Annotated in this window: 40 protein-coding genes; 20 read left to right on the forward strand and 20 right to left on the reverse strand. The window is 57.8% G+C overall.

Translation table 11 applies throughout. The features are described 5' to 3' along the window. Window positions 1-148: 148 nt before the first annotated feature. Together VGE80_RS08260 and VGE80_RS08265 are read right to left on the reverse strand one after the other, a co-directional pair. Window positions 149-1,915, reverse strand: a complete 1,767-nt coding sequence (locus VGE80_RS08260) for a sodium/solute symporter (RefSeq protein ID WP_440592316.1) — start codon at window positions 1,913-1,915, stop codon at window positions 149-151. A gap of 88 nt (window positions 1,916-2,003) precedes the next feature. Next, complete coding sequence (locus VGE80_RS08265) at window positions 2,004-2,306, reverse strand: DUF485 domain-containing protein (protein WP_373649572.1); 303 nt, start codon at window positions 2,304-2,306, stop codon at window positions 2,004-2,006. Between the two features lie 209 nt (window positions 2,307-2,515). Here VGE80_RS08265 and VGE80_RS08270 point away from each other — a divergent pair, with 209 nt between their 5' ends. The 9 genes from VGE80_RS08270 (at window position 2,516) to VGE80_RS08310 (ending at window position 17,363) form a co-directional block, all read left to right on the forward strand. After that, window positions 2,516-3,889, forward strand: coding sequence for a DUF1501 domain-containing protein (locus tag VGE80_RS08270; RefSeq protein ID WP_373649573.1), 1,374 nt, complete (start codon window positions 2,516-2,518; stop codon window positions 3,887-3,889). An 85-nt stretch (window positions 3,890-3,974) separates the two neighbouring features. Beyond that, on the forward strand, window positions 3,975-4,358 hold the full coding sequence (locus tag VGE80_RS08275) for an NUDIX domain-containing protein (RefSeq protein ID WP_440592317.1): 384 nt from the start codon (window positions 3,975-3,977) through the stop codon (window positions 4,356-4,358). 163 nt (window positions 4,359-4,521) lie between these two features. Then, the gene (locus VGE80_RS08280) at window positions 4,522-4,968 is read left to right on the forward strand and encodes a hypothetical protein (protein WP_440592318.1); all 447 of its coding nucleotides are present in this window, start codon (window positions 4,522-4,524) and stop codon (window positions 4,966-4,968) included. A gap of 378 nt (window positions 4,969-5,346) precedes the next feature. Further along, window positions 5,347-6,831, forward strand: coding sequence for an efflux RND transporter periplasmic adaptor subunit (locus VGE80_RS08285; protein WP_440592319.1), 1,485 nt, complete (start codon window positions 5,347-5,349; stop codon window positions 6,829-6,831). Window positions 6,832-7,027: 196 nt separating this feature from the next. Beyond that, complete coding sequence (locus VGE80_RS08290) at window positions 7,028-10,192, forward strand: efflux RND transporter permease subunit (protein WP_397568242.1); 3,165 nt, start codon at window positions 7,028-7,030, stop codon at window positions 10,190-10,192. 407 nt (window positions 10,193-10,599) lie between these two features. Next, window positions 10,600-11,733 (forward strand): tetratricopeptide repeat protein, encoded by a 1,134-nt coding sequence (locus tag VGE80_RS08295; RefSeq protein ID WP_373649578.1) that lies wholly within the window; start codon window positions 10,600-10,602, stop codon window positions 11,731-11,733. Between the two features lie 219 nt (window positions 11,734-11,952). After that, the gene (locus VGE80_RS08300) at window positions 11,953-12,708 is read left to right on the forward strand and encodes a class I SAM-dependent methyltransferase (protein ID WP_397568240.1); all 756 of its coding nucleotides are present in this window, start codon (window positions 11,953-11,955) and stop codon (window positions 12,706-12,708) included. A gap of 63 nt (window positions 12,709-12,771) precedes the next feature. Then, the gene (locus tag VGE80_RS08305; protein ID WP_440592320.1) at window positions 12,772-14,058 is read left to right on the forward strand and encodes an ArnT family glycosyltransferase; all 1,287 of its coding nucleotides are present in this window, start codon (window positions 12,772-12,774) and stop codon (window positions 14,056-14,058) included. A gap of 14 nt (window positions 14,059-14,072) precedes the next feature. Next, window positions 14,073-17,363 carry a hypothetical protein gene (locus VGE80_RS08310; RefSeq protein WP_440592321.1) on the forward strand — a complete coding sequence of 1,097 codons (3,291 nt, stop codon included), beginning with the start codon at window positions 14,073-14,075 and terminating at the stop codon, window positions 17,361-17,363. 20 nt (window positions 17,364-17,383) lie between these two features. Here VGE80_RS08310 and VGE80_RS08315 read toward each other — a convergent pair whose 3' ends face one another. After that, the gene (locus VGE80_RS08315) at window positions 17,384-18,166 is read right to left on the reverse strand and encodes a glycosyltransferase family 2 protein (RefSeq protein ID WP_373649582.1); all 783 of its coding nucleotides are present in this window, start codon (window positions 18,164-18,166) and stop codon (window positions 17,384-17,386) included. A gap of 349 nt (window positions 18,167-18,515) precedes the next feature. Further along, complete coding sequence (locus tag VGE80_RS08320; RefSeq protein WP_440592322.1) at window positions 18,516-20,657, reverse strand: BatA domain-containing protein; 2,142 nt, start codon at window positions 20,655-20,657, stop codon at window positions 18,516-18,518. Between the two features lie 392 nt (window positions 20,658-21,049). Between VGE80_RS08320 and VGE80_RS08325 the strand changes: the two genes are divergently transcribed. Further along, window positions 21,050-21,886 (forward strand): sugar phosphate isomerase/epimerase family protein, encoded by an 837-nt coding sequence (locus tag VGE80_RS08325; protein WP_440592323.1) that lies wholly within the window; start codon window positions 21,050-21,052, stop codon window positions 21,884-21,886. A gap of 51 nt (window positions 21,887-21,937) precedes the next feature. Here VGE80_RS08325 and VGE80_RS08330 read toward each other — a convergent pair whose 3' ends face one another. The 7 genes from VGE80_RS08330 to VGE80_RS08360 form a co-directional block, all read right to left on the reverse strand. Continuing rightward, window positions 21,938-24,103 carry a carboxypeptidase regulatory-like domain-containing protein gene (locus VGE80_RS08330; protein WP_440592324.1) on the reverse strand — a complete coding sequence of 722 codons (2,166 nt, stop codon included), beginning with the start codon at window positions 24,101-24,103 and terminating at the stop codon, window positions 21,938-21,940. 309 nt (window positions 24,104-24,412) lie between these two features. Further along, window positions 24,413-24,856, reverse strand: coding sequence for a hypothetical protein (locus tag VGE80_RS08335; protein WP_440592325.1), 444 nt, complete (start codon window positions 24,854-24,856; stop codon window positions 24,413-24,415). Continuing rightward, on the reverse strand, window positions 24,846-25,751 hold the full coding sequence (locus VGE80_RS08340) for a DUF1559 family PulG-like putative transporter (RefSeq protein WP_440592326.1): 906 nt from the start codon (window positions 25,749-25,751) through the stop codon (window positions 24,846-24,848). Before VGE80_RS08340 ends, VGE80_RS08335 begins: the two co-directional genes overlap by 11 nt. Before the next feature lie 443 nt (window positions 25,752-26,194). Continuing rightward, the gene (locus VGE80_RS08345; RefSeq protein WP_440592327.1) at window positions 26,195-27,181 is read right to left on the reverse strand and encodes a DUF1559 domain-containing protein; all 987 of its coding nucleotides are present in this window, start codon (window positions 27,179-27,181) and stop codon (window positions 26,195-26,197) included. Window positions 27,182-27,353: 172 nt separating this feature from the next. Beyond that, complete coding sequence (locus tag VGE80_RS08350) at window positions 27,354-27,749, reverse strand: hypothetical protein (RefSeq protein WP_440592328.1); 396 nt, start codon at window positions 27,747-27,749, stop codon at window positions 27,354-27,356. A 296-nt stretch (window positions 27,750-28,045) separates the two neighbouring features. After that, a complete protein-coding gene (gene queA, locus VGE80_RS08355; RefSeq protein WP_440592329.1) occupies window positions 28,046-29,113 on the reverse strand; it encodes a tRNA preQ1(34) S-adenosylmethionine ribosyltransferase-isomerase QueA in 1,068 nt (355 codons plus the stop codon). Window positions 29,114-29,436: 323 nt separating this feature from the next. Beyond that, on the reverse strand, window positions 29,437-31,029 hold the full coding sequence (locus VGE80_RS08360) for a sensor histidine kinase (protein WP_440592330.1): 1,593 nt from the start codon (window positions 31,027-31,029) through the stop codon (window positions 29,437-29,439). 224 nt (window positions 31,030-31,253) lie between these two features. Between VGE80_RS08360 and VGE80_RS08365 the strand changes: the two genes are divergently transcribed. After that, the gene (locus VGE80_RS08365; protein ID WP_440592331.1) at window positions 31,254-33,992 is read left to right on the forward strand and encodes a M16 family metallopeptidase; all 2,739 of its coding nucleotides are present in this window, start codon (window positions 31,254-31,256) and stop codon (window positions 33,990-33,992) included. A 191-nt stretch (window positions 33,993-34,183) separates the two neighbouring features. On the opposite strand, the gene eboE is transcribed toward VGE80_RS08365, so the two are convergent. The 4 genes from eboE to VGE80_RS08385 form a co-directional block, all read right to left on the reverse strand. Then, entirely contained in the window at window positions 34,184-35,347 is a 1,164-nt protein-coding gene (gene eboE, locus VGE80_RS08370) for a metabolite traffic protein EboE (protein WP_373649598.1), read from the reverse strand. Between the two features lie 110 nt (window positions 35,348-35,457). Further along, complete coding sequence (locus tag VGE80_RS08375) at window positions 35,458-37,305, reverse strand: cytochrome b N-terminal domain-containing protein (protein ID WP_373649599.1); 1,848 nt, start codon at window positions 37,303-37,305, stop codon at window positions 35,458-35,460. Window positions 37,306-37,307: 2 nt separating this feature from the next. Then, entirely contained in the window at window positions 37,308-37,874 is a 567-nt protein-coding gene (locus VGE80_RS08380) for a ubiquinol-cytochrome c reductase iron-sulfur subunit (protein ID WP_373649600.1), read from the reverse strand. Between the two features lie 700 nt (window positions 37,875-38,574). Further along, the gene (locus VGE80_RS08385; RefSeq protein ID WP_373649601.1) at window positions 38,575-39,858 is read right to left on the reverse strand and encodes an MFS transporter; all 1,284 of its coding nucleotides are present in this window, start codon (window positions 39,856-39,858) and stop codon (window positions 38,575-38,577) included. A 663-nt stretch (window positions 39,859-40,521) separates the two neighbouring features. Between VGE80_RS08385 and rpsT the strand changes: the two genes are divergently transcribed. Then, window positions 40,522-40,815: a 30S ribosomal protein S20 gene (gene rpsT, locus VGE80_RS08390; protein ID WP_375314943.1), complete on the forward strand. Its 294-nt coding sequence runs from the start codon at window positions 40,522-40,524 to the stop codon at window positions 40,813-40,815. Window positions 40,816-41,229: 414 nt separating this feature from the next. Here the strand turns inward: rpsT and VGE80_RS08395 are convergent, their stop codons facing one another. From VGE80_RS08395 to VGE80_RS08405, 3 genes are all read right to left on the reverse strand, one after another. Then, on the reverse strand, window positions 41,230-41,439 hold the full coding sequence (locus VGE80_RS08395; protein ID WP_373649603.1) for a hypothetical protein: 210 nt from the start codon (window positions 41,437-41,439) through the stop codon (window positions 41,230-41,232). 12 nt (window positions 41,440-41,451) lie between these two features. Beyond that, complete coding sequence (locus VGE80_RS08400; protein WP_440592332.1) at window positions 41,452-42,342, reverse strand: DUF6677 family protein; 891 nt, start codon at window positions 42,340-42,342, stop codon at window positions 41,452-41,454. A 335-nt stretch (window positions 42,343-42,677) separates the two neighbouring features. Then, on the reverse strand, window positions 42,678-43,727 hold the full coding sequence (locus VGE80_RS08405) for a DUF6655 family protein (RefSeq protein ID WP_375314944.1): 1,050 nt from the start codon (window positions 43,725-43,727) through the stop codon (window positions 42,678-42,680). 291 nt (window positions 43,728-44,018) lie between these two features. On the opposite strand from VGE80_RS08405, the gene VGE80_RS08410 reads away from it, so the two are divergent. Further along, entirely contained in the window at window positions 44,019-44,258 is a 240-nt protein-coding gene (locus VGE80_RS08410; RefSeq protein WP_373649606.1) for a GlsB/YeaQ/YmgE family stress response membrane protein, read from the forward strand. 173 nt (window positions 44,259-44,431) lie between these two features. On the opposite strand, the gene VGE80_RS08415 is transcribed toward VGE80_RS08410, so the two are convergent. Next, the gene (locus VGE80_RS08415; RefSeq protein WP_440592333.1) at window positions 44,432-46,861 is read right to left on the reverse strand and encodes a helicase HerA domain-containing protein; all 2,430 of its coding nucleotides are present in this window, start codon (window positions 46,859-46,861) and stop codon (window positions 44,432-44,434) included. 505 nt (window positions 46,862-47,366) lie between these two features. Between VGE80_RS08415 and VGE80_RS08420 the strand changes: the two genes are divergently transcribed. Beyond that, window positions 47,367-50,624: a DEAD/DEAH box helicase gene (locus VGE80_RS08420; protein WP_440592334.1), complete on the forward strand. Its 3,258-nt coding sequence runs from the start codon at window positions 47,367-47,369 to the stop codon at window positions 50,622-50,624. Between the two features lie 30 nt (window positions 50,625-50,654). On the opposite strand, the gene VGE80_RS08425 is transcribed toward VGE80_RS08420, so the two are convergent. Next, window positions 50,655-51,509, reverse strand: coding sequence for a CPBP family intramembrane glutamic endopeptidase (locus VGE80_RS08425; RefSeq protein WP_440592335.1), 855 nt, complete (start codon window positions 51,507-51,509; stop codon window positions 50,655-50,657). Window positions 51,510-52,196: 687 nt separating this feature from the next. Between VGE80_RS08425 and VGE80_RS08430 the strand changes: the two genes are divergently transcribed. The 6 genes from VGE80_RS08430 to VGE80_RS08455 form a co-directional block, all read left to right on the forward strand. Then, the gene (locus tag VGE80_RS08430) at window positions 52,197-53,129 is read left to right on the forward strand and encodes a serine acetyltransferase (protein WP_373649610.1); all 933 of its coding nucleotides are present in this window, start codon (window positions 52,197-52,199) and stop codon (window positions 53,127-53,129) included. Window positions 53,130-53,525: 396 nt separating this feature from the next. Continuing rightward, window positions 53,526-55,037 (forward strand): DUF1501 domain-containing protein, encoded by a 1,512-nt coding sequence (locus tag VGE80_RS08435; protein ID WP_440592336.1) that lies wholly within the window; start codon window positions 53,526-53,528, stop codon window positions 55,035-55,037. Continuing rightward, entirely contained in the window at window positions 54,980-55,243 is a 264-nt protein-coding gene (locus tag VGE80_RS08440) for a hypothetical protein (protein WP_373649612.1), read from the forward strand. The genes VGE80_RS08435 and VGE80_RS08440 overlap by 58 nt, the downstream gene beginning before the upstream one ends. Window positions 55,244-55,498: 255 nt before the next feature. Beyond that, window positions 55,499-56,443 (forward strand): protein-signal peptide and transmembrane prediction, encoded by a 945-nt coding sequence (locus tag VGE80_RS08445; protein ID WP_440592337.1) that lies wholly within the window; start codon window positions 55,499-55,501, stop codon window positions 56,441-56,443. 142 nt (window positions 56,444-56,585) lie between these two features. After that, window positions 56,586-57,176 (forward strand): DJ-1/PfpI family protein, encoded by a 591-nt coding sequence (locus VGE80_RS08450; protein WP_440592338.1) that lies wholly within the window; start codon window positions 56,586-56,588, stop codon window positions 57,174-57,176. Beyond that, window positions 57,173-57,527, forward strand: a 355-nt coding sequence (locus VGE80_RS08455) for a hypothetical protein (RefSeq protein ID WP_440592339.1), incomplete at its 3' end; no start/stop codon positions are given. The genes VGE80_RS08450 and VGE80_RS08455, both read left to right, overlap by 4 nt.

The raw sequence follows: 57,527 nt of genomic DNA on the forward strand, positions 1-57,527 counted from the left end.
GGATTGCCACCCGTTGATTCCGGCATTACACGCCACTGCTTCGGAGTCCCCGGAGTCGCTGTCTCTTCTTGTTTCTGATGCGGGACATGGCACTGCATGACCGGGGACGTTCCTACTGTGACGGCGAATTCTCATTCTTAACGAAGTCCTACGCGGCGTCCGCCTGATTGTTCCGCTTTCCACTCGTTATCAGCGACACGACAATCAGTGTCAGGAAGCCAAGAGGAATGGTGACGATACCTGGCTGACTGAACGGGACGCGGGCCAGGGCGGCGGACTGTTCGGCCGTGTATCCATAGACCTTCTGGAAGGTATCGGCACTCAGAAGAATCCATCCCAGGGAGCTCAATAGCCCGACAAAGATCGCTGCGGTAATCCCCTGCTTGGTGGTGCGGGACCAGAACAGCAACATCACCAGCGAAGGGAGATTCGCGGACGCGGCCACACTGAACGCCCATCCGACCAGGAAGCCCGCGTTCATATCCTTGAACAGGATCCCGAGGACGATCGCGATGATTCCCACGATGACCGCAGCCAGTTTTCCGATTCGAACTTTGTCATGATCGCGCATGTCCCATTGCAGGACACTCGACAACAGATCATGAACAACTGCCCCGCTCGCGGCGACGATCAGGCCGCTGACCGTTCCCAGCACGGTCGTAAAGGCAATGGCCGAGATGACGGCGAAGAGAGTTTCTCCAAAGCTCTTGGCCAGCAAAGGGGCTGCCATGTTGGAATCCGTCAGGTCGAGTGTCCCGCTGGTCATGGCTCCCAGACCCAGGAACAAGGTCAGGACATAAAAGATGCCGATGGTGCCGATCCCGACCACGGTGCTCAGTCTTGCGGCTGCCTGATTCTTGACGGTGTAGTAGCGAATCAGAATATGCGGCAGCGAAGCGGTGCCGCAGAAGAGGGCCAGCATCAGCGAGATAAAGTCGAGTCGGGCGAACAGTTCGTCTTTCTGCAGACCTTTGAACAACGGGCTGTTCCCCGGTCGCAACACTTTGGCACCGGGTGTCGGCTGGGGCGACCAAGTGATCGTCTTGTCACCGTTTTCCGATGTGGATTCTTTCTTTGGCCAGAGCACCACTTCGCTGTGCTGAAGCGTGGCAAGGTATGAGATGGGATTCAGCGGGCCGGTTTCCATTTTCCCGTCGGGAAGCTTGCTGATGTGCCCGACCGGTCGCAGGTCCGCCTGACCTTCTTTCACTCCATGAGGAAGTCCGTTCACCCGCTTTGTGCCATCCGCCTGAATGACCATGGTCTGTGGCGAGTTCGCGGCCTCGCTGTTGTCGACTTTCAAGCCGCGGTTCAGAATCATGACGGTCAGGATGCCACTGAACAGAACCAGCAGCGAACCCTTGATGAACTGCACGTAGGTCGTGCTGACCATACCGGCCGTAGCGACGATCAGTACCACGACGATCCCGACCATGACGACGCCCACTTCGTGCGGGAATCCCAGCAGCGGCTTGATCAGTGAGCCCGCCCCGACCATCTGGGGAATCAGATAGAAGATGCTGACAACGAGCGTACTGATGCCTGCCGCCAGAGTGATTCCACGGGACTGATACTGACTGTTCAGTGCGTCGGCGAAAGTATATTTCCCCAGCCGCTTCAGGGGTTCGGCGACGACAAAGAGCGCCACGGCCCATCCAGCCAGAAAGCCAATCGAGTAGAGAAACCCGTCGTACCCGAAGAAGGCGATTGTCCCGCAAATCCCCAGAAAAGACGCCGCCGACAGGTAGTCACCGGCAAACGCGATCCCGTTCACGAACCAGTGAATCTGGCCTCCTGCGGCGAAGTAACCCGCGGCCGATTTCGTCTTTGCAGCGAAGTAAAAGCTTAATCCCAACGTGACGGCGACAAAGATCCCGAAGACGACGACCGACAGGAAGGACGGATTGTGAATCATGAACGGGCTTTCGCAGAGGAACGACGCTCGTCAGCGCGGGTGTTAAAGCAGAACAGAAGCAGCAACGGAGAAGGTCGAGCAGACCGTTTCAGCCGTTGGTGGGCCTGGCGCGACAGAGCCAGCAGTAGGCGAGAGCCAGGATCATCGCGATCACAATCAGAGCCAGACCATACAGGATGGCCAGATTGAGTCCCCATGCAGGGGTCCAGTCCATCAGGTCGGGGCGGAACGCGTTGAGTCCGACAAATCCTCCATAGATGGCCAGATAAAGCAGGAACAACACCATTCCATAACGCGCGTTCCGCGCGGCAATGGCCGGATCTTCGACTTCTTTCGGGTGCATCGAGCCATGATCGAGACCTGCCATAAACGCAACCCTGTCATAGAGCACAGACCATCCTGTTCAGATGGCCGGTAGGATTTGTGGGGGGATATATGAAGCAGCAGAAATATCACGCGGCTCAAGACGCCGCAACCATCTGTACTGTCTGAACGGAATTCGGCCAGCTCCCGCGAAACGTCATCCGCTTTGGTGATTCGGGTCGATATTTTGTAGCATGCAGCGATCTCATGTTTCTGGGCCGCCAGAGGAACTACCGCGTGCAAAACCACCAACATCGTGCCGGTGTGACACGACGAGAGCTGATTCAGGCTGGTTATTCGGGCTTGCTGGGAGTCGGTTTGACGTCCGTTCTGGGACGTCGAGCTCAGGCGGCTCCCGCTTCGCAGACCGAGGCTGGTCGATCACCCAAGTCCATCATCATCGTGTTTCTCACCGGGGCATGCAGTCATCACGATACGTTCGACATGAAGCCGGACGCCCCAGCCGAGATCCGGGGTGAATTCCGGCCGATTGCCACAACGGTCCCCGGTTATTCCATCTGCGAACACCTGCCGTTACTGGCCGCCCGTGCCGGGAAGTATGCCGTCATCCGGACATTATCACATGAAGACAACAATCATCTGATGTCCACGCATCACGTGCTGACCGGCCAGAAGCAGCCGGGCGGATTCTTCGACAAAGTGGCGTCACGCGATGACTGGCCCTGCTATTCGTCCGCGCTTTCCTTTCTGCGTCGTCGTGATGACGGTCTTCCTTCGGGCGTGAACCTGCCGACATTTCTGCGGGAAGGCCCCTTAACCTGGCCCGGTCAGCATGCCGGCTTTCTCGGTCAAAGCTATGATCCGTGGCAGATCACCGGGGATCCGAACAAACCCGATTTCCGGGTCGATGCGCTCACGCTCGTTCAGGGAATGGACGTGAATCATCTGGGCCAGCGCAAACTCCTGCTGGAAGAACTGAACCGCAAGCAGGAACAGTTTGCAGAGGTCGCTCAGTCGCTGCGGCTGCAGAAGGACCAGCAACTGGCGCTGAACCTGCTGACCTCCAGCCGGCTCGGTCAGGCGTTTGAACTCCACCGCGAAAGCGACGGGGTTCGTGATGCTTATGGCCGGACGACACAGGGGCAGTCGCTGCTGGCCGCACGACGACTTGTCGAGGCCGGTGTCCCGATCGTGCAGGTCAATATGGGCCGTGTTCAGAACTGGGACCATCACGGGGGGATCTTCCCGACTCTGAAACAGCGAATGCTGCCGGCGCTCGATCAATGTGTCTCGGCACTGCTGGACGACCTCGAGTCGCGAGGCATGTTGCAGGAGACGCTGGTGATGATGCTGGGGGAATTCGGTCGGACCCCCAAGATCAACAAAGACGCGGGGCGAGATCATTGGGGCCCCTGCTTTTTTGGTCTGTTTGCCGGCGCCGGTGTTCAAGGGGGACAGGTCATTGGCCGATCGGACGTGACGGGTTCTTATCCGGCAACACGCGGATTTTCTCCAGACGATGTCGGTGCTACGGTGTATCATTTACTGGGGCTGCCCGCAGAGGTCGAAGTGGAAGATCGTCTGGGCCGGCGTGTCTTGCTCAATCGGGGGGACGTTATCGAGTCCCTGTTCAACGGCACTTCCGTCTAGTCCAGTGTCTGGCCCGGCGAGGCCCGCCTGCAGCCCCGACCGCTCCTACCGTGAATCCGTTCTCCTCCGTTGAAATTCCCGTCCGATGACTACTGATAAACGAATCGGGATTGCCGTCGTCGAACATCATTCCCGGTACCTGGTGGGGATCCGGGGACCCGGATCCGTGCTGGAAGGCTACGCGGAGTTCCCGGGCGGCAAGTGTGAGGAGGATGAGTCTCCCATTGAATGTGCAGTGCGCGAATGTTTTGAAGAGAGCGGTCTTGTCGTAATCCCCGAACGACTGCTCCAGCGACGCCAGTTCGAGTACCCCCATGGACGCGTCGAGCTCTACTTCGTGCTGTGCCATCCTGTGGGTCTGGTCGATGCACGGGCCCAGCACCAGGGTTTTCGGTGGGAAACACTCGATGACCTTCGGCTACTCAATTTCCCGGAAGGCAATTCCGAGGTGCTCAACCTGTTAAGCTGAGGCTGCAGTCGCGAATCCTCGTCCAAACTTAGGAGGATGCCTGCGAAATCAGGACTCGGTGGAATTGTCGCACCCGAAGCGGGATCGTCGACGCTGAAACGATCGCTGTTGACAGTGATCGGGCCTGTCGTGCACACTTGCAGAGGTTATTAAAGGAAAGATTGTGGATCGCTTTGTTGCTGCCTTTTTCGTCCTCAGCTTCCTCTCGCAGCAGTTCGCCTGTTGCGGAGTGGGGATCTGTGCGACGGTATGTGGCAGCGAAACTCAGGCGAGCCAGCAGGCAAAACCTGCGGGACAAGTGGCAAAGAAGACTGCCTGTCCCTGCCCCCACCACGGGAATACCTCCCGCGAGAAATCGGGTTCACCAGCCCCGCAGCCAGTCCCCCATCAGCACCACGTCTGTGTCGGAACACATCTTTTTTACGTCACAGCCGATCGCTTCGATCTGGCGGAACTCGCCAGTCAGACTGTCCTGCTGAGTGGACCTCTTTGTAGCAGCCTGAACTTTTTGACATCTCACTGCATGCTGGCCGTAACGGCTCTGACACAGGGGGATTCTCCCCAGGCGTTGGGCCCAGAGCGGTCTGTGCTGTGCATTTATCGCATCTAACAGGCCAAGTGTCCTCTGAATCCGTGTCCCGAATCGACAGTGTGACTCAGCAGGAACATCGCCCCGGCACGATCAAGCTCGCTGGTGATTTGCTCGGCCTTCCTTCCGCGATCGTGTCACGAACCGTGTCGCAATGAGAAGGGAATTCCGCTAGGGGGCGATCAGCTTGCGGCACATGCCGATTTTCGATGCCAATTTCAGACAGTTGTGAAAGGACACAGTCGCCCGGTTCTCCAGGCGGCGTGACCAGGGATGAGTCCCCTGCCCCGCGTGAGAGGCAGGTCAAACGCACCATGAAACGAGACGCGCAGCAGCATGAGTTCCTCAGGATCCCGACTTGCTGCGCTGATCGAGTTGTCTATGAGAGGTCTCTATCAAATGATGAAACGACATGGACGAAGTCTGTCCTGGCTGATTGGGTTGGTCCTGCTGGCAGGTCTGGGAGGGATGGCGCTTCTCAACAGGGATGTGCAGGAATGGATCCGCGTTCGGCTGCTGCAGGCGTCGAAGGGTTCTTCCGGGGAAGACGCGAATCACGAATCAGACGCGCATCAGCACGCGGCCGCGAAAGGCTTAATGCTGAGTGATCGTGCCCGACAGAACCTGGGGCTGAAGCTGGGTAAGGTCGAAATGACGGACTGGTGGCGGTCGGTCAACGTTCCCGCTGAAGTGATCGAAGAGCCGGGACACAGCAAGTACGCGGTCCCATCTACGATCCAGGGAGTTGTTCTCAAGATTCATGCGTTCCCCGGTCAAACTGTCCGGGCAGGAGATCCCCTCGTCGATATTCAGCCGACAGGCGATCTGCTCGCAACGGCGGAATCGACGCTGCTACGGACCATCCAGGAAATTGCACTCGTCAAACTGCAGCTCGAACGGCTGATTCCCACGGTCGATTCGGGTGCCACCCCGATCATGCGCCGCCTGGAAAAAGAGTACGAACTGACCCGACTCGAATCGCAACGGCTGGTCCAGACCCAGGAGCTGTTGGTGAGGGGACTGACTTCCTCGCAGATCGACGAGATCATCTCGACCAAAACCCTGATTCGCAGCGTCACCATCAGGGCACCTGCCGGCGACCTGCCGGGTGACGATGTTGAACCCGCCGATGCAGCAGAGGAAGGGATAGAGGGGAAAGAGGGAAGCAGCAGCGACAATGACAAGGGGGTGCCGCATGCGAAACACGAACATGGATCGGTTTACACGGTTGAATCGCTGAATACCTACCTCGGTCAGCTTGTGCAGCAGGGGGGCGAGGTCTGCCTGCTGTCGCGTCATTCCCATCTCTTGCTGGCAGGACGGGCCTTCGAGCGGGAAGCTCACCTGATCGCGCGCGCCATCGAGCAGGGCTGGCCCGTCAAAGCGACCTTCGAAACGTCGAGCGATGAACCCCTCATCCGGGACAATCTCTCGATTCTGTACGCGGACAGCGTGATCAATCCCGACACGAATACCATCCGATTTTATCTCCCGCTGGATAATGAGATCCTGCGGGATAGCACAGGAGCGAATGGATTGGCCTATCGCTCATGGCGTTTCCGGCCGGGTCAGAAAGCCCAGCTTTTCGTTCCGGTACAGCAACTGAGTCGACGGATCGTGCTCCCTGCGGATGCCGTCGTGCGCGAAGGGGCCGAAGCTTACGTGTTCCGGGCGAATGGCAGCCTGCTGGAACGCGTTGCCGTTCATGTGGAATCTCTCGACTCACGCGACGCAGTCCTGGCGAACGATCGAGCTCTGTTTCCCGGTGATGTGGTCGCGTTGAATCAGGCCTACCAACTGGATCTGGCATTCAAAAAGTCACAGCAAGGTTCCAGCCAGGGACACGGGCACGAAGGCCATAGTCACGAAGGTCACAGTCACTGACACGACCTGTGAACGAGGCTTGTCAGATGTCAGTCGGGGAGGCTGCGCGCTCTGGCTGATCATTGAGGCAGCGACACGAGGTCTCACGCACGACTTCTGACCCATCAGTCCGGGACGCGGACGATCGCACAAAAATCCTACTCACTCACTCGCTGCCGCCCCCGTGCTCGCACGTGTGAATCGGAGAAGACTTGTTATGAACGCACTGATTCGATTTGCCCTTCACAATCGCCTGCTGATCATCTGCCTTTCGCTGGTCACGCTGGTGCTGGGGGCACTGACGATGGCCAATCTTCCGATCGATATTTTTCCGAGTTTGACCAGACCGAGAGTGGTCGTCATGACCGAGTGTCCCGGACTGGCTCCCGAAGAAGTTGAGACACTGGTCACACTGCCGCTGGAGACCGCGTTGAACGGCTCTACGGGAGTTCAGACCGTCCGGAGCTCGTCCGGGATCGGGTTGTCGGTGATCTATGTCGAGTTCGGCTGGAACTCCGATGTCTATCTGGCGCGGCAGATCGTCAACGAACGCATCGCGACCGTACTGAATCGCATGCCCGCCGGTGTGAAACCGGAACTGGCCCCGATCAGTTCGATCATGGGTCAGATCGTGATGGTGGGACTGTACAGCCGGGATGGCACAACACCACCCATGCAGATCCGCACGTTCGCCGAGTGGGTGGTTCGGCCACGGTTACTGACCATTCCCGGAGTCTCGCAAGTCATTCCGATGGGGGGTGGGCGCAAGCAGTTTCAGGTGCTGGTCGATCCGGTTCGACTGGCGGCGAGGAACGTCACGCTGACAGAAGTCGAGCTGGCTCTGGGCGAGTCGAATCAGAATGCAACCGGGGGTTACCTGGAACGGGGTTCAATGGAGTACCTGGTACGGGGACTGGGCCGGGTCAAAACAAAAGACGATCTGGAACTGTCGGTGATTCGAAGTTCCAGCGAGCGACCGATTTTGTTGCGGGATGTGGCCGATGTCGAAGAGCGGCCTCAACTGAAACGAGGCGATGCGTCGGTGAATGGACACCCTGCTGTGGTGCTCACGATTGGCAAACAGCCCACGGCAGATACGCGACAACTGACGGAAGAAATCACAAAAACCTTTGAGAGCCTGCGCGGATCGCTGCCCAAAGACGTGGAACTGGTCACCGAGCTCTATCAGCAGCGTGAGTTCATCGATCGGGGCATTCACAACGTGCTGGAAGCCCTGCGTGACGGTGCCATCCTGGTCCTGATCATTCTGTTTCTGTTCCTGATGAACTTTCGTACCACCTTTATCACCCTGACCGCGATTCCACTTTCGATTGTGATTACGGGACTTGTCTTCTACTGGTTTGGCGTCTCGATCAACGTGATGACGCTCGGGGGACTCGCCGTCGCAATGGGCGAACTGGTCGACGATGCGATCGTGGATATCGAGAATGTCTTTCGCCGGCTGAACGAGAACGCACGGCTTTCTCAGCCCAAGCCTGTGCTGGAGGTGGTGTATCACGCGAGTCTCGAGATCCGCAGTTCGATCGTTTTCGGCACGATGCTGGTGATCCTGGTCTTCATCCCGCTGTTTGCACTGTCAGGGATCGAAGGCCGGCTCTTCACGCCACTGGGTCTTGCTTACATTGTTTCCATTCTGGCGTCGCTGCTGGTGTCTCTGACGGTCACGCCCGTGCTGGGAAGTTTGCTGCTGGCGCCAAAGGCCAACGGGCACTCAGATCATGAGGTCGACAGCCCGCTGTTACGATTCCTGAAACGGATGGTCACACCCGTTATCAAGACAAGTCTGTCACGTTCCGGCTTGACGACGATTCTCGCCGTCGTAACCACCGCCATCGCGGCAAGTATCGTGCTGGTCTTCCGCCTTGGAACCGATTTTCTTCCCGCGTTTGATGAGGGGGCCGCCCAGATCAACTTCGTATTGCCACCTGGTTCATCGCTCGAAGCATCCAACCGGGCCAGCACGATGGTGGATGCGGCCCTGGCCCAGCATCTGCGATCGGAAGAGAAGAATCCGCGTGGCTTGGTAACGGGTTTCGTCCGTCGCAGCGGCCGTGCGGAAATGGATGAACATGCTGAAGGAGTGAACGTGACCGAGTACATCGTCTCGATGAATCCGGACAGTGGTCTCTCCCGTGCCCAGGCTCTCGACACGCTCCGCAAGGAACTCGACGAGATCCCCGGGATCGAGTACGAAGTCGAACAACCTCTGGCACACATGATCAGTCACATGCTGTCCGGGGTGACCGCACAGATCGCCATCAAGATCTTCGGCGACGATCTGGATGTGCTCAGGCAGAAGGCAGAACAGATTAAGGTGGCACTCGCCGATGTCCCGGGACTGTTGCCCCCTGTGGTGGAAGCGCAGCAGTTGATTCCTCAACTGCGGATTGAACTGAAGCGGGAGCAACTGGCGCTTTACGGTCTTTCCGTCGGACAGGTGAATGAGTTCATCGAAACGGCGATGAACGGCCGAGTGGTCTCGTCCATCCTGGATGGTCAGCGCACCTTCGATCTGCTCGTCCGGCTGAATGATGTTTCCCGAACGGACCTGGACGCGATTGAACGACTGACTCTGGTCCTGCCGACCGGCGGACGGATTCCTCTCTCGGCGGTGGCCAAAATCTACGAGGCAGGTGGTCCCAACACGATCAATCATGAACGGACGCGGCGTCGAATCGCCATTCGCGCGAACGCTGCGGGTCGAGATCTTGGCAGCGTGGTGGCCGACATTCGTCGAGTCATTTCCGGGATCGACATGCCGGAAGGTTATTTCGTCGAATACGGCGGCCAGTTCGAAGCGCAACAGGAAGCCACACAGCAGATCGCCATCATGAGTATCGTGTCGCTGGTGGGGGTGTTCCTTGTCCTCTACACCTTGTTCCCTTCGACCAAGATCGTCCTGCAGATCATGTTTGCGCTGCCCATCGCGTTTGTGGGGGGAGCATGGGGGTTGTGGATGACCGGTCAGACGTTGACGGTGGCGAGTCTGGTCGGCTTCATCTCGCTGGGGGGGATCGCGGCGCGTAACGGCATTCTGCTCGTTTCTCACTATGTGCATCTCATGCGGGAAGAAGGAGAAGGATTTACCGAAGCGATGATTGTGCGAGGAAGCCTCGAACGGCTGGCGCCGGTGCTGATGACGGCGCTCACGGCGGGGATCGGGCTGGTTCCGCTGGTCCTGGGTGGTCAGCAACCGGGCAAGGAAATTCTCTATCCGGTCGCCACCGTTATTCTCGGCGGGCTGATTACCTCCACCATCTGTGAATATGTTGTGCATCCCGGTCTATTCTGGCGGTTGAGCGGTTCGTCAGCGGAAAAGCTGGCTCATCGCCAGCCCTCAATTCGATCGGAAGAGCAATGACAACCTGAATTGGCAGGGACGGTTCGACGTACGAGACCGTCCCTGCCCGTGGTTTCCTGATCCATCTCAGGGTGTCAGCCCCGCATTCCTGCTCGTCCTGACTTGCCACGTCGCAACGGACGTCTTGCGTTCACCAGGCTCTTCATCCATCTCAAGTTATCACCGGACGAGTGGCCCACCGGCAGATTTGACCGCACATCAAACGCGCAGCCTGCAATTCGCGAGATAATCACCGGGAAACGGGAGTTCGGCAAAAGTTATCTTGTCGCACTTGAACATCTGAACTATGTTGCCCCCCTCCATTCCCCCTATTCAAATCTCGACGACAACGTCACTCCACTCCCTGAATAAACCTTCAGTGGGAGCCTGTGACGATTAATCTCCCGAATATCAGGAGCTGCGGAATCATGTCTAAGGACGGCTTTTTTTCGCCGACCGGCTTGTCTCGCTCTATCTTGCTCGGCCTGATTCTGGCTACGGCAGGTTGCCATGCCACTAGCGGTTACACCCAGAACCGTTCGGGGATGAAGCACTACAACCGTGGGAATTATGCCGAGGCACGGCAGCGATTCGCACGAGCCGTCGCCGATGATCCCTACAATCCTGACTACAGATACAACCTTGCCATGGCGCTGCAGAAGCAGGGAGACATTGGCGGGGCTGAAAAGATCATGCGTCATAACCTGACAATTGATGCGATGCACCAGCCCACCTATCACTCGCTGGCTCAAGTCCTGAACAATCAGGGACGGGTTGACGAAGCTCAGGATCTGGTCGCCGGGTGGGCTGAAACCCAGCCGTATGTCGCTGAATCCAATCTTGAACTGGCCTTTCTGCAGCGGGAATCGGGTAACGTCACCGGTGCGGAACAGTCACTCCGCAACGCTTTGCGTGCTCAGCCAACCCACCCCACGGCATTGGCCCATCTGGGACAGATTTACCAGGAATCCGGCCGACCGGACCTGGCTGCGGCTTACTATCAACGTTCTCTCGCTGCGAAGTGGGACCAGCCAGAAGTGAAGTCCCGTCTGGCGACCCTGACCGGATCGACGCCCTCGCAGCGCAGCGCTCGCCGATCAGCCATGATGCAGAATTCACTGGATTCCACCATGATGGCGGGTGGTCCTGTCATGACGTCGTCACCGTCGATGGTGGCCAACGATCCGTTCACCGGCGATGTCCAGGCCCTCACCTATGAAGATGGCGATCAATCTCAACGGTCTCGATCGCGACGCCGTGGTCGGGGTCAGCAGGATGGTCAGGTCATCGCCGCTTATCCGCTTCCCAACTTTGATTCCCCCGGATTTCCGGGTGTCCCTGCGACGACCGTTGTCTCGGGCCAGTCGAATGAGGTCTTCCTGCCCCCGGTTGTCACAAGCGATCCGAACGCGATGCCTCAGATGCCGGTCCCCGACATGTCGACGACGCAGCTTCCGCTGCCAGGAAACGCTCCGCCGTTGATCCCGCAGGCCGATCCCGCGCACGCCATGGAACCAGTTCCAGAGATGACGGCTGCCATCCCGGTGGTGGATCCTCACTAAGGGGGATTGCTGGAGTCCTGCTTGCGTAGAGGTCATTCCGAACCGCGCGGCCGCTTTCTCCCGTCGGTGTGATGCGAGTACGACGTGACACGTTGCAGTCCGGATTGACGCTCCCAAGCTTGTGGTGGTGCGTCTCGCGCAACTAAGTTGAAGGGCCAGCCACAGCGCGCAAGGCCGTTGACGTGGCTGGTTCCTACTTCCTTGAGCTGTTTGGATCCAATGCCCGAATCTGTACCGTCCACTGCGGACATGCGTGAAATTCGCGAACTGCCTCCGGCGATCGTCAATCAACCCGAAGAGTTACCCCGCATTCCCGGAGGCTGGACAGAACGGGAATGGACCATCGAAGGTCAAGTCTTCCGACTGACCCAGCCCGCCGCCCCGGACCTCTTTCTCGAAGATCCCGATGTTCATGCGGCGTTTGATCGGGATGAGTACATGCCGTACTGGGCCTACCTGTGGCCTTCGGCATTGAAGATGGTCGCCACGATCCTGAAGTCGGACTGGCCAGAGAATGCCGAAGTCCTGGAGATCGGGGCCGGAATCGGCATCGTGGGTCTGGCGGGACTGGCTCGTGGCTTGCGCGTGACGATCAGCGACTATGAGCCCAAAGCGGTCGAACTGGCGATGTACAATGCTCGCAAAAGCGGCTACACGAAAGCGAGTGGTCTGGTACTGGATTGGAGAACGCCTCCCGCACGACAGTTCCCCATCCTTTGGGGCTGCGAACTGCTTTACGAGGACCGCCATCACGAACCGCTCCTCGAACTGACGCGCCGCATGCTGACGCAGGATGGTGTCGCCTGGTTCGTCGATGGAGGTCGGATGCGGGCCGAACGCTTCTGCAAAATGATTCCGGAGTACGGGCTAACCGGTCAGCTCTTCGATGAGAATCTGCAACGACTTTCCTCCCCCCGGGTCGGACAGTATCAGTTGATCGAGGTGCGGCACCAGAGTGTCCGGAATCCATCTTGACCCATTTTGCCAGTTCGCCCTACCATCCGCCCCCTAATCAGGTTTCCGGGGGGATTGACCGTCATGGCATGGGCGGCAGGGTGGCATCGCTGGTTGTTCTTGACGCTATTCGTGGCTTTCGGATTGCGTCTTGGATTGGCATTGGCCGTTCAATACGAAGTCTCAAAAACACCGGGACGATTGTGCCTGATCTCCGGGGATGCAGAAGGCTATTGGGAGCTTGCGGGTAAGGTGGCTGCGGGCGAAGCTTATTCCATCTACGACCCGCCACGACGCCTGCTTCGCATGCCCGGCTTCCCTGCGCTTCTGGCCCTTCCTCGTCTCGTGTTTGGAGACAATCCGTTCGCTGCACGACTGCTGCTCGTGGTGGTGGGAACTCTTGCTTGCGGTTTGACCTATTGGCTCGGTTATGAACTGTCTGGCCATGCCGTGGGGTTGCTGGCAGCAATCTACACAGCGGTCTCCCCCACCATGGCGCTGTTCAGTGTCCTGTTCCTGAGTGAAACGGCGTTCGCGGCCACCATGCTGGCCAGCCTGATCGCCGCGGCCAGGTTCTTGCGAAAGTACGAGCAGGCGGCTCCTTCTGATCCGCCGACTGTGGGACATGCCGTGGCTGTCGGGGGGCTCGCGGGACTGGCGACCTACATGAGGCCGACCTGGCTTCTGGTGGGACCGGGACTGGCGATGCTGACATTGATGACCGGCCGAAGTCCCCTCGGGCAACGGGCAATCCTTGCAGGAATCATCTGCCTGTCACTCGCAGTAGTACTGTTTCCGTGGACAGTTCGGAATGCCGCCCTGACGGGGCACTGGATTCCGACGACGCTTTGGGTCGGCCCCAGTCTGTATGACGGACTGAATCCCACCGCCACGGGGGACAGCGATATGGAGTTCTTCGAACAGGACCGGCTGCTTCAGTCGATGAGCGAATACGAGATGGATCGAGAATACCGGCGCCGAGCCTGGAAGTTCGCTGCCGAGAATCCCGCGCGCGTCATCTCACTGGCCCTGGTCAAGCAGAGTCGTTACTGGAGCCCCGCACCGAATACGCCTCAATTCCGTCATCCATTAATCCACCTGGTGGCGTGGCTGTCGTTCGCCCCGCTCATGATCTTCGCCTTGATCGGTGTCTGGCAGGCGCGGAATGATCCTTACCTGATCACTCTGACGGCGGGACCCGTGCTTTACTTTGCTGCTTTGCATTTGTTGTTTGTCGGCTCGCTCCGGTACCGGCTCCCCGCAGAGTTCCCGTTGTCCGTCCTTGCGGCGGTGGGAATGGTACGGCTTTTCGCGGGAAGTCGTGCAGCCCAGCATGCTTCGAGTCCTTCAAGTCAGGTCCTGCTTAACTAACGAGTTCCGCTGTCGTGTTTGCAATCCTCAGATGGATGTTCGTCCTGGTGCTGCTGATCGCAGTTGTGGGGGGCGGTGCGGCCTATTGCCTGTACATGCAGAGCGACGAAGGCTTGCGGCAGATGTCGTTGGCACAGCTCCAGTCTGTTTTTCCCAACGCGAAGCTGGATATCGCGAAGGCCCAGTGGGACCTGATCGGCCGGGTCCATATGCATGGAGTGACGATTCAGCTGCCGGAAGATGATGAAGAACGACCGAGTATCGAAATTCCCGAAGTCATCGCGACACTGGAATCCACCGCCCTCACGGATCTCAAGGATGTCGTGGTACAGAGTCTGCGAGTGATCAATCCCAAGGTGCGGGTCATCCGGCTACCAGCGGGTGAGTGGAATCTTCAGCAACTGAAGTATCAATCGACACCGGGAACCCCACTTCCCGATGTTGAGGTTGTCCACGGCACGATTCATGTCGAAATTCAGCTCACTGACCGACATCCACGGCGTCTGAAGCTGCAGAATTTTAACGTCACCGCGACTCCCCGGGATGCCCGTCGACTTTCCGTTCAGGTTGCGACGCTGCTTGAACCATCCGGCCCGCTGGCACTGGATGTGGAAGTCGATCTTGATGGGCCGAAATGGGAATGTGTCACGCGTGAAGCCTGGCAGGTCCCCGTCGACTCCGCGTTGCTGCACTTACTGAGCGACATCTCGCCGGCGCTGGAAGGTCAGCTCGACAAGGCCAGCGACTGGATCGCGGGCGTGAAGGCAAAGCAGAAGACGGGGCAGCGAGCCGTTCCACCCGACGACGATCCTGAAGCGAACGATCCGGACTCGGATGACCGTCCGACTCCTCCCGAGTTCGGAGTGAACTTTGATTGTGATCTGACCTTCCGCATCGCGCAGGAAAGGCCCGGTGAAACACCTGTGTTCCGGGTCCTCGCGGCAATTCAGAACGGGCAGATCGAAAATGAACTGCTGCCTGTTCCGGTGCAGGATCTGCGTGGGAAAATTCTGGTCGATAACCGGCAGATTATTGTGAGTGACTTTCAGGGATCCAACGGCGGCATGCAGGTGTCGTTCGACGGCGACATCATTCCCAGCAAGCCGACACAGGGATGTATCAAGCTGCGGGGGGTCGAACTGACCGAGACGATTAAGCAGCGCCTTCCCGAGAATTTGCGTGAGATTATCCACAAGCTGGGGGTCACCGGGTTTTGCGATATTGATGCGAATCTGTCATTTGAACGTGGTGTGTGGAAACACGATCTCGATCTACGGCTGTTCCGAGGCACCATCACGGACAAACGGTTTCCCGTGACTGTTCGCAATGTCGAAGGAGAGCTCCATTGCCAGAATCATCTGGTGACGTTCAACGGGATGGGGAAATACGCCGGTCAACCAGTCGTTGTAACCGGAACGATCAAAAACCCGGGGCCGGAACATCAGGCCGAGATTATTCTGAAGAGCAAGAATCTGCCCCTCGATGATGAATCGATTGCCGCCTGTCCCCCGGACGTCAAGCGGACGATTGAGGCCCTTAAACTCACCGGGCGTCACGACGTTTCGTTGAAGCTGACGAAAGCAGCCGGGGTCGGGCAGAAATACAAACCGGAACTGATCGACCGGATTTACAACGGTAGTTTGAACTTTCGCGGATTCCCCGTCCTGGTGACACAGTTACAGGGAAATCTCAAATGGAATGGCGACGAAGTTGTCTTCACCCAGGTCACAGGTATGCACGAAGGTGCCTCCCTGGCCGCCGAAGGAACTTTCAACTGCCGGCCCGGGGCACGCAAGCTGGATCTGAGGATCGACGCGAAAGACGCCACCTTTTATCGATCTCTGAAGGCGGCCCTTCCCGCGCAGCTTCGCAAGGTTTGGGATGACTTCCAGCCGCAGGGCTATTTCGACGCGACCACCAAAGTTTCGTGGGTACCAGGCGGTCAGTGCGTCGTCATCCTTCCGACAGTGAAAGTCCGCAATGGCGAAGTCAACATCGCCAGTTTTCCGTGGGCCCTCAAGAATCTGAACGGTGAGTTCTCGTTCAACACCGAGCCCGGGAAGCTGGAGATCAAGAACTTCCAGACCGAACATGATGAAACCCGAATCGCGGGTCAGGGAATGGGCTGGTTCGCGAATCAGAAACCGTGGCAGCTCAAGTTCAATAATCTGACTGTAGATCATCTGATTCCCAACGCAACGTTCCGGAATGCGTTACCGGCAGGCGTTAAAAAGGTCTACGATGTCCTGCGTCCGACGGGTGATTTTTCGTTCTCCGGGCCGGTCGAGTTCTTCTCGCCCCCTCGTGGCGGGGAGGGAATTGGTGCCACGTGGGATCTGACGACGGAACTTTCGAGTTGTGCCATCAATACGGGAACGCGCGTCGATGACATTAGCGGGATCGTTTATCTGAAAGGTCGTTGGGACGGCGTTCAGGCCGATCTGGACGGCGAGCTGGATCTGAATTCGGTGTCGGTCTTTCGCCAGGATGCCCGTCGGGCGTACAAAGTCCTGGACGTTCGCGGCCCCTTCGCCTACCACGGTAAAGAGTTCGTGGCAGGCTCAAAACTTGCGCTGCCGCGAGGCAAAATTCCTCCGGCACCTCAGGACCGCATCCGTGGAAAAGCGATCGGCGGAACCATCTTCGTCGACGCGGCAGTCGATCTCGAAGAGGACGAGCCGGGATACAAGGTCTACATCGAACTCGACAAAGGTTTGCTCGAGCAGTACGCGAAGCAATACCTTACGGGGAATGCCAGCCTGGCCGGGATGATGAATGGCTGGATCTTCCTGTACGGCCGCGGCACTGATCCGCAGGAAACGATGAAAGGGGAAGGAAAGCTGCGAATCGCCCCGGCGGCTCTTTACGAACTGCCCCTGTTCGTGCAGATGTTCCAGATGCCTCAACTACGGGTCCCGGACAGAACGGCATTTGCGCAGGCTGACCTGCGATACACCGTCAGTAACGGTCGTTTCGACTTTCAGTCGATCGATCTACTGGGGGATGCGATGAGCCTGCGAGGGCGAGGCTATGTTCGGTTTGATGGCGGACTGGCCCTCGACTTTGGATCTTTGCCGGGGCGTGGTCCGCGCAGGATGCTGCAGAGTCTGTTCATGGGAGGAGACTGGGTTGCCATTCGCGTTTCAGGCAACGTCAGCAACCCCACCGTCAAATATGTGCCGTTCCCCGAAGTGGATGAGGCCTGGAGACAGTTTCTCGGCTCGTTCAATCCGCTCCAGGCGACGGGAGGGGGATCGCAACCGATTCCTCGAACGGGTAACAATCCGGGTGAGCCCGCTCGATAAGGACATTTGAGTCAGACGTATCAGCCGCCGCAGCAGGCCAGTGGTCGATGCCCCGAGGCGGGAGTCGATTCGCAATTGGGCGTCTTGGCCAGCTGTAGTGAGTCCATTTCCCGGTCGAGGACTTCCTGGTAGTAGGCCAGTCGCTTCGCAGCGATGTCCAGAGAACCACCGAAGGATCGTTCTTCTTCCAGATAGACCAGCGGAACGGCGAATTCCACAATCTTCATCTTCTGTGCGGCTGCCTGCACCCACAGTTGCAGCGGCATCGCATAGCCCAGTTCTGTGATCCGGAATCGGGCCAGGCAATCGACTCGATACGCCTTGAACCCGCAGAAGGCGTCCGTCAGATTCAGGCCGAACTGATGATTCAGCCATTCCGTAATCTGAATGTTGATACGTCGGCGTTCAATCGGCGGCTGGCTGGCGCCATCAAAAACCTTGAGGTATCGACTGCCGGAAACAATGTCTGCGGGGCAGTCCTGCTGATTAAATAACGCCGCCGCGAGTTCAGGAATCAGCACCGGTTGATGCTGGCCATCGCAATCGATCGTGACCAGCGCGTCATATTGACCGGCAAGGGCATAGGTGAATGCGGTTCGAAGTGCGGCGCCGTAGCCCTGATTCTGCTGATGCCGAATGACGTGCACGCCTTCGATCGTTTTCAGCAATTCAGGGGTGTTGTCAGAAGAACCGTCGTCGACGACCAGGATGTCATTGGAGTACTTTCGTACCTCAGCAAGGACTTCCACGACGTGGCGTTCTTCATTGAAAACAGGCAACGCCGTCAAAACACGCAGGGACATATGCGACTCCTCGACAGAACAATTGAGCCTCGGTCAGCTTCCCTGCGCCGGTTGCTGATTCTAGATCGCAGCAACCAAGAGTCAAACCGGAGATCGTCGCCAAACGCTGTCGCACCCCCCTGAGACGTGAGATCGGGCGGTTCAATGCTTGCAATTCTCAGGCCCATCTGAATCGGAAAACTCGGCCCAATTCCCTTTCCTGCGGACGAAGTCTCGGATGTGAACGATTCTGAGCTTTGCCGTAATCCGCAGTCGGACAATGAGTTCGGGTAACCGTAAGCGGGATTCGATCGAATGGGTTCCCCGGCGAAATCGAAATTTCCTGAAAAGTGGGCGATTATTGACGTCGTTATGTCGTCGGTGACGGATGGACCCCCGCCTGAACTGCTCGACTGCGGGACCAACCACTGGCGAGCGTTTCGATCAGCAGCAGGACGATCACGGCCAGCAGCACCCGTTGCCAGAGTTTCTGCGAGTTCTCGAGCTCGACCAGTTGCAATTGCTGCTCGCGCTGTCGTCTCGCTGCGGGATCTTCGGAAGGTGAACGGCCGCTGAGTGCCAGTCCGAACCCTTCCAGTTGTTCCACATTCAGGGGGGACGTACGGCTTTCCTCGGGTGCAAGATTCACGGCGACCTGTTCGGCCCGGCCTGGAACGATGAGTGTGTACAGGCCCGGCGTGGGTGCCTGAGAGAATGGTTCTTCCATCGGCAGCGAGTCGATTTCGGTTCCGTCCGGAAGCTGGACACGCCCACCCGTGGCCGACTCCGCACGTGATGTGCTGGGCCAAGCCAGCGCACTGCCCACAATTTGATTTCCAGACCGCGCAGTGATTCCGCTCGAATGCTCGAGTAATCGAAACATGAGCATCGGAAATTTTGACGAACGAGCGAACTGGCTGTCGGCAGGCTGCCATCCCGCAGCAAACACAATCACTTTCCCCTGCTGGGCCGGGAACTCGACGATCGCCGGATCTCCATCATCAAAACGGGCGAGGACCCGGTCACGGTTCGCGGTATCCCTCGGACGGTCGTCGCCCGACTTCGGTGCCGCTTCCTTCAATCCTCTCAGTTGGCGATGCTTCCAGAAGCGAATCCCGGTGAAGTCACTGAACTGTGCTTCGGCGAACGGGGCGAAGAGCGGGTTCTCGAAATCAATCTCACCCAGCATGGCATACTTGGAAACGTTCGCTTCAGACACGAGTAGATCGTCTCGGCCGCACAGCGCCAGACACCCCAGCATTCCCTCGGGCGTCGGTGAAACGATCAGTACAGTCCCACCCTGGCTGAGATGCCGGTTGATCAATCCCTTCGTCTGGGGATCAGGGTCGGTCAAAACGACGAGTGCCGGTTGCGAATCAGCCGAGGCCAGATTGGCAGAGTCGGGCTCCCGCAGCTCAATCTGAATTTGTTTCGATGCGGAAAACAGGCGATCGAGGTAGAAGCGGGCTCCCGTGGTGTCGTCCGGCTTTTCCGAGCCGCAGTACAGGACGAGCCGGGTTTCGGGTGTCCGGTTTGCAAAGACAACCCGATTGTCGAAGTCGTCATCGTCACCCGACAGCACGACCGAAGTGGCGGCGATGCCGGCGGGAAGTTTGGGTGGGACGATGATACGACTCTGGCCGGGGGGGACGTAGACCGGAAGTTCGGGGGATTGGGGCGTGTCCCACCTGATCACAAACTGCTCTTTCTGTGAGTCGTTGGCGTTCGTGACCCGGACCCGCAGGACGTCGTCAGCCCCTTCTTGATTCGGTTCCACCACTTGCAAACCGGCATTCGAGGGGGATGTCGGGCGGGCAATGATCAGTTCTAACGAGAGATCGTCGGGCCACTCATAACCCTGCAGCGATACCGTCTCGGCACCACTTTGCAGGTCGCTTGCGAGACAGATTTTCTGAGTGATGGGCCGGGAGAATTCGGTCTGCACTTCCTGCAAACGGCTGGCGACTTCGACAAGGGCTTCACCGAGGCGGGTGGCTTCCCACGTGGGTCTCAGTTCCCTGAGTCGTGACAGGATCATCTCTCGGGCGGCAGCAGGTTCCAGCGACTTGAGTTCTGCGAAATCGGCGACGGGTACCATGTTCCGGTCGAATCGGTACAGTGCCACGCGCGTCTGCGGCGGAACCGTGTTCAGTCGCTCTTCGATCTGCCGGATCAGGTCATTCCAGACCCCTTCCCTGCGCATACTGGCACTGGTGTCGACGAGAATCGCGAGTTGCTGCTCCTGACTCCCCTGCTCTGGCTCGCTGATCGGGACTCGCCACAGCGGTCGAGTGAACGCGAATGCCAGCAGCGCCAGCGCGGCCACACGCAGCAGCATCAGTAACCAGTTCTCGATCCGGCTGCGGCTGGTGATGCGGGGGGGTGAGGGCGAGAGAAACATCAACGTGGAAAAAGGACGCTCACCCCGTGGCATGCGCCGCCACATATGAAAGATCACCGGACCAGCGGCTGCCAGTGCACCCAGCCAATACAACGAATAAAGCCACGTCATGAAAGAACCACCGTCTCAATCCCGTGTTCGTACAGGTCCCGAAATCATCCACCGTCATCATAGCTGGGCGACACGACTCGCCCCAGTCGATGGCCCAACTTTACGCAAGGAAGGGACGCTAAGTCGCCAGTGGCGGGTTGTTCGAATCGGCGGGACGAAGTGAGCACGCCACAGGTTGGAAAGACCTGCGACGTCGACAGGCCTCACTCCAAAGTCGCGTCCACACGCAGCACACGCAGCCCGATTGACGTGGCGGCCATCATTCCGATTGAGGAGCGTCTTTTCCGTGGACTCGCGAGCCACTATTCTGGGCTCGCGAACCTGCCGGGGCGGCTCTCTGTTCCGCCGCACGCTGTCGCTTTCCCAGCCTTCTCATCATGAAATCCTGCACCATGCGTCTTGGATATAACACGAACGGCACGACCGGACATCGCTGGGACCAGGCCATCGAACTAATGGCCGAAATGGGTTACCGGTCCGTCGCTCTGACGGTTGACCATTACTGTCTCAATCCGTTCTCACCGGATCTTGCCGGGGAAATCTCACGGATGCGCACGGTCCTGGACCGATTCGAGATGGCGTCTGTCATCGAAACAGGAGCGCGGTTCCTGCTGGATCCCCGCCAGAAACATGAACCGACACTGGTGTCGGCGGCCCCCGAGGGACGCGCCGTTCGTGTCAACTTTCTCAAGCGGTGTGTCGAGATTGCCAAAGAACTGAATTCCGAAGCAGTCTCGTTCTGGGGTGGTGTTGTGCGCGATGCTGCGGCGCCGGAAGAGACGATGCAGCGGCTGGCGGCGGGATGCCGTCAGGTGCTGGACTTCGCGGAACCGCTTGGGGTGAAGCTGGCGTTTGAACCCGAACCCGGAATGCGAATCCAGACGTTTGATGACTACCGCGAGCTACTGACGCTTGTCGATGGACCGGGATTCGGCTTAACGGTCGATATTGGTCACGTGCACTGTCTGGAACCTTTGCCGATCTCGAGTTATCTCACAGCCTGGCGAGACCGCATCTATACGATTCACATCGAGGACATGTGCCGGGGAGTGCACGATCACCTTCGCTTTGGCGAAGGGACCATCGACTTCGTTCCCGTGATAGAGACACTGAAGGAGATCGAGTACTCCGGCAGTGTGAACGTCGAACTGAGTCGTCACAGTCACATGGCCCCCGAGGTGATGCGGGAATCGTACGAATTTTTGCGGGACTTTTTCGAGGTCCGCTGAACTGTGTCATAAACTTGAAATGCGGCCTAGTTTCCAAGGACGACGGGACTGTTACTCAGGTGACTGTCTGAAGAGGAGTTTCCGAAGAATCTCCAGTTTGTATCCGCGAAGACTTGGATGGGGGATGGTGCGGTCATCCAGCAAAACATTTCCTTCGGGATCAATCAAAACATAACTGGGGAAACCTTCCACGAGTCGATGTGATTGAAACGCCCGGACCGTTCTCCCATCGGGATGATCAACGGCAATCGGATACGGCAGCCCGATCTTCTGGACATGTTGCCGAACTTTTTCTGGTGGATCATTGTTATTGTGGACACCAATGACGATCAGTCCTCTGTCGTGGTAGAGCTCATGCAGCATCTTCACCACAGGAAATTCGGCATGGCACGGGCCGCAGCCGATAAACCAAAAATCAAGCAGAACGTAGTGGCCTCGAAATTTTGCCCGATCGAGTGGTTCGCTATTAATCCATTCGACAAAGTCGAGTTCAGGAATCGGTTGACCGCGGAGTGAGTGGGCGTCGTTTTCGGCGGCTTTTTCTACAGTAATGTTCCCTCGTTCCCATTCGGAAAGCTCGCCCTCAAACTCTGTCAGCGGCCAATCAAAGTCATGAGGCTCAAGCGACAGCTCGATGGGTTTCGACTCATCCAGCTTCACATCGACTCGTCCCGAAAACGGGCGGAATGGGTCAAAGGCCACGACCGAATAATCGAGCTGACGCTGGTTGGTCTGATCATTCCTCAGGACGTACGTGGGCTGAATCTCGAATCGGCCCTGGTCATCCGTAAGAACCGGATCTGCGATGTTTTTGCTGCCGGGAATCTGACCCCGGATACGGACAACGACCCGCGCAGCAGGCATGCCATCCTGGTCACGGACGACCCCCTGCAGTTTCGGTAGCGAACGAACTTTGATATCGGGAATGACCGTGGAGCCATCGGCAGCAACGTCGAAGTCAATAAACTCCGTATCCGACAGATAGTTGGTTCCATTGAACTCAACTCGCATTCGTCCTGCCGCGACGGGGACAGTAAATTCTCCTTGAGCGTTCGTGTCTCCCCAGCCGGTGAAATTGAACTCGGTTTGATCTTGTTCGTCCGAGGAAACGCCTGTCAGAATTTTGCCGATTAGCGATTGCTCAGCAACGGGTTCGCCCGATTCAGCGTCGATCACACGACCTTTTGCGACAAGGCGACGGTGAACTTCAAAACGCAGTTCGACATTCTTGCCTGCTTCGAAGTGGAGCGGGTGGTTTGGATTCAGCTTGCCGTGTCGCGCGTGCAACGTCGGTGTCAGATAAAAATCATCGTGCTGCAACCGAAGAAACTCGTAGTCACCCGGTTCGATCGTCACGGAGCCCTTCCCCGATGAATCGAAATCAACTTCATACTGCAGCATCGTCGAGGGCGATTCAAAGTTTGAGTGTCGGAGGTCAAGCACGGCGTTCTCGATCCGTTCCTCCAGTTCGTCCGCTTTGCGCTGGAACGTCAATACCACTCCGGGCCTCAAGACGGCGCTGGCCACAACTCCGTTCGTGATTTTCAGTTCTTCGATCACGATGGGGGCAAAGGTGGGATGCGCAATTGTGATTCGCAGGGTTTCGTTCAGGGGAAAGTCGGCCAGCACAATCCTGCCCGCCTGATCACTGACCGGGAACGTGTCGTTCAAATCGCGCAAGAGCATTTGAGTTGCACGAATCGACCCATTCATCCCGCTGATGTTGAACGAGCGAATCCGGGCTCCTTGAATTGGTTGGCCAGCTTCGTCTTTCAGATCAATGGCAACCTTGACAGGGAACTGCATTCGGATGTCAGCCGTCGAATGAGTGGGCCCGTCATTGATCGTTCGCGTGGAATGCGAACGGGCATATCCCTTCGCTTGAACAACGATGAGGTAGTAACCATCCGCCAGAGTTTCAAATTGAAAGAATCCAGAGATATCGGTCGTTGCGGGGCTTGCCACAGGGACGAAGTGGCCGAATCGCTGACTGGGAGAATGGAAACGATACAAGGCGACGACCGCCTCATTCACAGGTTTGTTCTCGTGATTGAGCACATGACCTGCGATCGTACTCGCCGAATTTTGAGCCTGGGGCTGATCTTCTGACGCATTCAAGTCGCAACTCACCACGGTAGGCGATACCGACTCGATCAACGTCGGCACCAGGAAAACAAGTGCTGCCCAGCATAGTACCGACGCGTTTGAGCACTTCATGAATCGGTCCTTGGTACGCACGGTCAGGTTGTGCTGTGATGAGTGGTCGACCTGCGAGAGCAGACCATTCCCGCGCCGAGCTTAGCCAACGCGCCGAACTCCAGCAAGAGACAAAACGTCTTTGAAGGGCGGAGACACTGGAGAATGTCGTGTCGCCGGGAGTTTGAATCCAGGAGCGACCTTGCGGACCTGCGGCACGTCACTGACGCGACCGAAAATGGAATTGGGGCACCTCCGCTTTCGCGGGATGCCCCAATTCCTAAAAAGTCTCTGTCAGACTCTCGGTGGCGTAGGTCGTCGTCGGTCCCGTCACCGGCTGGTCAGATCAATCTTGATCTGATTCGAGTCGTCATCGGAGAGTGACACGCGAATCGTTCCTTTCCTTGCCACGGCCGCCAGAAACTGATCCCGTTGGACGAGCGCGTTCCTTTTCTGCTCTCGGATTCGGAGGAACAATTCCTCAGAATCTTCTTCGACGGGCTTAAGGATTACTTCATACTCTCCTGGGGGTGGTCCTTGATCTCTGGGAAACTCAAATTCTCCGCCGATCACCTCGGCAATGAAGGTTCCCCCCGTCTGGGAGTCGGACGCTTTGCAAGAGAGATAGACTATCGCTTCGTCGACCGGCTTACCGTCCAGCGAAACCTCTCCGAACAACTCGGTATGTGAGGAGGACGACGTTCCGCACCCGATCGCAAGCAGAGTCGCGAATCCGTAGCAGTAAAAGTGGTTCACCAAGAGTTTAGAATTCACCGATGATCTCCCCGCCTGCTTTCGTGGCCAGAGCAGTATAGGTACTAAAATCGATATTCTGATTAATGAAACGAACTGTGCCGTCCATCAGCAACGCTTGAATTCCCCCCACGTGCTGGCTCGAGTAACCCGTTGGCGATGCGGTGAAGTTGTTCATTTTGGACGTGGTATTTCCCACACCGATATTCGGGTATCCTACTCCCCATCTCGCTGTTCCCCAGCGGTTTGCTCCCGCGGACGCGGCACAGGTTGATGCCGTATAGAAGTAGTTCTTGAAGTTGTAGGTCGTTTCAGCTGCAGCTAATGTGTTTGATGTGCCATCAGTGATGTCACTAAATCTGGAACACTTGTTGGGATAGCCATATGATGGCAGCACAAGTCCAAAAACACCCTGCGCGGGAAACTGATAGGAAGCAGTCCCTTCTGACAGCAGATAGCTGGTGGGACCGCCGATCTCGTTACAGGGAGTGTTGGGAACCGCTCGATTAATGACCATCGAGGGGCATAAGAAGGCGGGAATTTTTTGGCTCAGGACGGTCTTGTTATGCGTTGATCCGTAGTGTTCGTTGAAGTTGTAGGTATTGTACAGGTTTGCTTGTTCGATATACGGTAGAATCAACGCGAATCCGCTGGCACCCACTCCGGATGTGCCTGCGTTTGTATCCTCGATTCCCCCAGCCGGAAAAACCGAAAAGGTGCTTTCGTAGTTATGCAGGGCGAGGCCTAGCTGCTTCAGATTATTCTTGCACTGAGTTCTGCGAGCCGCCTCGCGCGCTTGCTGGACGGCCGGCAGCAGGAGAGCAATCAAAACGGCAATGATCGAGATGACAACCAGCAGCTCGATTAAGGTAAATCCGCGAACGGGTCGACGCGCTTTCTCAGAACGTCTCAGCATGACGATACTCCAGCGAAACCATGGAAGCTGAACCACCACTCGACAGTCGAGTGTTAGTACAAGGCACAGTGCTCGCTGGCTGGAAAGCTGGCTGGCATGCAGCAGAAGCGACTCCAGTCCGCGTCAGTGGCGGAGGGAGGGCAACTCGATTGAGACGATCAGTCCCTTTGAAACACATCCGGTCAGAGCAGCTGCGCGGAGGCTGTCTCGGTGTTGAGACTGAGTCTCAGTGTCATAAGGATACCAGCCACCCGAATGGATGCACGCGAATTTCATTATTTCTTCCGGATTGGGGAGACGCTTTGTCGCCTGCGAGAGCACTTTGGTTGTCCGCGAGGAACGGGCCGCCGGTAGACTGCTGGCTGGGTCAGGCGGTGGTTCCGAGTTGACTCTGCAAGAGTGAAATCGTGACCCGTAGATCAGTCACCTTTGTGCTGACATTGCTAAAACTCTCCGACGATTTCGCCGCCCGCGCGAGTGGAAAGATGTTTCAGCACTTCCATGTCGATATTCTCGCTCAGGAAGCGGACGCTGCCGTCGACGAGGGCCACATGAGCTCCCCCCGTATGCTGACTGCCGAACGCGTTGAGTCGCTGAATGGACTCCAGCGATGCATCGAATGTGGCAGCACTGCTGATGCTGCCGGGGCGGTTCGTGAAGTCGAACGGGATGCGGTAGTTGACCGGCGCAAAACTGCTGAGTGTGACGTCTGTCAAACCGAGTTGCCCGCCTGAGGGTGCCCAGAATCCCCAGCCGTTCATGGGGTTCGTCGCGAAGCCATTGGCGAAGAACGAGTCGTAGTTTCGATCCGCATGACTCCGTTCCCCCAGCAGCAGGGTGCTCGACGTGCCATCGGTCGCATCCCGGATCCGCACCACTTCGTGCTGGACAGTCATCGGCGTGGTAATCAATGGGCCGCATCCCGCGAACATGCCGTCTCCCCGAGTTGCGGCCGGGGGATGTGACTGAGTTCCCCCGTTTCCACCGTAACTCGTCAGGGCATAGCGCGAACCACTTGGCTTGGTGTACGGGTTCTGGCTGATGGTGGCGGAAGGACACACAAGTACGGGAAGGACAACCGCCGTGTTTTCCTCGGCCTCGTTTTCAAGAGGATTCGCAAAGTTCCAGTCGTTATAGAGCGGTGCCTGATCAAAGTAGGGAAGAAGCTGGACGAACATCGACCAGCCTCGCACGCGAGGTTGCGATGAGAACGGGATTCGGATCTGGCCCGGCGGAAAGCAGAGGTGGGAACTTTCATAGTTGTGGATGGCCAGCCCGATCTGCTTCAACTGATTCTTGCATTGAGCCCGCCGCGCTGCTTCTCGCGCCTGCTGGACTGCAGGGAGTAACAGGGCAATCAGGATCGCGATAATAGCGATCACGACCAGCAGCTCGATCAATGTGAAGGCACGACGGGGGGACGAGTTCACCTGGTTTCCTTGATTGTGGCGACCTGAATTGCGTGCAGAAGCTGCGTTCGTGTTCGCGACGGTTGTCTGTGAGCTCTCTGGGTCGAATCTTGAGGTGATTCGCCGGTTCCCTTGAAACAAGGGGAGATGAGTGACTCGTTCGAGTGCAGGCCAGCGAGATTGCGTCCGGGCATCACTTGGCAAGATCGAGCTGATCGGCGTCGTCGACCTTGATGTAGACGCGGTCTTCTTCGATGACCACCTCGCCCTGGACGCGAATGGACTTGCCACGGTAGTACTCTGCCGGCAAATCGACCTGACGCTTTTGCTTCAGGTCGTTGATACCACGCTCCGAGATGGCGATCCCCAGGTTGGCCTCGTCACGGAAATTGTCGGTGGAGTCGAGGTAGGCTGTCTTCCGTTTCTCGGAGTGCTTCGCCCCCTTGACTTCAAACACGACGGCTACCCTCTTCCCCACATGCTGCCGTGCCACTTCCGGCTTAATCAGCGGCAAGGCCTCCTCGGCACCCTCAGTCCATGTTCCCAGAACCAATAAAGACAGCAAAAGGACACCTGCCCGAGCTCGCATGGCGATTCTCCCAAAAGGCACGATCATGACGTTGAAAGGCAGTATCATGCCATAATGGTTTTGACGCAATGGAATCGTCCGAGGCCGCTTCGATGAGGGCTTGGTATGGTCGTGACATGACGGGCGGGCTCTTCCCCGTGACCACTGTTCGCCCGCATCGGACTCGAAGCGACGATTCACACGCCGCGTGACAACGTGAGCGAGTCAGCGGACGCACCGCACGGGAACGTCGGGGCGCAGGGGAGGAGCGGCGGGGTTCGGTCAATCCGTACCGCATCGGGACGGAGAAGAGAAACTCAGAGGATCAACATCGCGTCGCCATAACTGAAGAAGCGGTATCTCTCCGCAATCGCGACCCGGTAAGCTTCCATGACGAAATCGAACCCGCCGAAGGCGGCGATCAGCATCAGCAGGGTCGATTTGGGTAAGTGGAAGTTCGTCAGCAGCACGTCGGTCGAGAAGAACGTGTAGGGAGGGCGAATAAACAGATTCGTTTCTCCTCGCCATTCGTGAAACGCGGGAGGATGCTCTGGTCCTCGCGCATGGCAGGCCGATTCGAGTGTCCGCAGGCTGGTCGTCCCCACAGCCACGATGCGACCCCCTTCGGCCCGGACGCTGGTGAGTCGCTCTGCCGTACTTGCAGGGAGTTCGCACCATTCCGAGTGCATCCGATGTTCTGCCAGGTTTTCGACCGAGACCGGACGGAATGTTCCGATACCGACGTGCAGTGTGACTTCTGCACGGCGAATCCCCTTTTGCTGACAGCGATCCAGGAGTTCCGGGGTGAAGTGAAGTCCGGCCGTGGGTGCGGCGACAGAACCGGGATGCTGAGCAAACGTCGTCTGGTAGCGTTCCCAGTCTGCCTCGGTGGCGACCTTGCGATCCATATAGGGGGGGAGTGGAACAGTGCCGAAACGTGGCAGCGATTCGATGGCACAGCCTGTTGACGCTTCGAACTGGCAGACGCCGTCCGCTTCTTTCTCGATCAGCTTCAGCAGCAGCTTTTCGCCCACGGGATTGGTGATCGTGACTGTTTCACCCGTTCTCAGGTAGCCGCGTGTCTGACCAATCAGTCGCCACAGCCCGTTGGCCGTTGAGCCCAGATAGAGGCCTTCCCACTTTCCCCCTGTCGCCGTCCGCAGGCCGAACAGTCGGGCCGGAAGGACGCGGGTATTGTTCAGTACCAGAGCATCGCCTGTCTTCAGCAGTTCGGGCAGGTCCCGGATCGTTCGATGATCAATCGAACCTTGACGACGGTCAAGCACCATCAAGCGAGATGCATCGCGCGATTCCAGCGGGACTTTCGCGATCAATTCCTCGGGCAAAGGATAGTCGTATGAGGAAAGTTGATCTTCGCGAGACATCAGACTGTTTTCTTCGGGAACGAGGAGAAGTCGATCAGGGGACGGCATCTCAGTGTTGTCTGTGCCACCCGGCGTGCCACAGACGAGTTTCTCTCTTCGAGAGGCACTCATCGTGATGCAGGCCTTCGCACCAAGATTAGGTGCTTTGGTCGGAAGAAGCCAGACGGCTGGAGATTGATTGCAGGAGGGTTCTGACCAGATTGAGCCGCGATCGACGAGGCGGTTCATCGGCACAGACAATCGGACAGGCCAGTTCCGGCGTTTCGATTTCGCTGAGCTTCAGTCCGACTGCCGGGTCAGCAGCTTGTTGCACACAGCAGAGATCACGCCGCAGAGATCTGGGCCCCCTTGGCACAGCGGGGCAGATGGACACGGAACGTGCTTCCCAGCCCTCGTCCTTCGCTGGTGGCTTCGATGCGTCCCCCATGGTCCCTGACGATGCGATGCGTGATCGAAAGGCCCAGACCGGTCCCTTTTCCATTCGACTTTTCGGTGAAGAAGGGTTCGTAAAGGTTCGCGATCATCTCGGCGGTCATTCCGCATCCCTGATCGGCGATGGACAGTACTACCTCATCGACCAGTTCGACAATTTCAATTGTCATCGTTCCCGAACCTTCCATGGCTTCGAGGCCGTTGGCAATCAGGTTCAGTACGACCTGTTTCATTTCGGCGGGATTGATATCCAGCAGGTGCGACTTGCCGCGATCGAAGTTGATGACGTAGTTGTCGAACTTGCTCATGTGCGACACCATGTCCAGAACTTCATTGACGATTTTGGTCAGGTCCTGCCGTGATTTCGGTCCATTGGTGCCGCGGGCGAAATCGAGGACGCGTGACGTGATCTGCTGACAGCGCGTCGATTCCCGTTCGATCATCCCGAGATAGGTCGAGAGTAATTCACGATCCTCGGGGGGCATCTGGCCTCCCAGGGAGCCATCCCGGATGCGATCCGTCAACGATTCTGCCGCCGCTCCGATCGCCTGTAGCGGGTTGTTAATTTCGTGCGAGATTCCCGAGGCGAAGAAGCCGATCCCGGCCAGACGCTCGTTCCGCAGGATCTGGCGACTGCGCTGTTCCACTTCCAGAGCCAGTTTGTCCTTATCCGTTTGGAAGCGATCCGTCATCTTGTTAAACATTTCGGCCAGTTCGACCATTTCGTCCTTGCCGCGCAGCTTCAGGCGATAGGAATAATCGCCATTGGCAACGCGGGAAGCGGCCTCGTGCAGTTTCCGGATCGGAATCAGAATCCAGCGATAGCAGAAGTAGATCAGGCTGAAGAACAACGCGACGACGATCGCCGTCGGGCAGCCGATCAGCCAGAAACGCCAGGTAAGCTCATTTTGAGAGGCTTGAATGGTTTTTTCGATGCCGCTTTCCAGGTCGGGGATCTGGAGTGCCAGTGACTGAAGATCCATCACCGTCAACAGCAGTTGCTGGTGGAGACGCGAATCCGGGTTGTCCACGGACTGGCTGTTCTTTTCGAGGGAGATCAACTTGTCATTAATCTGGTACAGCGTGGGCTGAGTGAAAAAATTCCGGATGCGGGCATCCGACTTGGAAAGATCCGAACAGCGTCGATAGAACTCTTTGTATTCCTCACGAGCCTTATGCCGTCGTTCCTCCCACAGGGGGCCGTTGAACGTTTCGACAACGGTATAGACTCCAGGCCGCATCGGGATCTGAAGCGGATTGACTCGCTCGGGCAGGCGAATGATCAGGGGTTCGGCGAGGCCTTGCAGTGCGGCCGCCAGAGCCGTCTGTTGAGGTTCTTTTTCGCGGGAAAACTGCAAATCGTCAACGAGACTCCAGTAAGCATACAGTGCCGACAGACCTGCCACGGACAGGAAGAGTAGCATGGCGAATACGAGCGACAGCACGATCACCAGTTTGCGTCGAATAGAGCGCGTCAGAAACACTCGACTTCCTTGTCAGCAACCCAACAGCTCAAGACCGGCTATAGGCGGTGCGGAACCCCTCCTCTCAAGCGATCAGTGAAGTTAGCTTGATTCGGTGAATGTCTCAATATCGGACATACAGTATTCCCCCTGATTCTCTGGAGGAATCCCGTTCTGGCGGGTAGCCTGTGTCGGTCCCTCTTTTTCAACGGATGTAGATTTGCTGCAAAGCAGGAGTGCAGGTAATGCTAATTCGACGGATCGTGGCTGGTCTGGCCCTCTGCTGTCTGGGGATGAATCTGGTCGCGGCTGCGGAGCCTCGCAAGATCGGCTCGGTCGAAGGGTTGACAGAATATCAGCTCGACAACGGCCTGCGAGTGGTCATCTTTCCCGAGCCGTCCAATGACAAGATCACCGTCAACATGACGGTCCTTGTCGGTTCACGGCACGAAGGATACGGCGAAGCGGGGATGGCTCACCTGCTGGAGCACATGCTGTTCAAGCCGACCAGCAAGCACCCGCGACCGGATCAGGATCTGCAGTCGCGCGGCGCCGACTACAATGGAACGACGTGGTTCGATCGGACGAACTACTACGAGACACTTCCTGCGGGTGACGACAATCTCGAATGGGCGATCGAATATGAAGCCGATCGACTGATCAATTGCCCGATCAACGCGGCGGATCTGACCAGCGAAATGACCGTCGTGCGGAATGAGTTCGAGATGGGGGAAAATAGCCCCAAGTCGATTCTCGAACAACGCGTATTCGCGTCTGCCTTTGAGTGGCACAACTACGGTAAATCGACGATCGGTAATCGGGCAGATATCGAGCGGGTTCCCGTCGATAATCTCCGAGCCTTCTATAAGAAATACTATCGCCCGGATAACGTCATCCTGTTTATCGGTGGTCGCCTGGACGAAGCCAAAACGCTGGAACTCGTGCAGAAGCACTTCGGTCCGATCGAGCGTCCTGCGGAACCGATTCGTGCCACCTATACTGAAGAACCGGCTCAGGATGGAGAACGCCTCGTCACGCTGCGGCGTGTGGGAAATGTTGCTGTCGTGGGGGTCGCCTATCACATTCCTGCTGCCGCCGATGCCGAGTTCCCCGCAGTCGCACTGCTGGAGGCGATCCTTACCGCTGATAAAACAGGTCGTCTCTACAAGGCCCTTGTCGAACGTCGCCGTGCGGCCAAGGTTCAGGGGATGGCCTATGCTCTGCACGATCCCGGTGCGATCTTCATTTCGGCCGAAGTGGCTCAGGGGAACGAACCTGACAGCGTCGCCGAAGACATGCTCGAGGCGATCAATGAAGTCGTGAAAGATGGAATCACGGAAGTCGAACTGGTACGGGCGAAACGGCAGTTCCGCAAGTATCTCGACCAGCTCGCCGCAGAGACACCGAAATTGCTCATCGAACTGGCCGAGTCGGCTGCCGCCGGTGACTGGCGACTGTTCTTCCTTAACCGGGATCGGCTTGAGGATGTCACCGTCGACGATGTGAATCGAGTCGCGCGGAAGTACCTGGTGCCGAACAACCGGACGGTAGGGATGTATATCCCCAGCCAGCAGCCACAGCGGACTCCGATTGCCGCTGTGCCCGACGTCAGGAAACTGGTCGAAAACTACAAGGGCCGATCCGATTTCTCGACCGGCGAGGCTTTTGATCCTTCTCCCGCCGCGATCGAAGCCCGCGTGAAGCGGTCGCAGATCGAAGGGGTGAAAGTGGCCCTGCTGTCTAAAAAGAATCGCGGGGGAACCGTCTCGCTGCAGTTACGACTTCGATACGGTTCGGCAAAGTCGTTGTTCGGGAAAGCCCCCGTCTGCGACGTTCTGCCGAGTCTGATGGCCCGGGCGACACGCCACCTGAACAGTGAGCAACTGGCTGACAAGCTGGACGAATTGCAGAGTACGCTGCATGCGTCCGGTGGACCCGGCGAGGCGGCCTTCGTCATTCAGTCGAAACGCGAACACCTGAGCGAAGTGATTGATGTCTTGCGACAGATTCTGCGCGAGCCCGCTTTTCCCCAGGATGAACTGGACATTCTGAAGCAGCGCCGTGCTGCCGAACTGGAAGAACAAATGACGCAGCCGCAGGCGCTGGCCCCCCGGGCGGTCTCGCAGAAGCTGAATTCCTATCCGGTCGGTGACGTGCGGTATCAACCCAATCTGTCAGACGAACTGAAACAGATTCAGGGATTGGAACTGGCCAGCCTGAAGAAACTTTACGAAGACTTTCTGTCGGCCCAGGCGGGTGAACTGGCGATCGTCGGTGACTTTGACGAGGCTGAGACAGTTGCCGCCCTGCAGAACGCTTTGAAAGACTGGAAGTCGAAGAGCCCCTACGAGCGAATCAGCCGGTCTGCCGAGAATCCCCCCAAGCCAGAAACGATTCGCATTGAAACCCCGGACAAGGCCAATGCGATGTACTTCGCAGGCCTGCTGCTGGCACTGCGGGACGATCATCCCGACTATCCTGCTCTGGTGGTCGGCAACGAGATCCTCGGTGGCAGCGGCTTCGCATCACGTCTGATGGGCCGCATCCGTGAGAAGGAAGGACTCTCGTACGGCGTGGGTTCGTCATTCCGCTCGCACTCGCTCGACCCCCGTTCGACATTCTCGATCTACGCAATCTGCAATCCGGAGAATGTCGAGAAGGTGGTGGCACTCGCCAAAGAAGAGATTGAAATTCTGCTGAAAGAGGGGCTCAAAGAAGAAGAGCTCGCGGAATCGCAGCAGGGCTGGATCAAGGGTCAGGAAGCCGACCGGGGTGAAGACGGCAAACTAGCGTCGATCCTGGCCAATGCGCTGTTCGTCGGAAGAACTTTGGAGTACCAGGCCAAGTTGGAATCCCGCGTCAGCCAACTCACCGCCGATGCGGTCGTCGCAGCACTCCGTCGGCATGTGAATCCCGAACAGCTCGTCAACGCCATCGCTGGCGACTTCCCCGAGAAGCCCGCTCAAGAGAGCAAACAGAAGTAGTCCGGGACCAGCCCGGGACAGAACTTCGATCGACAGAGAAGTTTCCTCGCCCCTGCTTTCCTCGACCGCGAGTTGGTGGAGGCAGGGGTGATCGCTTTAATTCGGTCGCCGCACGAGCTATTCGACGCTCGTTCGCAGTGCCTGATGGTTGACGTGGATGCTCTGGCTCAACCGAACTCTGTCGCAACGGGTCAGGACTCAAGTAACGCCTTCGTGGCGAGCAGTTCTCGAGAGAATCCTTCGATCAGATTCGGCTTGCCCCCGTCCGGCAGAACTTCCCAGGTGTAGGTTTCCACCTCGAGGTGCGGGGCGTAGTCGAGTTCCGGGATGATCGACAGGGCCGTCTTCAGTTCATTACGGGTCGTTCCCAGCGGACCGAGTTGTTCCGCGTCGACGGGGACGTGAAAGTGGACTCGCCACATCTCCGCGTCTCGAAATTCCGGACTTGGCTGCTGCGTCATCTGCTCATCCAGATCGACGTACCTGGCGATCGATCCGCTGGACGTCCGGGCGAAGGTCTGATGGAGATAACGGGGCTCGACATACCGCGAAAGGGCGACGAGCGCCTCGGGGTTGCTCGCCGGGTTAAGCACTTCGACAGCACACGTGATGTGCAGTTTATTGATGCGGATCCCCGCAGCGGTCAGCGCGCGGATCGACGCGGCGATGTCTTCAAATTCGACGGCCTGATGGCAGACGTCGTAGCAGACACCCAGATGTTTTTCGACGACTTCGAGTGCTCCAGAGTCCGCCGCACGGCTGCGGAGCCGGTCAAAAAACTCAATCGTCTCGCTGGTCGTTTCGAGGACGCAGAATGGTTCTGGTTCGATGGCCAGACGAATCATGCCTCCGGTTTCGCTCCAGACCCGGTTCAGACTGTGTGCGAGTTCGATGAGCTGGTCGGCACAACGGTCTGCGAAGTCTGCCGGGTGCTCGAACGGTTTGAATCCAAGCGGAACGGTCGAGATGCTCCCCTCGACCCCCCGGGGCAGCAGTGCGGCCAGCAGTCGGGCACAACCAACCGTGTACTCCAGTCGATCTGGTTGCGTCCAGTCGGGCAGGTAGACGTTTTCCTTGACTCGGGCAGAGTGAAAATCGCCATACGGAAAGGCATTGAGCGTGTAGCAACTGAGGCCCCGCAGATGCAGCCGTTCGGCGAACTTCTTCGCTTCGTCCGGCGATGCATTCAGTTCGCGGATGACGCTCGCGGCCAGCCAGAGACCTGCCGCGAGGTCCGAGCCATAGTTCTCCCGGATGGGCAGAGTGAACTGGTCGAGTCCATCTTCGACTTCCGCAACGGTCCGACCGGGATGGACGTTGGTGCAATAGCTCAGCGGCAGCGTACTGATTGTCATCGTAGTGAGATCAGGGGAAGTGCCAGCCGGCCCGTCCCTGCTTCCTCAGGAGTACGATTCAACAGCGTGGCGGGCGATGACCCGCCACGTGGTGTTGAATTCAAGGGGCTTTACTTCTTACGAAAGTAATCTCCCACCATCCAGTCAACAAGCAACTTCAGTTCCTTGTCGCTGATCTTCCCTTCAAAGCCGGGCATCAGGTTTCGCTCGGAACCGTAGAACCCGTCATGGGCAGGGTTCTTGATGAACTCGGTGAGCCAGACCTTGCCGGCGTAGCCTGTCAGAGTCGGATATCCGGGACCGGCCCCTTCACCGACGGAGGCGAGCGTGTGACAGTCCGCACAGTTCGAGGTGAACGAACCGTTCGCGAGTTGACCCGACTTGAAGATTGCCTTTCCGGCTTCGACCAGCGCGGGGTCGAATGGCTGCAGTTCTTCCCGGCCCCCTTCCGCAACCAGAAATTCGACCAGACTCTTCAGGGAGTCGGCGTTCTCGGGTTTCTTCAGTGTCTCGGCATTATCCTTGACCCATTCGGCCATTTCGCCCTGGAGGAATCGTTCGCCCCGTTCACCCGAGTTCTTCAAGGGGGCAAATGTGGTGTGGTAGTCGGTGAGGACCTTCGTGATCCAGTTGCGTGAACCGAACTCACCCAGGTCTGCCGCGGTGGCCAGTTCCTCGACCTGCTTCTTTTCACCGTTCTCTTCGACTTCGCGCATCGGAACCTGATCGAGCCCATTGTGTCCGTTGTAGCGATGGCAACTGGCACAGTGGCGAGCGAACAGCTTCGGTCCCTGGATCAGGGCATCTTCCTTCAGGAGACTCAGGGCTCCCGTCGAAGGAATCCCGAATTCCCGGGCCAGCTCGACCGCGCGATGGCCCTCGAATTCGGCCATATGGACGGCTGCCTGATAGTTCTTGTCAGCGCTGTCTTCCTTCAGTGCGATGGCGGTCAGGAACGCCGCTCCGGCAAGAAGTGCGAAGGTAAAGGCGATGTTGAACCGGTGGCCCAGTTTCCATTTACCGATGAAGGGCATCAAAGCGATGACGCCCATGATCGCTCCGGGGACGTAGAGCGCTCCGAAGACCAGCCCGAGTTTGTCGACTTCTTCAAACTTCAGGAACCGGAACAGGAACAGGAAGTACCATTCGGGACGGGCTGCCGAATAGGCTTCGGAAGCGTCCGCAGGCCCCGTCAATTCTGCACCCTTCCAGACGGTGAAGAAGAGGATCGTCGCCAGCACTCCCAGACAGGCCACGGCGTCCATCAGAACCTGATCAGGCCAGAACTTGCCAATCGGCTTTTTCTGATCGGCTTCGGAAACCGTGATGCCATGTCGGCGGAAAACGTAGATGTGCAGAGCAAGGAATCCGACCAGCAATGCGGGCAGGACCCCTGCGTGCAGAGCGAAGAAGCGGGTCAGTGTGTGATGGCCGTACGTCGTTCCCCCCTGAGCGATCTGCTGCAGTTGAGGGCCGATGACGGGGGTTACGCCGACGATGTTGGTGGCGACCTTCGTGGCGTAATAGCCCTTCTGGTCCCATGGCAGCAGGTATCCGGTCAGCGAAAGACCCAGCACAATCTGCAGCAGGACCAGTCCCAGCCAGAAGTTAACTTCCCGCGGAGCCCGGTAGGCCCCTGCAATGACGACCTGCATAAAGTGCAGACCGAGCAGCACCATCATGGCCTGTGCAGCGAAGTGGTGGATGCCGCGGACCAGCCAGCCAAAGCTCATGACATGCTGAATGTAGTAAACACTTTCCCAGGCGGTCAGGGTGCTGGGGCTGTAAGCGCTCCACAGGAAGAAGCCGGTGATTACCTGGACCGCGAAGACGAAGGTCAGGGTGCTGCCCCAGACGTACTTCCATTTCGCTCCGCCCGGAATCGGTTCGTTCAACGCTTCGTGAACAAGAGCTTTGTAACCCGTGCGAACGTCCAGCCAGTCGAGTAGAGAATTCATAATTAGACGGCCCCCTTCTTCTCAACACCGCACTGAAAGTCCTGGTACTTGACCCAGACTTTTCCGTTCGAATCCGTTTTGACTTCCAGGGTGTCCAGATTTCGAGGAGGAATATGGTTCATCCGCTCGCCATCGAGTTTGAAGGCGCTGGCGTGACAAGGACACAGAAACGTCTGGCTCGCTTCCTGGTAATCCACCTTACATCCCAGGTGCGGACAGGTGTCGTTAAAAGCAATGACCTGATTGCCTTCGAACTTCCGCAGGTAGACCGTGCCGATCGATTGATTCTTGAACTGATTCCAGGCATCGACTTTATCTGCCAGCAGAGCGAACCGCAGCGGAGTTCCGTCGTCAGGAAGTTCGCTCAGAGTGGTGACCGGCAGGAAGCCGTCCGCGTCTCCCCCTTTGAACGTCTCTTTCTTGCGGAGAACCGGGTCGAGGAAGAAGGCCAGCCCCGCCATGAGCGGTGTCAGACTGACAATGGCCCCCGCGACGAGCGAGCCGGCGACTGCCAGAAAGTTTCTTCGAGCTGTGGGCTGATCGGGCGGCAAAGACGAAGAAGGTTCCACAAGCGGGTTCTCCGGGTAGGAAGTCGTATGAGGATGGTTCGCAAGCGAGGCGAAATCTGGGCAGGTTGGTCGATGCGGTATTCCAGGCGGGATAGTCATGGCGATCGAGTCAAACACGCTTCAGCACCACCCGGTGGGTGGAAAACGCAGGATTAAACACGACCTCGATCGCTTTCTTAGCATAATAACCGGCAGCATTTAGGCAAACCAACCAATCTCGTGTAAATCTGTACTTTCCGAAGCAGAGAGGGGGCCACCCCGGGGGCTCCCACACACAAACGCTGCTGAATACGTCACTCACTCGTATCGATCGATGTTGAATTGTGCTCGTGTGGTGTCGTCCTGTCATTTTGCGAGCAATGGCAGGGCAATGATCACGGCGTCGTCACATAATTGACTCGATTTATGTGTTGCCGAGGGGACGCGGCCCGCAAATGGGCGCTGTTCCGTTGTCCCCGTCGGTCCCGGCACTGCGGCAGGTTGCAGCGTCTGATCAGAAATCGAATCTGAACATGCGAATAGTGCTTGTCCCGGAAACGGAATTGCCGGGTATTCGTTCGCTCGAGCGGATTTTTGGGGAAGACCGGGAGAAGAAAACGTCCCGGGAAAGGTGAATCTCTTCTCCAGACCCGCCGTCGCGAAGCTCCGTCTTTGCACTCGTGACGGAACCTGGCGCGTGTTGGCCCCGGTACCTCGCCGATCAACTTTCGATGGGGGTGATGGCAGAGACGGGTTTCGGCAGGATTCCTGCCGCTTCGTAAATAGGGCGAACCAGCTTTCTCATGCGAGGAATCTGCAGTCCGAAGGCGATGCCGGCCGCAATACAGCATGTTCCGCACAGCCGGACCGTGGCGGGGGCACCGATTTGAGCGGCCATGGCTCCTCCGAACAGGCTTCCCAGCGGAGCGACACCGGTGAAGGCCATCGCGTACAGGCTCATCACCCGGCCTCGCTTGTCTTCTTCCGTGATGGTCTGAATCAGCGTGTTCGTCGAGGCCATCTGCAGCATCATGCAAAAGCCAGAGAGCGCCATGATGGGAAGCGACAGTGGCAGCCGATCCGAAAACGAGAATGCGATCTGGCTGACACCGTAACAGACCGTGGCCAGCAGGATGGCACGCCCCAGTCCGAGCACCGACTTTCGTGACGCCAGGTAAAGCGCGGCTGCCAAGGCACCAATCCCGTTGGCGCCCATGAGAAATCCTTGCGTTCGTGCTCCCCCCTGCAGGATATCTCGGGCGAAAACCGGAATCAGCACGCTGGTCGACATGGCCATGAAACTGACGACCGCCAGCAGCATCAGCAGCACGCGCAACGGGGCAAACCGGAAGGCATAGGACATGCCGGCGTGCAGCCTCTCCAGAGCCGAACCATGATGAATGTGCTGGCGTATCGGCAAGTCGCGCATTGCCAGCAGCGCCCCCAGGACCGCGACGTAGCTGACGGCATTCAGCAGAAAGCAGACAGATTCTCCCCAGGCGGCGATGATCAGTCCGGCCAGCGACGGCCCGACCAGGCGCGCCCCGTTGACGATTGACGAATTCAAGGCGATCGCGTTGGAGAGATGCTGTCGGTCAGGGACCATTTCGACCAGAAACGATTGCCGCAACGGCATATCAAAGGCATTGATCACGCCCAGCAGGAAGCCCAGGCCGACCAGTTTCCAGACGAGATCTCCCCCGGAATAAACCACGATGACGACCAGCGTCGCCTGAATCATGGCCAGCACCTGTGTCACGAGCAAAGCGCGATGACGATTCCAGCGATCGGCCGCGACACCGGCGAGCGGCGACAGAATGAGGCTGGGAATCTGGGTGGTAAAGCTGATCATCCCCAGGAGCGCGGGCGAATCCGTAAGTCGATACAGCATCCACGACAACGCCACCTGCTGCATCCATGTCCCGATCAGCGAGATTCCCTGACCGAGCAGGAAGAGGCGGTAATTGCGGTGGACCAACGCTCGACCGAGCGACTCAGCAGCCATCTGACGAAATTCCCTCTGAAGTCCGCGAACGTTCTGGAATGGAGTCGCTCGAACAGTAGCAGATCCCCCTCAGACCCCCAGTGGGAAACGTGACGGAGGCAGGAACGAAGCTGCGAGTCGCATTCGCGACAAACCGTGTGCCGCGGAATTGTATCACGTTGATTCCTGCAAAAAATTCAGCCGGACTCAGGTCGGCACGTCTCCGAGGAACGGACGGCCATCGTCCGCGCGTGCCGAAGCGACGAGTGTATCATGCCTGGACGAGAGGAGTTGCAACGCAACCTGGCATCCCGGTGACGAGGGACGGGGAGCCTGTGCCGCCATCGTGAGACTTCCGAATTGTCTCGTGAGCAAGTTGTGACGACGGTCGACCCTTCGACAACCGGCGTCGATTTCGTGTGGCAATCGCGAAAGAGTTGGCCGATAAAATGACGATGGTGATCGTTGAACGAGTAAAGGGTCGAACACGCCAGAAACCGGGCATTGCAGAGAAACTGAAAAGCAATGGTCGGACTTTGCGGATTCCGTAGAAAATTACGCCGCAAAACAGACTGGAAACTTCCTCGTGCTTCGTTTATGCTCTCTCTCCCTTCGCGGGTCGTGGCGCGCGGAAGGGGTTTCTGGTGAACGCTACAGTCAGTCCAACCTTGTGGTTACGATTCAATGCCGAATACAGACAGTGCCAGACGCGCTCTTCGAAAAATGCAAACCCGTCGGTTGAAAAACCGAAATGACCGTTCCGCTCTGCGAACGTCGGTCAAGAAGGTTCGCACCGCCGCTGCTGCGGTCACAACCGGCGCTGTCAAAGTCGAAGACGCACAGGCTGTGCTGAAGCTCGCGATCAAGAAGCTGGATCAATCGGCTGCGAAGCACCTGATCCATCCAAACAAGGCCTCACGCGATAAGTCACGTCTGACCCGCTTGATCAACAAGTTGTCTGCTCCTGCATCCAACTAGTTTTGATCCCGGCAGCCTCTCAATGGCGGCCTGTGGTGTCAGTGACTGAAAATACCGAAACCAGCCTCATTCGTGAGAGCTGGTTTTTGGCTTTTGATGTCACCCGACTTGATGGTCGCTGTCGCTCAGCAACAAATCGAGCCCGGCTCCTGCGTCCGAGTCGCGCCGGCATCCCGGACACGTCCCGGGAAATCCCCTGCATGACAGTCTTACGCCGGGGTTTCCCATCCGCTCGAGCGAAGGGTGAATTGAACCCGACGTCGGTTCTTGCACTCGCCTGCGGTGCTTGAGAATGGAGTTGATGGTATGCCCGCACTTGAGGAATACCTCTTGCGGCGGCTTGCAGCCGGTCCTTCGAGGACGCGTCCTCCGGGGCTTTCCTGGCGCTGAACCGAGCGGTTCGTGCGAGGTGATTCAGAGCTTGTAGGAGAGGATCCAGAGCAGGACAAAGACCGCTCCCATGAACCCCAGGATCTGCAGGAAGAGCCACGTTGCACGGCGCAGGATGCGGTCCGGCAACTCGAACCGGCTCGTGCTGTAGACCAGGCTGATCACCATCGCCAGCGGAACCAGGTACCAGGTCACGTTGGTCGATTGAGCCAAAAGTAGTGTGGTCAGTGTCATTGAACAGTTTACTCAAGCGGTGGGCGTGGGATTGGTGGCGGGAACAGGAGCTGGTGCACTGGTGGGGTCCTTTTCCGGTTCGTTCTTCGTCCAGGTTTCGTCACCAAAGCCATAAGCGGGTCCCTGAACGCAATCCCAGATGGCCAGTATGTTCAACAGACCTGCAATCCAGGTGAAGACCAGAGCCAGTTCGTGCTGCTTGCCCAGCCGTCCCGTCACTTCCTGTAACTGGTCCGGGTCGGGAGGGACGCCGTAGGAGTTCACGAGCGAGCGTGGAATAAAACCGGTGATCATCGTACCGGGACTCGATCCGTCTTCTGTCGCGGCAGCGACGTTGCATTTCAGCGTTCTGCGAAAACCAGCCGCAATCGGGGGATCCAGGTAGAAGCTCCCTTCGAGCGGAAGTTCAATCGGTTTACCCTCCAGGGTTCCGGTGAAGACGCCCGCCGTTTCCGCCCCATACTCCCCTTTGGTCGGTTCCAGCTTCACGGTGCCGATCAGATGACCTTCCACTTTTTCGCTGGTCATGTTGATCAGGTGACCCGAGAATTTCGCGGAGAGGGGGCGTTCCAGCTGGCGGACCGCATGGTTGTCCTTGGCCATTCGTCTTGTCTGCCACAAAGCCGGATACGAGACGGCCCCTGCTCCCAACTGAGCAGCATAGTGCAGCGTGATCTGACGTGTGGCACCCCGTTCCGGAAGGTTGTAGACGACGATTCCCTCGCCCAGCACAACGCCCCACAGGAACAGGCCCAGGATTCCGAAGAGATAAATCAGACCCTTGATCGTCCGACCCTGGTAGAGATGTCCCAATCCCGGGATCAGAACCGCCAGAACGAGCGACGCGAAGACATTATGTTCTTCCCAGGGTTTGCGACGTTCGTCTTGAGATACAGTCGACATGCGGTGACTTTCGAGGCGAATCAGTGGATACACCGCACGACACGGCACAAGAAGGAATCTCGAGGAGGGCCAGGAGGGAAATCCTGATCCTCTGCGGCCCCGCAAAGGGAGTACGATTGTAGCACAGCACTGACTTCACAGACTAGAGAAGTCTAACAGACCGCCCAGCGCAAATCTTCCCGGTCTCAGGGGAGGGTCCCTGCCCCGCTGCGACATTGGCCCGTCAGCGCAAATTACCTCTTCGGCTCCTCTTCCCCATCGCACTCAGCAAGTCAGGACACGTTCGTTGTTTCACGCGTGGAAGGGGTACGTCCCGGGCCGCTTCGCCGCTGAGCCTACTCGACCGGCTTTGTTGAGTTCTTGAAGATCAGCAGCCCTGCACTGGCGGCCGCAGCATTGCCACCTGAGGATCCATTCGAGGGCTGTCCTCCCGTGATGTTGAACATGCTGGAGGCGCTGAATCCGGTCGCGGCCGCAGGAGCCGTGGAGGGGGATGGAATGGGTGAAGGGGCTCGTCCTGGCTGAGGCTGGCTTGGTGGGACCGCCGGAGTGAAAAGCGCTGGTGTCGCTTTGTTCTCGGCTTTCTTTTCTGCCAGCAACTTCGGCGACGGTGGAACGACATCCGGATCTTCGTCAAACGTCTGAGCCACGTTGACGGGGATCCCCTTGGCAGGTGGACGGGAGGCGATCGCCTTGTCGGTATTCCACCCGGGGACACGCTGACCGGCAAAACTGGCACCGGCGTAGATGGAACCCCGCTGGAACGGGCCTGTACCAAAAATCCAGGTGTCGCGGGCGTCGGCCGTGATGGGCGTGGCGCCAGACTGCCACAGGGCCTGACCGGTCGTCTGGTTGTAAGCAAACACGGCGATCTTTGCGACACCCTTCTGATGAGTCTTCTTTGCAAAGGGAATTTCAGGAATTACCGAAGGAATCCCCGCCGTCAAGGCCCCTGTGGGAAGGCTGGTCTGGGGGATACCGATCAGGACATCCTGGCGGTTCGTTCCTACCGCCCCCGCTCGTGCTTCAACGACGTAAGTCGCTTCGTCCCTCACCGATTTCAGGAACACACCCTCGGCGAGCAGTCGTTGTCGGATGGTACTGACGATGTAGCCCTCATCCGAAACGCCTCTCAGGTACTGCGGGTCGAAGTAAACGTCTTTTCCGCTGAGCTCTGAAAAATCCATCTCGCTGATACAGCGGTCGATCGCGGCCGAGAGCAGAATTTGCTCTGTCCCCGTTCGCAGGGTGTCAGACATTCGCGTCGTGCCACAACCCGTTAACTGAGTCAGGACAAGGAAAAGAAAGAATGTCGCACTGACGCATCGAATCGATGCGCGGGTGCGGAGGGCCCAAACGCAGCGGAAATACCTCAAGCGGAGCATGAATGTTAGCTTGCCAAAAGGCGGACATCATCACGAATTGAACGAGGAGGAGGTCCGAAATGTACAGCAATTGGCGTGATTCACCAAGATGAGTTTTCAGTTCTGCCCCTCGCATGAAAACGGTTTGATAGGCTTTCCGCCGTATTTCCGACGCCTTAAGATCATGCGACGTACACGTTACATACGTCGATCGAAGAGACGGAGTGATTGTGCGAATAAACGAATCGTGATGCGATCGAATGTTCTGCGCGGGACGGTTGTTTACGACTTCAGATGGATTGAGAACCCAACATGAGCATTATCTGGTCGTTATTGGTCGGGATCGCCGCAGGCTGGCTGAGCGGTCAGATTATGAAGGGCCGGGGCTTTGGAGTCCTTGGTAATCTCATCATCGGAGTCATCGGTTCGTTCGTCGGCAGCGCCCTCTTCGCCGTGGTCGGCCTGTCTGCCTACGGCATCATCGGCAATCTGCTGATGTCGACCGTCGGGGCCGTCGCATTGATCTACATTCTGACACGCATCCGCACCTGAAAGCCTGGGGAGCCAAGTCCCAGCCGCGGGGGCCCTATGTTGTCCGTCCAGGACGCGGCGTGGGCCGAACGGACAGTCGTTGGGTGAGCACCCGAAGACGACCCCGTGCCGCGATCGTGGTACTGTAATCGTGGTACTGCAGAGACCGACCTGGGCAGAGAGGGGATCTTGTTCTACCAGGCTTGTTCCGCATTCCCTTTCGCGTCGACGATCCAAGGCGTCCAGCAAAGTGCAAACTGGTCGACAGTGACATCGGTCTTCTTCGGGGTAATGCTGGTCTCCTGCAGCTTGATGTTCTCCGGGGCAGCACTTTCCAGCAACGCTGTCGCTTCCCCTTCAAACTGTTCGTTCAGTTTGTCGTAGCGTGCCTGAATCGCTTCGACCGACTCTTCCGCCAGCGCCACATCCTGCTTCTGAGCACCCATTCGGCCGGCCGCACGAGCGCCTGTGGCGATCCGGCCCATGTTAGTCACGGACGTCGCCTTTCTCCCGAAGACGGCTCCCAGGATTGAGGTCACCACTGTCACACCTGCCTGCATGGTCTGATTGCGGGATTCCAGTTTCTCTTTCTCGACCTTCTGCAAAGCCTTGCGCAACTGTTCCTGTATGGTCGCGAGTTTCGAGCTGTACTTCGCCCGTAGTTTTTCCACCGCCAGGTCTCGCTCTTCTTTCAGGCGATGGGCCATACGGACACGGAAGTCCCCTTCACTTTCCCCTTCTTTCGACGTCTCTTTCAGTTCCGCGAACTTCCACAGGGACAGTTTCTGGGTCTTGTAGATATGGTCCTTCAATGCGGTCTTCAAACCTTCGAACGTCTTCTGCTGATTCAACGCCGTGGGGAGGTCGGCGAATGTCGCCCCGGCTTCGGCCTGCTCCTGCAACGTATATCCTGCGTCGGTTGTGACCTCGGCTGCGTCGTAAATCGTGGGCGAAATCTGTTCGATGGCGGGAAGGAAGACGGTCAGATCCTGTTGGGTGTCGACCCCTGCTGACGCCTGAACGAACCGCACACGGACGCTGGCGTGGATTCCCGGTCGATAGAGCAACTTTGCATCGCCCAGCAGGCTGGTTTCCCCGGCGAGAAACACTTCTTCGACCCCAGGGGGGAGGACGGGATGCTGGCCTCCTGCCGAGTTGAGACCCAGGACGGCAACCGACTGCACCGAAGAGGCCGCTCGCGTTCCCTTCTTTTCGGCCATCAGTTTCGCGATCTGGCTGCGGTCCACCGGGCCTCGCAGGAACGACAGGGCCCACCGGCTCTGGAACACGATGGGGTGCGTTTCGTGGACGTTGTTCATCAGGAAGACACGATTCCCCAGCCCTGCCAGGATATTTTCCATTTCACCACGATCAAACAATGCACCCGCTGCGGCCGAGGCCCCTTCCAGGCCCTCCAGCACTCGGGCTTTGTCACGTTCAGTCTGCAGTCGGCCCAAGAACCAGGTTCCGGCATTGGAAAGGCCTTTATAGTCCAGGTCCACGGGGTTCTGTGTGGCCAGAACCACACCCAGTCCGAAGGCGCGAGCCTGCTTCAGCAGCGTCAGCATCGGCGTCTTGGAGGGGGGATTGGTCATGGGGGGGAAGTAGCCGAAAATTTCATCCATATACAGGATGGCACGCAGACTCGAGGTTCCGGTCTGCGACCGCATCCAGCTCACCATTTCATTCAGCAGGATGGTCACAAAGAACATTCGCTCGCTGTCGCTCAGGTGAGCGATCGAAATGATGGTCAGACGGGGCTTCCCTTCAGGCGTGTAAAGCAGTCGCTGAATATCGAGAGATTCACCTTCGAGCCATGCCTGAAAGCCGGGCGAGGCGATCAGGTTGTTCAGCTTCATGGCGAACGCAATTCGTTCCTTGGCAGGGTAGAAACTCTCGATATCCATCACCCCGACCTTGGTGAAGTTGGGCTTCTGGATCAGGCGGATCAATAACCCCAGGTCGACATCCTTCTTGTCTCTCCAGGAACGGTCCAGAATGGTTGAAAGCAGGATATGTTCCTTGCTCTGTAGCGGGTCGGCGTCGACTCCCAGCAGAGCGAGTAGGCCAGACGCGGCCGAGGCGACCCGTTCGCGCATCGCTTCGGAATCGTCCAGAATCTTGTCATTCGGAACCGCGAACGATTTCATCACAGTCAGCGGCAGACCCGCGTTACTGGCGGGTGTGTAAATCGAGATATCCACGGCATCGCGGAATCGTTTGATCCGTTCGGGGGGTTGTCCCCAGCTTGCCAGTCCCTCTTTCCAGGTCTTCGCCATTTTTGCAGCGTAGTCATCAGGCGAGAGGCCGGCGCGGGTGGCGTCTGCAGGGTCGATCCAGGGCCGGAAGTCTTCGGGCAGCAGGTTGGGAAAGGTGAGCAGCAGGTTGCCCAGATCCCCTTTGGGATCAATGCAGATCGACGGGATATTGTCGATGGCGGCCTCTTCCAGCAGCGACAAACACAGACCCGTTTTTCCGCTGCCGGTCATCCCCACACAGACGGCATGGGTGGTCAGATCCTTCGCGTCATACAGGACGGGGGAATCACTTTTGACCTCACGCGTTTTCATGTTGAACAGTTTGCCGAGATAAAAGACGCCCAGCTTTTCGTAGTCTTGCATCATCCGTCCTTCGAAACTGTTCGCATTGAACTTCGTACTGATCGGGGTGCCGTGAGATTGCGGGAAGCGGCAGGAAATGGGGCGGCACGCGCCGAATTGTCGAGCGACTCGACCGTATGGACCTGAGGCAAAACTATAAGCCAACGCAGACTGATCGAGAAGTCCCCGTCACGCGAAACTGACGCCGCCGTGGGCACGGAAACTCGATGAAGCAACTGAGCCTGTGATGGGACTTCGGGCTCAAACTTCACAGTGAAGACGGGGGGGGACGAGTCTGATGGTCACCCCCGACGGTCTGCTTCATCAGGGAAATTGCCGCGCTGTGAATCGCAGTTCGTACGGGTGTGCCGTGAAGTGTCAGCAGTGAGAAAGCATTCCCGGTCGCGGAGAAAATCTTTCGCCGACAAAATTTTTCTGAGTGAAGTGACTCAGTGAGCCATTCCCACTAATTTCAGTGTCTGAACAGAGGTGACAGGAAGATTTCTTTTTCTCAGGCAGGATGCCAGCAATGCATTCGAATCGTGGAGCTCTGGCAGAATCCGCATCAGACGATGTGCCCGCGAAATCCGCGGTGAGGGATGAGGCTGCTCAACAGATTCTGGATCAGATTCAAACGCTCATCAAACGCCACAGTCGGCGCGCGGAGAAGGCAGGATCTCGCTGGGTCGGTCGGATTGCTGGTCCGACGTACGATCCCGAAATTTCGTTCTTCTATTTTGAATGCTCTGTTCGCGGCGTGATGCGTGCGCTGGTGCTGGTCAAGCAAGAGAGTACGAAAGGCAATCAGTCCCGACTGATCCCGAGTTGCTCGTGCGAGAACTTCAATGGCCTGTTTTGTGAACACACCTTTGCCGCATTGACCGTTCTGCTTCAGAAACTCTCGGAACCTGGTTCGGCGATGCTGAAGGAGGTGCTGAATTCCAGCAAACCTGTGTGGTCCGTCGCCCTTCGCAATCTGGATCAGTTTCTTCACGCCGCTGACGCGCCTAAACCACAAGTCTCCTCGGTCCCCCGATCGCGACTGGCCTGGCGCCTGATGATCGGTCCCTATTCCACGCTCACCATGGAACCGGTGGAACAGACGCCCAGTAAACGGGGAGGATGGAATAAAGGTCGCGCGATCGACTGGGATCAACTTCATTACGATACCAGTATCGAACTGCTTCCCGCGGATCTCGAGGTGCTGCAAGCATCACGATCATCGCGTTTTGCCTACTGGCTTCCGACGACCGACCAGATCGGGACCCTGTGCGAAAAACTGGTGGGGCATCCTCAGGTCTTTTTCGAAACCACGAAAATGGAGGTGGTGAAAGGGCAACTTGGCCTTCGGATCGAGGAGAAGGGTGAAAATTGGGAACTGATTCCCTCGATTAGCGGTCGCGAGGTCTCTCAGTTCGCTCATTTCTATCCCTGCAATCACATTTGCGGGATTGCCATCGATATGGATGCTGCCCAGATCCACGTGATCAGGGCGGAAGTCGAACTCTGGAAGCTGATTCTTTCTCTCTTCGAATACAGTCCGGCGATTCCCCCGGAAGCACAGCCCCATTTTCTGCAAAGGCTCCCCGCACTCGAAGCAAAGCTCCCGGTCGGTTTACCCGTCTCGTTAAAAGGGGAACTGGTTGACGCACAGCAGCGATTGTTTCTCCGTGTGACTCCGCACGCCCTGGTGGGAGCGACGATTCAGTTAGAGGTTCAACCTGCGCCCGAAGGACCTTACTTCACGCCCGGCGAAGGACCTGACGAGGTCGCCGGTCTGATCGAGGAAAAGCGAGTGCAGGTCCAGCGAGATCCCGCGGCAGAACGCCGCGACGCTCAGCAGTTGGCGAACGACTTGTTCCTGAATCGCTTCACCACACAAGGGCTGTTTCACTGGCAGGCCGCAACGGATGATGATGTGCTTGATCTGCTGGATGCGCTTCGCTCCCGGCCCGAGGGTGACCCCACCGTTCTGTGGCCCGAAGACTCACAACGGCAAATGAACGTGGTGGGTGAGATTACGCCCGCTGCTCTGCGAGTCGAGATCAAGGATCATCATGACTGGTTCGGACTGTCAGGATCGATCACGCTGGGGGGCCAGCAATTTCCGTTGGCCACACTGCTGACGGCTCTTCGTGGCGGCCGGCGTTATCTGGATCTCGGCAAAGGACAGTTCGCCGTGATCTCCAAGGAGTTTCGAGATCGCCTCGCCAATCTGGCTGACATGGTGCACTCCAACCGGGGAAAGCTGGAGATCAACGCGACAGCCGCTCCTCTGCTGTCAGACGTGCTTGACGATCAGGTGACGCTCAAGGCGAGCAAAAAGTGGAAGGAATCACTGAAACGCCTGCATCTGGCCACGAATCTGGACCCGGTTGTTCCTTCGACCCTGCAGGCCGACCTGCGCGACTATCAGGTCGAAGGCTACAAGTGGCTCAGGCGGCTGGCCGAATGGGGCGTCGGAGGGTGTCTGGCCGACGACATGGGTCTAGGGAAGACCGTCCAGACGGTGGCCGTCCTGCTGGATCGGCGCGAGAAGGGCCCGACGCTGATCGTGGCACCCGTGTCCGTCGGTTTTAACTGGATGCGTGAAGTCGAACGCTTCGCCCCCACCCTGCGACCGATCCTGTATCGCGATACGGACCGGGTCGAGTTTCTCAAGACGCTGACAAAGGGTGATCTGCTCATCACCAGCTATCACCTGTTGCAGCAGCATGTTTCCGAACTGAGCACCATTCAGTGGGGGACGCTGGTGCTGGACGAAGCACAGGCCGTGAAGAATAGCCAGACCAAAACAGCAGCGGCCGTACGCGAGATTCAGGCCGACTGGAAACTGGCTCTGACCGGGACGCCGGCCGAAAATCACCTGGGCGATCTGTGGAGCGTTTTCCGAGCCGTTTCTCCCGGCCTGTTTGGCAGCTGGGAACGTTTTCGTGACGTCTTTGCGGAACCCATTGAGAAGAGCAAAGATCCGGAACGCAAACAGGCGCTCTCGCGTGTCATCCGTCCATTTATCTTGCGGCGGACCAAAAGCGAAGTCCTTTCAGAACTCCCCGCACGGACCGAGATTCAGTTAACGGCGGAACTCTCGTCGGAAGAGCGGCGAATCTACGAAGATGCCCGGCTGTGGGCGGTGAAGAATCTCACGAATCTGATCGATGGCCAGGAGAAAGATCAGCGGTTTGTTGTGCTGGCCGCTCTGACAAGGCTGCGTCAGCTCGCCTGCCACCCCCGCCTGGTCGACAAGAAGTGGAAGCACTCGTCGGCCAAGCTGGATCTGTTTCTGGAAACGGTCGAGGAACTGCGCGAGGGACGACACCGGGCGCTGGTCTTCAGTCAGTTCACGCAGCATCTGGCACTGGTGCGCGAGGCACTCGATCTGCGAAAGATTGAGTACCAGTATCTCGATGGATCGACTCCGGCCAAAAAACGTCAGCAGGCGGTTGAGGCGTTTCAGCGGGGCGAGGGTGATTTGTTCCTGATCTCGCTCAAGGCGGGAGGAACAGGACTGAATCTGACCGGTGCCGATTATGTGCTGCACCTGGATCCCTGGTGGAATCCGGCGGTCGAGGACCAGGCGACCGATCGTGCTCACCGGATTGGTCAAACTCGTCCCGTCACGGTCTACCGGTTTGTCTCGAAGGAAACCATCGAAGAACAGATCTTGAAACTGCACGCCGATAAGCGCGGACTGGTGGCGGGAATTCTGGAAGGGACTGATGCGGCGGCGAAGATGTCGACGGCTGAACTGGTCGACCTGATCCGGCTAGGTGGATCTTCGACGTAATTCGCCCCCGGTCGTTCGCTACGGCCGTGATCAGAGCTCGTTAATCAGGACAATGCCGACAAAGACGTCGTAGGCGGCGTGTGCACCGACCGCAATCCCGAAGCCGCGAAAGAAGTACAATCCTGCAAAGAAGATTCCCGCCAGCGTGCGGAAGACGAATCCGAACCACAGTTCGGGACGGGATTTCACCCGCCCGATGGCGTCGATGACTAACTGCAGCAGGGAACCATCCGTCGAAGGTCCGAGGTAATGCGCCAGTGAAAACACGACGCTCGAGATCACCACGGTTCCGAGCAAAGCCCAGTGACGCGGAATCATCAGCAGTCGGATGGCCCCGTAAAGAGCGGGTAGCAGGCAGAGCCGAAACAGAAATTCTTCGTAGATCCCGGCCCCCATATACGTCACCAGCCGGATCAGGAAGCCGTTCGCAACATAATCATCATCGAGCTGCAGTTGCTGCAGGTCCGGTTGCACCGTGAGCGATGATGCGTATCGAAAACCGTAGTCCGTCAACTGGCCCAGCATGATCAGGACGAACGCGTAGAGCAGGCTTTCCGCCATCATGCCCCCCAGCGTCTCCCACTTCATTCTCCAGGGTTGTCGTACAGTCAGGTGCCAGGCGAGCAGGACGCTCAGCAGCAGCAGAGGCAACAGCCAGAAAAGATCAATTCCCACTCGCAACAGCCAGTGGCGCATCCAGGCATCGGCGCCATTCCGAATGGAATTTCCGTCGAATCCACCCGTCAGCAGCACGCCCGCTTCGTAAACGACAAGCAGCGGGAAAAGGAAGATCAGGTTGCAGAATGGACGCCGGGTCTCCAGCCAGTAATCCACTGGACGGCCTTCCGAGGGTGCGGTCCGCTCCTGCGAATCGGACAACAGCATGGGGCATCCCTAATTGGTGAGTCAGGAACGAAAGCGTTGCTGCGGCGCTGGTCATCCCAGGCCGCTTTACGTCTTGCAAGAAACGTCCACCGGCACAGCCGCTGAAGGCGGTTTCCCTGAGAGCATCGCTACGTCGCACACAGCAGCTATTGCCGGCAACGTCGACACCTTTCGTCATCGTCGTCATCGTTTGGTCCGCGACACAATTGGGTCTAGAGCCCGCAAAGTCTGGCTGGCGGGAATCCTCGCGCAGCTTCGCCCAAGTGGCTCGGTCATACCTCAACGGCCTGTCGGTCTTCCTCGATCCTGGAAATCCGGCTGAGACTCGTCGGCGGGCGAGGGAACGGCTGAACGGTCTCTTCGCTCGGGCGGAGTTTGGCGTTTGGGCAAAATCGAGAGTCTCTCTTGCGTTGACCGGGTACTTGATAAGCTGGATAGAATCCGGTGACTTTATTCAAAATTCCGTTCGTTGCTTCGTTGCGAATGATTCAATCTGTGCGGAAAGTGGGATTCTGTGAACCGTCTACGAATGATCCGCCGATTCCTGTCACACGGTGTGTGGATCAGCGGAAACAGTCAGCGATCCAGAACGGAATCGATTCGATTGCCGTAACACAATTGCTGCCGGAACCGGATTTGATATTCAGAAATTGGCTCGGGAATCAGCAGTAAATTAAGGAATGGCTTATGGCCACTGACATTCGTCTTAAGGAACGACTTCCCGAGCTGACCGATCGGATCGTGGATACTTATCACGAGATCGAGACGATCAATCATTTGGGTCACTGTCCGCTCCCCAGCGTCGACATGGTGATCGAAATTGCAGAGGACCTGAAAGAGATCCTCTACCCCGGCTACCGGAAGCGCCAGAATCTGCATCTGGGCAATGTGACCTATCACATTGGCGATCTGATCGACAGTCTGCACGATCGCTTAACACAGCAGTTTGCCCGCGCGCTGCGGCACGATTATCGACGCAAGAATAAACTGACGTGCGAGGACGTCCAGCCCGATTTCGAGGCGCTGGGACAGGAACGGGCGATCGAATTCCTTTCGGCACTCCCGTCAATTCGACGTGTCCTGGCAACCGACGTCCAGGCGGCTTTCGACGGCGATCCGGCGGCCGGAAGTCTCGATGAAATCATCTTCTGCTATCCCGGACTCGAAGCCATTACGATTTATCGTCTGGCACATGAAATCGACCGTCTGAAGATTCCCCTGATTCCACGGATGATTTCCGAGTGGGCGCATGGCAGAACGGGGATTGATATTCATCCGAGCGCAACCATCGGCCCCTCGTTCTTCATCGATCACGGCACCGGTGTCGTCATTGGTGCGACCTGTGAGATTGCCAGCCACGTGAAGCTGTATCAGGGAGTGACGCTGGGGGCGTTGAGCTTCGTGCGGGACGACGCGGGAAATCTGGTGCGGACACTCAAACGTCATCCCACTATTGAAGATCACGTCGTCGTCTACGCCAACGCGACAGTGCTGGGGGGATCGACCACCATCGGGCGAAACTCGGTCATCGGAGCGGGGGCCTCGGTCTATGAAAGTGTGCCCCCGAATACCGTCGTCACACTCGAAAAGCCCACGCTGCGGATGCGCCATGCCTCGTAATTGAGTGTCCCGGTTCAGCAGCCTGTTCTTTCCGCCACTGTTGGGAGCCACAGACGGAGGCTGCGACTTGCAAGGAAGTCGCGACGCCCGAAAGGAAGCCGACGGGGACGTCGGCGATCCCGGGACCGCCGACGTCTCCGTCGGCACGAACAACCAACCTTGTTGGAACTCGACAGGAACCCATTGAGTTCAATGTGACCGACGGTTGCAACAGAAGGCTCTATCGCTGTTCAAGATCCCTGCCGCTTAGCAGCGTGTTCGTGCTGTGTCCTTGCGGCGCTGCAGCACGCCGAAGTGAAGAATGAACACCTGCCGGGAATTGTGGTTACAATTCCGTGGTGACGTTGTATGCTCCGAGAGGTTTCTGCCGTGTAACTCTCTTCCGGTGACGTGGAAATGCTCCGAGCCTTCACACCTCTGTCGCGTCGGACGTGTCTTCAGGTGGGTGGACTGTCGGCATTGGGGCTTTCAGTTTCGCAGTTGCGGGCGAATCGGGGTGACGCGAGGGAAACGCAGGTTGCCGCGACGACGCAGCCGAAGGGAGCTGTCGGAGCCTCGCCGACCGGCACCGCGCGAGCCTGTATCATGCTCTATATGCTGGGTGGGGCACCCCAGCAGGAAACGTTCGATATGAAGCCGGAAGCACCCGGCCCTGCCCGCAGTCTGTTCCCCACAATTTCGACCAACGTACCGGGGATCGACATTTGTGGATTGCTGCCCAATCTGGCCCACCAGGCAGATCGACTGGCGATCATTCGTTCGGTGTATCACGGGGGTAACGCACTCTTTCATGGGGCCGGGGTCCATTACAACCTCACGGGATTTCCGAACGTCCCCCGTGAAGGTGAGCCGTTTCTGGATCGGCGGGACTATCCGGCCGTGGGCGCTGTGCTCAATCAGTTGCGGGGCTCGCAGCGCGGACTTCCCGCCGCGGTTCAGTTACCGATGTGGATTACACAGGATGGTCCCGGCCGTGAATGGGCCGGCCAGAGCGCCGGGTTCCTCGGCCGAAAGTATGATCCGCTCGTGATGGATTATGGCTATTTCAAGCTCAACGAAGATTTCAATAACTCGCCGGGAACTGGTGAAGCGAGTCTACCGGGAATGATGCCCCCCGGTTTCCAGTTGCAGAAAGAACTCCTCGGGGGGCGTCTGGAACAGCGTCTGGAATTACAGAGCCGCCTGGGGCAGCAGAAAATCGGCGCTGGTACTCCGTTGTTGCGGGACTGGATGCGGCAGCAAACGCAGGCTCTGGATGTGCTGGGGGCCGAATCGACGTGGAAAGGCTTTGATATCGAGCACGAACCGGTCTCTCTTCGCGAGAAATACGGGAATGACCGTCTGGGGCGCAGTTGCCTGGTTGCACGTCGGCTCGTGGAGGCGGGGGTCTCACTGGTCACCGTCATCTTCGGTGGGTGGGATACGCACTCGCACCACCTGGAACATACGCGAGATCGGTTACTCCCCCCGCTGAACCGGGCGTTCGGTGCATTGCTTGACGATCTGGCAGATCGGGGTTTACTCGAGACCACGCTTGTCGCATGGACGGGTGATTTCGGCCGGACACCAGTCATCAACGGGAATAGTCCCCCCGGTCGCGATCACTGGGCGAATGTCTACAGCACTGTCCTGGCAGGGGGAGGGATCCAAGGGGGGCAGGTTTACGGCAAGAGCGACAAACTGGCCGCCGAACCGATTGATAATCCGGTTCCCGTCGGCGATTTCGTGGCGACGATTTATCACGCCCTCGGATACGACGGGGATACGACCGTCGTCGATCCATTCAATCGTCCCCACCATGTGATGCCGGGACGTCCGCTGACCGGGTTGTTAGAACGGTGTGAGGCGTCATGGGCGACATCAAAGATCCTCGACTGCTGTACTTCAAGGGCCTGCTGTTTCTCCTGACCGGGCTCTTCGCGGTGACGTTGATTCTCTGGGAACATCGTGACTTGCGACTGGCACTCCTTCTGGCGATTGCCATCTGGTCCTTCTGTCGGGCCTACTACTTTGCCTTTTACGTGATCGAACACTACGTCGATCCGTCCTTCCGGTTCGCCGGACTGGGTTCGTTTGTCAGTTATCTGTGGCGACGACGCAGGACGAATCCGTAACTCCGTTGCTCCTGCCCCTGCTCCCCCCCGACTCGGAATGCCCAGGCCGTACGCCGTGACTCGGTTCATGGGACGACTCGTTCTGGGACAAATTTTCTGTGCCGGTTGCGTGGTCTCTTTATGGCAGGCTCCCGCCTCGTTACACCAGTAAGAGACTGTCCAATCGACAGGCATGCTCAGTTGTGGACACTACTGCCGAAGACGCCTTCATAATTCTGATCGTTCTGTCTCGCATCTTTTTGGGGAAATCACGCTATGCGACGAATGTGGTTGGCTGCGACGTTGGTCATCTGTTGTGTCGCGCTGAGAGAACTGACTGACGCTCCAGTGGTTCATGCGGAAGAGACGGCCGCTGCGGCAGCCGTCAAACCTCTGGTCCTCAAGACACGGTCGCGTGTCGGGCAGTCTCTGGAGGAACCCCTTACAAAGGCAGTCGTGAAAGAGGCCACCGTCGAATGGGATCCTCGCAAGACGGCCCTGATCATCTGCGACATGTGGGATCAGCACTGGTGCAAAGGAGCGGCGGCGCGCGTCGAAGAGCTAGCCGGTCCGATGAACAAGGTCATCCATGCAGCGCGTGATCGGGGTGTTTTCATCATCCACGCACCGAGCACCACAGTCGATTTTTACAAAGGGACGCCGCAGCGCCGGCTGGCTCAAACAGCCCCCTTCGTCAAAACGCGGCTTCCGCTGGCGACCGTCGAACGCTGGGGAACCGCCTGGTGCTACCCCGACGGCAAGCGCGAAGCGGAACTGCCGATTGATGACACCGACATGGGCTGCGATTGCGAGACCAAGTGCGAGATCGTCCCTCCCTGGACTCGGCAGATCAATACGATCGACATCCTCGAAGGAGACGCCATCACCGATCACGGTCAGGAAACATTCAATCTGCTGGCGGATCGGGGAATCGATCATGTCATCATCATGGGTGTGCACCTCAACATGTGTGTCCTCGGTCGTCCCTTTGCGATTCGGCAACTGGTGACACAGGGAAAAGACGTGCTGCTGGTCAGGGACATGACCGACACGATGTATTGCTCCAAGAGCAAACCGTTCGTGAGCCATTTCGCGGGAACGGATCTCGTCATTTCGCATGTCGAAAAGCATTGGTGTCCGACCATCCTCAGTTCTGATCTCGTCGGCGGCAAGCCGTTCCGGTTTCGCGAAGACAAGCGTCAGGATGTGGCTGGAAAGTAACGCAGTTTTGCAAAGGAGGGCTGGGTGAAACGGTCGTCCGACGCGAATGGCAAGCGTTATTTCGTCAGCGACCAGCCAGTCTCAATGGCGGTCTGCAGGAGCCAGACGGCCCGCCCTGTCGGCCGTGTTCAGGCAACGTTCGATGACTGCGGAAACTCAAGAAGTACTCGTGGGGCCTATCGTGAAGCAGGTTTTGATCATTGTGGGGGACGCGACGGAAACGGTTGATACGCTTTATCCGTATTATCGATTGGTTGAAGCGGGGATGAGACCGGTGGTGGCGGGACCGGAACGCAAGCTCTATCAGATGGTGCTGCATGAGGTGAAACCGGGCTGGACGATCACCAGGGAGTGGGAAGGCTACTCGATTTTCGCCGAGGTGGCCTTCCGTGACATTGTCCCCGAAGACTATGCAGGGATTCTGTTCTCGGGGGGGCGAGCACCCGAGTATCTCCGTTATGACGAAGATCTGGTCCGGATCACAAAGCACTTCTTCGCAGCAAATAAGCCGATTGCGAGTGTCTGCCACGGAGTGGAAATCCCCGCTTACGCCGGCTGCGTAAAAGGGCGAAGAATGGCCACAGTCCCGAAATGCCGGTTTGACCTGGAGGTCTGTGGCGGTATCTTCGTGGATGAGCCGTGTGTCGTTGACGGAAACCTCGTCAGTGGCCGGACGTTTCATGACAATGGACATTACATCGGTCCCTGGATCCGGTTGTTGGAGGCAACGTGACAGAATCTGACCCGCCCGTTGTCCCCCCCACCTCCGAAGCAATCACCCCGCCACCGATTTCCCGTGCAGACGCGAGTGGCCCGCCCAAGCGGACGGCGGTGCGGCCGGTACCACCCATGTCGTTCAGTCTCATAGAAGCGCGGATTCGGGACGAGATCTACTATGCCGATCCACCTCGGTCATGGTTCTGGGGACTTTTCGAAGCCGCAGTCTGGTGGTTTGGAACCCTCTGGGTTCATGTGATTGGCGGGATCGCGGTTGCCATACTGGTGATAACGTACAAAGTTCAGATGCAAGTTCCCAAGCCCTTCGATGTCACCGATCCAGCGTCGATGGCGTATCTGACGGGCG

This window comes from Schlesneria sp., from assembly GCF_036405755.1.
Taxonomy (GTDB): domain Bacteria; phylum Planctomycetota; class Planctomycetia; order Planctomycetales; family Planctomycetaceae; genus Schlesneria; species Schlesneria sphaerica.

Coding starts and splice junctions, on each gene's coding strand:
- VGE80_RS08340 (WP_440592326.1), bottom strand. CDS start 25,751: ATGCTGAGACGTTCTGAGAAAGCGCGTCGACCCGTTCGCGGATTTACC.
- VGE80_RS08440 (WP_373649612.1), top strand. CDS start 54,980: ATGGGCGACATCAAAGATCCTCGACTGCTGTACTTCAAGGGCCTGCTG.
- VGE80_RS08450 (WP_440592338.1), top strand. CDS start 56,586: ATGACTGCGGAAACTCAAGAAGTACTCGTGGGGCCTATCGTGAAGCAG.
- VGE80_RS08365 (WP_440592331.1), top strand. CDS start 31,254: ATGCTAATTCGACGGATCGTGGCTGGTCTGGCCCTCTGCTGTCTGGGG.
- VGE80_RS08430 (WP_373649610.1), top strand. CDS start 52,197: ATGGCCACTGACATTCGTCTTAAGGAACGACTTCCCGAGCTGACCGAT.
- VGE80_RS08445 (WP_440592337.1), top strand. CDS start 55,499: ATGCGACGAATGTGGTTGGCTGCGACGTTGGTCATCTGTTGTGTCGCG.
- VGE80_RS08285 (WP_440592319.1), top strand. CDS start 5,347: ATGATGAAACGACATGGACGAAGTCTGTCCTGGCTGATTGGGTTGGTC.
- rpsT (WP_375314943.1), top strand. CDS start 40,522: ATGCCGAATACAGACAGTGCCAGACGCGCTCTTCGAAAAATGCAAACC.
- VGE80_RS08425 (WP_440592335.1), bottom strand. CDS start 51,509: ATGCTGTTGTCCGATTCGCAGGAGCGGACCGCACCCTCGGAAGGCCGT.
- VGE80_RS08435 (WP_440592336.1), top strand. CDS start 53,526: ATGCTCCGAGCCTTCACACCTCTGTCGCGTCGGACGTGTCTTCAGGTG.
- queA (WP_440592329.1), bottom strand. CDS start 29,113: ATGTCTCGCGAAGATCAACTTTCCTCATACGACTATCCTTTGCCCGAG.
- VGE80_RS08385 (WP_373649601.1), bottom strand. CDS start 39,858: ATGGCTGCTGAGTCGCTCGGTCGAGCGTTGGTCCACCGCAATTACCGC.
- VGE80_RS08260 (WP_440592316.1), bottom strand. CDS start 1,915: ATGATTCACAATCCGTCCTTCCTGTCGGTCGTCGTCTTCGGGATCTTT.
- VGE80_RS08415 (WP_440592333.1), bottom strand. CDS start 46,861: ATGATGCAAGACTACGAAAAGCTGGGCGTCTTTTATCTCGGCAAACTG.
- VGE80_RS08420 (WP_440592334.1), top strand. CDS start 47,367: ATGCATTCGAATCGTGGAGCTCTGGCAGAATCCGCATCAGACGATGTG.
- VGE80_RS08295 (WP_373649578.1), top strand. CDS start 10,600: ATGTCTAAGGACGGCTTTTTTTCGCCGACCGGCTTGTCTCGCTCTATC.
- VGE80_RS08290 (WP_397568242.1), top strand. CDS start 7,028: ATGAACGCACTGATTCGATTTGCCCTTCACAATCGCCTGCTGATCATC.
- VGE80_RS08275 (WP_440592317.1), top strand. CDS start 3,975: ATGACTACTGATAAACGAATCGGGATTGCCGTCGTCGAACATCATTCC.
- VGE80_RS08325 (WP_440592323.1), top strand. CDS start 21,050: ATGCGTCTTGGATATAACACGAACGGCACGACCGGACATCGCTGGGAC.
- VGE80_RS08395 (WP_373649603.1), bottom strand. CDS start 41,439: ATGACACTGACCACACTACTTTTGGCTCAATCGACCAACGTGACCTGG.
- VGE80_RS08300 (WP_397568240.1), top strand. CDS start 11,953: ATGCCCGAATCTGTACCGTCCACTGCGGACATGCGTGAAATTCGCGAA.
- VGE80_RS08400 (WP_440592332.1), bottom strand. CDS start 42,342: ATGTCGACTGTATCTCAAGACGAACGTCGCAAACCCTGGGAAGAACAT.
- VGE80_RS08320 (WP_440592322.1), bottom strand. CDS start 20,657: ATGACGTGGCTTTATTCGTTGTATTGGCTGGGTGCACTGGCAGCCGCT.
- eboE (WP_373649598.1), bottom strand. CDS start 35,347: ATGACAATCAGTACGCTGCCGCTGAGCTATTGCACCAACGTCCATCCC.
- VGE80_RS08330 (WP_440592324.1), bottom strand. CDS start 24,103: ATGAAGTGCTCAAACGCGTCGGTACTATGCTGGGCAGCACTTGTTTTC.
- VGE80_RS08350 (WP_440592328.1), bottom strand. CDS start 27,749: ATGCGAGCTCGGGCAGGTGTCCTTTTGCTGTCTTTATTGGTTCTGGGA.
- VGE80_RS08405 (WP_375314944.1), bottom strand. CDS start 43,727: ATGCTCCGCTTGAGGTATTTCCGCTGCGTTTGGGCCCTCCGCACCCGC.
- VGE80_RS08315 (WP_373649582.1), bottom strand. CDS start 18,166: ATGTCCCTGCGTGTTTTGACGGCGTTGCCTGTTTTCAATGAAGAACGC.
- VGE80_RS08410 (WP_373649606.1), top strand. CDS start 44,019: ATGAGCATTATCTGGTCGTTATTGGTCGGGATCGCCGCAGGCTGGCTG.
- VGE80_RS08305 (WP_440592320.1), top strand. CDS start 12,772: ATGGCATGGGCGGCAGGGTGGCATCGCTGGTTGTTCTTGACGCTATTC.
- VGE80_RS08375 (WP_373649599.1), bottom strand. CDS start 37,305: ATGAATTCTCTACTCGACTGGCTGGACGTTCGCACGGGTTACAAAGCT.